Origin of the sequence: Enterobacter sp. NFIX59, assembly GCF_900113755.1 — a bacterium.
GTDB lineage: Bacteria > Pseudomonadota > Gammaproteobacteria > Enterobacterales > Enterobacteriaceae > Enterobacter > Enterobacter pseudoroggenkampii.
On sequence record NZ_FOQN01000002.1, the window covers coordinates 184,815 to 241,866 of the forward strand.

The following is a 57,052-nucleotide window of genomic DNA, read 5'->3' on the forward strand; positions in this document are numbered from 1 at the left end:
TCAAAGCGCTCCGAGATAAGGTCGGCGTGCAGGGACGACGAAGCATGTCGTACGCGAAGATCCGGGTGCTGCTGGCTAAATCTGGCCAGCAGCGGCACCACCACCTGTGAGCCATACTCGGGCGTAGTGGTGATCCGCAGTTCGCCAGTAAGCCCCGCATGATTCGCACGGACATCATCCTGCAGCCGTTCGGCGTCCTTCAGAAGCGCCACGCTGCGCTGATGAAAAAGCGCGCCCGCCTCGGTTAACGTCAGTCGACGGGTGGAGCGCAGCAGCAGCGTAACGCCCAGCTCATCTTCAAGCTGGCGAATATTGAAGCTGACGACCGCTTTTGTCAGCCCCATCGCCTCGGCGGCCGCCGTAAAACTGCCGGTGTCGGCCACCGCGACAAACATCTGCGTCCGCTGCAGGTTAATCATCATCACGCCCTTTACTGTCAAAATATTTTTGACAGTATATCGCGCTTTGTCAGGTTTATCCGTGATTACCGAGCCGATACGATACGCCACCTCACCGGAGGATCCACCATGACGTATCGCAGCAAAGTCGCCGTTGTTTATCTGCTGGGCTTTTTTCTTGATTTGATCAACATGTTCATTGCCAGCGTCGCGTTCCCGGCAATGGCTCACGCCTTTAACGCCACGCCTTCGGCCCTTACCTGGGTTAGTAACGGGTACATTGCCGGCCTGACGCTGGTGATCCCGTTTAGCAGCGTGCTCACGCGCCGCATCGGGCCCAAGCGCGTCATCCTGCTCTCGCTTTTTCTGTTTAGCGCAGCCTCCGCAGCGGCGGGCCTGTCTGCAACGCTTGAAAGTCTGATCGCCTGGCGAGTGCTTCAGGGCGTGGGAGGAGGCTTACTGATCCCCGTCGGACAGGCGCTGACCTGGCAACAGTATAAGCCTCACGAGCGTGCCAGACTCTCCTCGGCGGTGATGCTGGTCGCGCTGCTTGCCCCGGCCTGCTCCCCGGCTGTCGGCGGCGTGCTGGTGCAGACGCTGGGCTGGCGATGGATCTTTTTCGCTACGCTACCGGTCGCTATCGCGACCTTTGCTCTGGCGTGCCTGTGGCTTAAACACGAAAAACCCACGATGAAAGCGGCCAGACTGCTAAACCTGCCCTTGCTCGCGGACCCGCTTTTACGTTTTTCCATGCTTGTCTATTTATGCGTTCCTGGCGTATTTATTGGGGTGAGCGTCACGGGCATGTTTTATCTTCAGCACGTGGCGAACATGAGCCCAGCCGCAACGGGGATGCTCATGCTGCCGTGGTCCGTGGCATCGTTTATCGCCATCACGGCAACGGGACGTTATTTTAACCGTATCGGTCCCCGGCCGCTGATCGTCATCGGCTGCCTGTTGCAGGCCACGGGTATCCTGCTATTGATTAACATCAGTTCGGCTACGCTGCTGCCTGCCGTTGCGTTTACCCTGATGGGCGCGGGAGGAAGCCTGTGCAGCAGTACGGCTCAGAGCAGCGCGTTTCTGACAACGCGACGGGATGAGATGCCGGATGCCAGCGCGCTGTGGAATCTCAATCGTCAGCTGAGCTTTTTTGCCGGTGCCCTGCTGCTTGCCCAAGTGCTGAACCTGGCTCAGGCGTGGCTGCCACCGCTCGCCGCCTGGCACGGGATGTTTATTTTTGCAGCAGGCATGACCTTGCTGCCTGTACTGTATGTTTTTCGTCTTAACAATTCGCAGGTGCTCACCCAGCTGCGACAGGAGAATTCATGACGCCTTTCGAACACGACATTATCGACCTCCACATTGCGCTTGAAGACTGGTTAGGCAAAGGTGAAGGTGATTCCGACGCCCTGCACGCCCGTTTTCGTCCCGATTTTCTGATGATCCCGCCGGGCGGCGTTCATATCGACTATGACGGCCTTGTCAGCTTTCTGGAAAAACAGCGCGGAAGCCGTCCCGGACTGAAGATCGTCATTGATGAATTAACTACGCGCCAGGCGTGGCCTCACGGCGCGGTACTCCATTACCGGGAGACGCAAACCCGGCCGGACCAGCCCGTTAACGTGCGCTGGTCAACCGCGGTGCTCAATCAGGAAGGCGATCGGATAGTGTGGCGTCTGCTGCACGAGACGGCGACGCAACCGTAACACAAAAGAAAAAGGCCCGTCTCACGACGGGCCTTTTTTGACGAAAGGTTGCTTATTCGCGGAACAGCGCTTCGATATTCAGACCTTGCCCCTGCAGGATTTCACGCAGGCGGCGCAGACCTTCAACCTGAATCTGACGAACACGTTCACGGGTCAGGCCAATTTCGCGGCCGACGTCTTCCAGTGTCGCAGCTTCATACCCCAGTAAACCGAAACGACGTGCCAGCACTTCACGCTGTTTGGCGTTCAGTTCGAACAGCCATTTGACGATGCTCTGTTTCATGTCATCGTCCTGCGTGGTGTCTTCCGGGCCGTTGTCTTTTTCATCGGCCAGGATGTCCAGCAGCGCTTTTTCGGAGTCGCCACCCAGCGGGGTGTCAACGGAGGTAATGCGCTCGTTGAGACGCAGCATACGGCTTACGTCATCAACCGGTTTATCGAGTTGTTCGGCAATTTCTTCTGCGCTTGGCTCGTGGTCCAGCTTATGGGACAACTCGCGCGCGGTGCGCAGATAAACGTTCAACTCTTTGACGATGTGAATCGGCAGGCGGATCGTACGGGTCTGGTTCATAATAGCCCGTTCGATGGTCTGACGAATCCACCAGGTCGCGTAGGTTGAGAAACGGAACCCGCGTTCCGGGTCAAACTTCTCAACTGCGCGGATGAGACCCAGGTTGCCCTCTTCAATCAGATCCAGCAGAGCCAGACCACGATTGCCGTAACGGCGGGCAATTTTCACGACCAGTCGCAGGTTACTTTCAATCATGCGACGACGCGAGGCCACATCACCACGCAAAGCACGACGTGCGAAATAGACTTCTTCTTCGGCCGTTAGCAGTGGGGAGTAACCAATCTCCCCAAGGTAAAGCTGAGTCGCGTCCAGTACACGCTGTGTGGCACCCTGCGATAACAGCTCTTCTTCAGCCAAATCGTTATCACTGGGTTCCTCTTCTACTAAGGCTTTTTCGTCAAAAGCCTCTACTCCGTTCTCATCAAATTCCGCGTCTTCATTTAAATCATGAACTTTCAGCGTATTCTGACTCATAAGGTGGCTCCTACCCGTGATCCCTGAACGAGACACCCTGGCTGGCATGCCCCGTCAAATTATCGCTGCGGCAAGTACTGCAGCGGGTTTACGGATTTCCCCTTGTAACGAATTTCAAAATGCAAGCGTGTAGAACTGGTTCCGGTGCTACCCATGGTAGCGATTTTTTGCCCCGCCTTAACTTCTTGTTGTTCCCGGACCAGCATTGTGTCGTTATGGGCGTAGGCACTCAGGTAATCATCGTTATGTTTGATGATAATAAGATTACCGTAACCGCGCAGAGCGTTACCGGCATACACAACGCGTCCGTCTGCGGTCGCGATGATAGCCTGTCCTTTACTCCCTGCGATATCGATCCCTTTATTTCCCCCTTCGGAGGAAGAGAAGTTTTCGATAACCTTGCCGTCAGTCGGCCAGCGCCATGCAGAAATCGGCGAACTGGAGGTCATACTGCTGGCAGTCGGTTCAGTAGAGCTAACCACAGGTGCCGTAACCGGTGCTGTGACAGCAGTCGCAGTCCCTTTATTATTCGGCAACATTTTGTTAGCAGTCTGATCACCTGAATCCTCAGAATACGTAATTACAGGTTGTGAAGCAACCACCGTGGTGGATTTTTGTGCAGGCTTAACGCTGTTATTCTGCGCCGTCACATCGGCCGCGGAAACGGTGTTGCCAGGGGTCAGCGGCGTGCCCGTCGCGTTACCGACCTGGAGCGTTTGCCCGACTTCCAGACCGTATGGGGCCTGGACGTTATTGCGCTGCGCGAGGTCACGGAAATCGTTCCCGGTGATCCACGCAATGTAGAACAGCGTATCGCCGCGTTTCACGGTATAGGTGCTGCCACCGGTGTAGCTGCCTTTCGGAATGTTCCCATACTGGCGGTTATAGACTATGCGGCCATTTTGGGTCTGAACAGGTTGTTCAACTGGCTGAACCTGCATTGGCTGTGTAACAGGATGTTGCACAGGCTGAATTTGTGGTGTTTTCTGCGGCACAGCCGTCCCCATTTTAGGTGGCGGCGTGATTAACATTCCGCTGGACGTGTTACCGGAGCCGCTGTTTCCGCCGACGGAACTGACGGGCGCAGGCGCGTTGTTAGAACTTGTACAACCTGCCAGCCAGAGCGAAACCAGTGATAATGCCGCAACACGGCTGATGGTGAATTTAGGGCTTCCCGCGCTCATTTATCCCCCAGGAATGTTTTAACTACCAGTGACTTAAAATTTACCGTGATGGCACGAATCTTTCGCGCCACACCATACTCTGAATTTGCCTTAATAACCCTGGATAATTCCGAGTCTCAGGCCAACTCCCCCTTCACCAGAGGCACAAAGCGCACGGCTTCCACGGTGTCGATAATAAACTCGTCGCCGCGCCGGCGAACGCGCTTCAACAGCTGCTGCTCGTCCCCGACAGGCAGAACCAGAATGCCCCCCTCATCCAGCTGCGATAACAGGGCAGCAGGAATTTCAGGCGGGGCCGCCGTCACGATGATGGCGTCAAACGGGGCGCGAGCTTTCCAACCCTGCCATCCATCACCGTGTCGTGTCGAAACATTATGTAAATCAAGTTGTTTCAGGCGACGACGCGCCTGCCACTGTAAACCTTTAATCCGCTCAACGGAGCATACATGGTGCACCAGATGCGCCAGGATCGCAGTCTGATACCCCGACCCGGTGCCAATCTCCAGCACGCGGGAGTCGGGCGTCAGCTCCAGCAGCTCCGTCATCCGCGCTACCATATAAGGCTGCGAAATCGTCTGGCCCTGCCCGATGGGCAGCGCCACGTTTTCCCACGCTTTGTGTTCAAACGCCTCGTCTACAAATTTCTCACGCGGAACCTGAGCAAGTGCTTCAAGCACGTGCTCGTCGCGGATCCCCTGCGCGCGGAGTTGTTCCAGAAGAGTTTGTACACGTTTGTTTACCATTGCGCGTTCACTCCTGCGCGATCCAGCCAGCCCGACACCACATCATGCGCGCTATACGCGGTTAAATCTACGTGCAGCGGGGTAACCGAAACATAGCCTTCTTCTACGGCGGCAAAGTCGGTATCAGGACCCGCATCGCACTTATCGCCAGGAGGGCCAATCCAGTAAAGCGTGTTGCCGCGCGGATCCTGCTGCGGGATCACCTGATCGGCAGGATGTCGGCTTCCGCAACGGGTGACGCGAATGCCTTTAATTTCATCGAGAGGAAGATCCGGCACGTTGATGTTGAGGATGCGCCCGGTACGCAACGGCTCGCGGCCGAGTGCCCGCAGGATCGAACAGGTCACCGCAGCGGCGGTGTCGTAGTGCGTGTAGCCGTTCAACGAGACCGCCAGCGCCGGGAACCCCAGATGGCGCCCTTCCATTGCGGCCGCCACGGTACCGGAGTAAATCACGTCATCGCCGAGGTTAGGCCCGGCGTTAATGCCGGAGACGACGATATCCGGACGCGGACGCATCAGCGCGTTCACGCCCAGAAAAACGCAGTCGGTTGGCGTGCCCATCTGCACGGCAATATCGCCATTTTCAAAGGTAAAGGTGCGAAGCGACGACTCCAGCGTCAGCGAGTTAGACGCTCCACTGCGGTTACGATCGGGTGCCACGACCTGCACATCCGCAAATTCACGGAGGTGTTTCGCCAGGGTCTGAATGCCCGGCGCGTGGATCCCGTCATCGTTACTCAGCAATATTCGCATAATCACCCGAGGTGTTGATAAGTTCCCTGACAACACTGGTGGCAAAGCTACCTGCCGGCAGCCAGAAGCGTAACTCGACGGTTACGTCATCCCACCAGTTCCAGCTTAACTGCTGCGGATAGAGCAGCATTGCGCGGCGTGCCGCGTCGACTTTTTCCCGCACCAGCAAGGATTGCAGTTCTGGCGCATCCGCTACGGCTGCTTGCTCGGCGGCCAGCGCGTCGCCCTGTGTTCCCCAGTCGCCCGTACCGGGCAGCGCGGCGGTAATCATCAGCGCTTTTGCGTCCACGCGCGACTGCAAATCGGCCATTTCTTCGGCCGTTGCCACAAACCAGCTTCCGCGTCCCGCTAATTGTAGCGCATCGCCAACAACAACTTGATTCGCGTCCGGTTTTTTCAGCCTTTCGCTCACAATCTGATTAAACAACGCACTGCGGGCCGCCGACAACCAAAAACTGCGTTTATTCCTGTCCCGCACCGGTGCATCGCTTTGCGCCCAGCGCAGCGCGCCCTGCAGGTTGCTGCCGCCAATACCAAAGCGCTGCGCGCCAAAGTAGTTCGGCACGCCGCGTTCACTGATAGCGTTCAGACGTTTTTCAACGTCTTCGCGGTGGGTCACTTCCCGCAGCACCAGCGTAAAGTCGTTACCCTTCAACGCCCCCAGACGCAGTTTGCGCTTGTGGCGGGCGAATTCCAGTACCTTACAGCCCTCAAGCTCAAATTTGCTTAAATCAGGCATCGTATTACCGGGAACGCGCGCGCAGAGCCACTGTTCAGTGACGGCGTGTTTATCTTTCTGCCCGGCAAAGCTCACTTCGCGGGCATGAATTTTAAGGAATTTTGCCAGCGCGTCGGCCACAAAGCGGGTATTGCAGCCATTTTTCAGAATACGCACCAGGATATGTTCGCCTTCGCCATCCGGCTCAAAGCCCAGATCCTCTACCACGAGGAAGTCTTCAGGGCTGGCTTTCAGCACCCCGTTCCCCTGCGGTTTACCGTGCAGGTATGTCAGGTTGTCGAAGTCTGTCATTTGCTCGCCTTCACCAGCAGCGCCACGGCTTCACAGGCAATCCCTTCGCCGCGCCCGGTAAAGCCCAGCTTCTCGGTCGTCGTCGCTTTGACGTTCACGTCGTCCATGTGGCAGCCCAGATCTTCTGCAATAAACACGCGCATCTGCGGAATGTGCGGCAGCATTTTCGGGGCCTGGGCAATAATCGTCACGTCGACGTTGCCGAGGGTGTAGCCTTTCGCCTGAATGCGACGCCACGCTTCGCGCAGCAGTTCGCGGCTGTCCGCGCCTTTAAATGCCGGGTCGGTGTCCGGGAACAGCTTGCCGATATCACCCAGCGCGGCAGCGCCCAGCAGCGCGTCGGTCAGCGCATGCAGTGCCACGTCGCCATCAGAATGTGCCAGCAGTCCTTTTTCATAAGGAATGCGCACGCCGCCAATGATAATTGGGCCTTCTCCGCCAAAGGCGTGTACATCAAAACCGTGTCCAATTCGCATTATGCCTTCTCCTGATGGGTCGAACGGGTAAGATAGAATTCCGCAAGCTGTAAATCTTCCGGACGCGTCACTTTAATATTATCAGCGCGTCCTTCAACAAGCTCAGGGTGGAAACCGCAATATTCCAGCGCAGAGGCTTCGTCCGTGATGGTCGCACCTTCTTTAAGCGCACGCGTTAAGCAGTCGTGGAGTAATTCGCGGGGGAAAAATTGTGGCGTCAGCGCGTGCCATAAATCGACGCGATCGACGGTGTGGGCGATAGCCTGTTTGCCCGGCTCGGCGCGCTTCATGGTGTCGCGCACCGGCGCGGCCAGAATCCCGCCAACCTTGCTTGTTTCGCTCAGGGCCAGCAGACGCGCTAGGTCGTCCTGATGCAGACACGGACGCGCCGCGTCATGCACCAGCACCCACGGCGCGTTTCCGGCGGCCTGAATGCCCGCCAGCACGGAATCGGCGCGCTCGGCGCCACCGTCAACGACGGTAATCTGTGGATGATTTGCCAGCGGCAGCTGCGCAAAGCGCGCATCGCCAGGGCTGATAGCGATGATCACCCGCGTCACCCGTGGGTGCGCCAGCAGCGCCGCCACGGCGTGCTCGAGGATCGTTTTATCGCCAATAGAGAGGTACTGCTTGGGACATTCTGTCTGCATGCGCCGGCCAAAACCTGCGGCCGGCACCACGGCGCATACGTCCGAAAAAGTTACTGCCATGTCGTAATCCTGGGCCTGATTATCGATTGTTTTGTGCTGAGCCCTGATTGCGTTTAGACGCATCCGGAACCAGACGATAAAAGGTTTCGCCCGGCTTAGTCATACTGAGTTCATTGCGTGCGCGTTCCTCAATCGCCTCTTGCCCGCCATTGAGGTCATCAATTTCAGCAAAGAGTTGATCGTTTCGCGCCTTAAGTTTGGCGTTTGTTGCCTGCTGAGCCGCGACGTCATCGCTCACCCGGCTATAGTCGTGCAGTCCGTTCTTACCGAACCACAGCGAATATTGCAGCCAGATTAGCAAAGCCAGCAACAGCAGCGTTAGTTTACCCATCCTGCCCCCTGAAAAACGGCATCATCATCCCAAGACTTCCCCAGAGCACTACGCCGGGGTAACAGAGATGCCGCAACATCGCGGGCAAATGTACCACATTTTTTCCGCAGAATCGTCCTGCACAATATCGTTACACAGTTGGTTACGGTTTGAATTATGGCTGAAGTTAGCCCATGAGCCACAAAAATAACAGACCAAACATCAGAACCACCGTCACAATCGTGACCACGGTGCTGTACAGGAGCTTACCGTTGAGCAACGAGTGCAGCGCAATGCCGACGACAACCGCCACGGGCATCAGCGCCAGAAAGAAAGGCCAGGTGTAGAGAAAGAAGAACAGCGTGTTACCGCCGTAGATGAGAAACGGGATACCCAGCGCCAGCAACCATGAGACGAAGCCGATGATGGCCCCAGGAAATGACCAGGTCGTTTCGTCGTCGGTCGCGAGCGGCTCCGACCCGGTGGTGGTGATGTAATGTTCACTGTTGCGCATAGCTAATCCTGTGACCGTGACTCATCGTTCGGGAAGACAGCTCCCGAACGATACCGTCTCAGGATCTGATAATATCGTCCCGTCTGAGCAGGTCTAATAATTGGCTTACTAAATTTGTTACCAATTGTTGACCCTCCAGGTGAATTTCAGGCGATTCAGGCGCTTCGTATACCGCGTCAATTCCGGTGAAGTTTTGCAGTTCTCCGGCACGCGCTTTTTTGTACAGCCCTTTCGGGTCGCGCGCTTCGCAAATCTCCAGCGGCGTATCAACAAACACCTCGATAAAGCGATCCTGGCCCACGCGTTCACGCACCATCTGGCGCTCGGCGCGGTGCGGAGAGATAAACGCGGTCAGTACCACCAGCCCGGCGTCCGCCATCAGGCTGGCCACTTCGCCTACCCGGCGGATGTTCTCTTTACGGTCGTCGTCACTAAACCCTAAATCGCTGCACAGGCCGTGACGCACGTTGTCACCATCCAGCAGGTACGTGCTTACGCCCTGCTGATACAGCGCCTCTTCCAGCGCGCCCGCCACCGTTGATTTACCCGAGCCGGACAGCCCGGTAAACCACAGCACAACCCCACGGTGACCGTGGAGCTGTTCGCGCTGGGCGACGGTGACCGGATGAGGATGCCAGACGACGTTCTCATCATGGGCGGCCATTACTTGCCTCCCAGCAGATCGCGCGCGCCCCAGTGCGGGAAGTGTTTACGCACCAGCGCGTTCAGTTCCAGCTCGAAGGCACTGAATTCAGACGTCGCGGCAGACTGTTTAATCGGTTCGCGGACCATACCGGCCCCGACGGTAACGTTGGTCAGCCTGTCGATAAAGATAAGCCCCCCCGTCACCGGGTTCTGCTGATACGGATCCAGCACCAGCGGTTCGTCGAAGGTCAGATCGACCAGACCGATGCCGTTCAGCGGCAGTTCGGTAACCTCACGCTGGGTCAGGTTGTTGATGTCCACCTGGAACTGAATACCGTCCACGCGGGCGCGGGTTTTCTTGCCGGCAATTTTGATGTCGTAGCTCTGGCCCGACGTCAGCGGTTGCTCCGCCATCCACACCACGTCCACGGAAGCCCCCTGTACGGCGGCCAGCGTTTCCTGTGCGTCGACCAGCAGGTCGCCCCGGCTGATATCAATTTCGTCTTTCAGCACCAGCGTTACGGCTTCACCGGCGCCCGCTTCCTGCAGGTCACCGTCGAAGGTGACGATACGGGCGATGGTCGATTCCACGCCGGATGGCAGCACCTTAACGCGCTGGCCGACCTTCACGGAGCCTGACGCGAGGGTACCTGAGAAACCGCGGAAATCGAGGTTAGGACGGTTAACGTACTGCACCGGGAAGCGCATCGGCTGGGTGTCGACCACGCGCTGAATTTCAACGGTTTCCAGCACCTCCAGCAGCGTCGGGCCGCTGTACCACGGCATGTTCGCGCTCTGGGAGGCGACGTTATCCCCTTCCAGCGCCGAGAGCGGCACAAAGCGGATATCCAGGTTGCCCGGCAGCTGCTCGGCAAAGGTCAGGTAGCTCTGGCGGATCTCCTCGAACTTCTCTTCGCTGAAGTTCACCAGATCCATCTTGTTGACCGCCACCACCAGGTGTTTGATCCCCAGCAGCGTGGAGATAAAGCTGTGACGACGGGTCTGATCCAGCACGCCTTTACGCGCGTCCATCAGCAGGATGGCCAGGTCGCAGGTAGAGGCGCCGGTTGCCATGTTACGGGTGTACTGCTCGTGTCCTGGGGTGTCGGCAATAATAAACTTGCGCTTCTCGGTAGAGAAGTAGCGGTAGGCCACGTCGATGGTGATGCCCTGCTCGCGCTCCGCCTGCAGGCCGTCCACCAGCAGGGCCAGGTCGAGTTTTTCACCCTGGGTGCCGTGACGTTTACTGTCGTTATGCAGGGAAGAGAGCTGATCTTCGTAAATCTGGCGCGTATCGTGCAGCAGACGGCCAATCAGGGTACTTTTCCCGTCATCCACGCTGCCGCAGGTCAGAAAACGCAGCAGGCTTTTATGTTGCTGCGCGTGCAGATAGGCTTCCACGCCGCCTTCGTTGGCAATTTGTTGAGCAATAGTGGTGTTCATGGCGGCTCCTTAGAAATAACCCTGACGTTTCTTCAGCTCCATGGAGCCTGCCTGGTCGCGGTCAATCACGCGCCCCTGTCGCTCACTGGTGGTGGACACCAGCATCTCTTCAATGATCTCCGGCAGCGTCTGCGCGCTGGATTCCACCGCGCCGGTCAGCGGCCAGCAGCCGAGGGTGCGGAAACGGACCATCTGTTTCTTGATCACTTCACCCGGCTGCAGGTCGATGCGATCGTCGTCGATCATCATCAGCATGCCGTCGCGCTCCAGCACCGGGCGCTCGGCGGCCAGATACAGCGGAACGATCTCGATGTTTTCCAGATAGATGTACTGCCAGATATCCAGCTCGGTCCAGTTAGAGAGCGGGAAGACGCGAATGCTTTCGCCTTTGTTGATCTGACCATTGTAGTTGTGCCACAGCTCCGGGCGCTGGTTTTTGGGGTCCCAGCGGTGGAAGCGGTCGCGGAAGGAGTAGATACGCTCTTTGGCGCGGGATTTCTCTTCGTCACGGCGCGCGCCGCCAAAAGCAGCGTCAAAACCGTATTTATTCAGCGCCTGCTTCAGCCCTTCGGTTTTCATGATATCGGTATGCTTGGCGCTGCCGTGCACGAATGGGTTAATGCCCATCGCCACCCCTTCCGGGTTTTTATGCACCAGCAGCTCGCAGCCGTAGGCTTTCGCGGTACGGTCGCGAAACTCATACATCTCGCGGAATTTCCAGCCGGTATCCACGTGCAACAGCGGGAACGGCAGCGTGCCCGGATAAAACGCTTTACGCGCCAGATGCAGCATGACGCTGGAATCTTTACCGATGGAGTACATCATCACCGGGTTAGAAAACTCGGCGGCCACTTCGCGGATGATATGGATACTCTCCGCTTCGAGCTGCCGCAGGTGTGTAAGACGTTTTTGGTCCATAACCGTTCCTTAAGCCAAATTTACGACAGAAGAACCAAAGCCTTCTGTATCGGTTGTGTGTTGGAACCAGGCGAGCGTGCTGTGCAGCTGCACCACTTCTCCCACCACGATCAGGGCGGGCATCGGGGCGTCTTTCGCCAGGGTTGCAAGATGTTCCAGGGTGCCCGTCGCAACGTGCTGATCGACGCGCGTGCCGCGAGAAATGACGGCAACGGGCGTCGTCGCCTCGCGACCGTGCTGAATAAGCTGTTCGCTGATATCTGCCGCCTTCATCGTGCCCATGTAAATCGCCAGCGTCTGGCGGCTCTGGGCGAGATGCGACCAGTCGAACGGTGTGCTGTCGGCCTTGTAGTGGCCGGTCACAAAGGTCACGCTCTGGGCGTAATCGCGGTGGGTCAGCGGGATACCGGCGTAGGCCGTTACCGCAGAGGCCGCCGTAATGCCCGGCACCACCTGGAACGGTACACCCGCTTCGGCTGCCGCCTGCAGCTCTTCGCCGCCGCGACCAAAGATAAACGGATCGCCCCCTTTCAGGCGCACCACGGTTTTACCCGCTTTGGCGGCGTCAATCAGCATCTGGTTGGTGTCGTGCTGCGGCACCGAGTGCTCGCCAGCCCGTTTGCCGACGCAGATTTGCTCCGCGTCGCGACGGATCAGCTCGCGCACGCCGTCGGTAACCAGATGGTCGTAAAACACCACGTCCGCGTCCTGCAGCACCTGCAGTCCGCGCAGCGTCAGGAGCCCGGCATCGCCCGGTCCTGCGCCTACCAGAATGATCTCCCCGCCGGTGCTGCCGGGGTTATCCAGTTCGTCTTCAAGAATTTTCTGCGCCGCCGTCTCATTGCCGGCATGCATCAGGCTGGCAAAGCGGCCGCGAAACACGCGTTCCCAGAAGCGACGGCGTTCCGTCACGCTGGTCAGGCGGGTTTTCAGATGGTTGCGCCAGTAGCTGGCTTTTTCCGCCATGCGCCCGAGGCTGGTCGGCAGCAGCGCTTCGATTTTTTCCCGCAGCACGCGCGCCAGCACCGGTGCGGTACCGCCGGAGGAGATCGCCACCAGCAGCGGCGAACGGTCAACGATCGACGGGAAGATAAACGAGCATAAAGGCTGGTCGTCCACCACGTTCACCAGGCGGTAGCGGGCCTGAGCGGCCTCGGAAATCCGCCGGTTCAGGTCGCGATCTTCGGTCGCCGCAATCACCAGCACGACGCTGTCGATTTGGGATTCGTCGAAATCCGCTTCTGCTACTACCCGCACCTGCGCCCCTGCGCGCTGCAGAAACGCAATTTTGCGATCGGCAATTTCACCCGTGCCAACAACCAGCACCGGCTTCTCTTTTATCGCGGCAAATAAGGGCAGATAGTCCACAAGCAACAACTCACTAACAACGAGGAATAGAGGGACTATAGGGGGCGGTTTAGACCGAATGAAATTACGAATTGGAATGAGTAGTTACTCAATGGAATAACGCCGTGAAAAAGCTAATACCAAAAAGTGCTTAACACGCGAAATTTCGGGCATTTAAGAGCAATTCAAATTGTGTATGGACGATCACAGTTTCATACTAAGCGGGTTATTATTTTGCTCAGTTTTTAAGGACTCACTATGTTCTCCGCAACGCGCCACCGTATTGCTGCCCTGGCGCTCGGCGTTTGCTTTATTCTTCCTGCCCAGGCAAAAAACCAACCTTATGGTGAAATCGCCACTATGCAGGCGCGGCATATTGCCACCGTCTTTCCTGGCCGTATGACCGGTTCGCCTGCGGAAATGCTCTCCGCGGACTATCTTCGCCAGCAGTTTGCCGGGATGGGCTACCAGAGCGACATCCGGTCGTTTCACAGCCGCTACGTCTATACCTCACGAAACAAAACGAAAAACTGGCATAACGTGACCGGCAGTACGGTTATCGCGGCGCATGAAGGTACCGCAAAAGAGCAAATTATTATTATGGCGCACCTTGATACCTACGCCCCGATGAGTGACGCCGATACGGATAACAACCTCGGCGGGCTGACGCTGCAGGGCATGGACGACAACGCGGCAGGCCTGGGCGTGATGCTCGAACTGGCCGAGCGGATGAAGGATATTCCAACCCAGTATGGTATCCGTTTCGTGGCCACCAGCGGTGAAGAAGAGGGCAAACTCGGCGCTGAGAATCTCCTTAAACGCATGAGCGCTGAGGAGAAGAAAAATACGCTGCTGGTGATCAACCTCGATAACCTGATCGTCGGCGACAAGCTCTATTTCAACAGCGGGCAAAGTACGCCGGGTACCGTGCGGAAACTGACGCGAGATCGTGCGCTGGCGATTGCCCGCAGCCACGGGGTTTATGCCACCAGCAACCCCGGCGGTAACCCGGATTACCCGCGAGGAACGGGCTGCTGCAACGACGGGGAAGTGTTCGATAAGGCGGGCATTCCGGTGCTGTATGTCGAAGCGACAAACTGGGCATTGGGCAAGAAAGATGGCTATCAGCAGCGGGCTAAATCGAAAGCCTTCCCGGACGGGACAAGCTGGCACAACGTGATGCTGGATAATCAGCAGCACATCGATCGCGCGCTGCCGCAGCGGATTGAACACCGCAGTCGTGATGTGGTGAAGGTGATGCTGCCGCTGGTGAAGGAGCTGGCGAAAGCGGGGAAAGCCTAGTGCTTATTTTCCCCTCACCCCTGCCCTCTCACCAAAGGGGCGAGGGAGAAAAGACGGCTCCGGGCAATCCCCTCTCCCCTTTGGGGAGAGGGTTAGGGTGAGGGGGAGGATAAAGGATCACCCTTCGTGCAGCCCGCACTCGCGCTTCAGCCCAAAGAATCGCGTCTCTTCTTCCGCCATTCCCGGTTCCCATTTGCGCGTGGTGTGGGTGTCACCCACCGACAGATAGCCCTGGTCCCACAGCGGATGGTACTTCAGCCCGTGCTTTTGCAGATACTGATACACCGTCCGGTTATCCCAGTCGATAATCGGCAGCACTTTAAACACCCCGCGCTGGACCGCCAGCACCGGCAAGGTTGCCCGGCTGCCGGACTGCTCGCGGCGCAGGCCAGCAAACCATGTCTGCGCATTGAGCTCTTTCAGCGCCCGGTTCATCGGCTCAACTTTGTTGATCTCATTGTATTTCTCAATGCCCTCAACGCCCAGTTCCCACAGCTTACCGTAGCGCGCCTCCTGCCAGGCCGCGCTTTCCGTCGCGCGGTAAACTTTGAGGTTCAGCTTGAGCTTGTCCGTCAGCTCGTCAATAAACTGGTAGGTTTCCGGGAACAGGTAGCCGGTATCGGTGAGGATCACCGGAATGTCCGGACGGATCTGATTCACCAGATGCAGGCTGACCGCCGCCTGAATACCAAAGCTCGACGACAGCACATAGTCTCCCGGCAGGTTTTCCAGCGCCCACGCCACGCGCCCTTCGGCGTCCAGCTTTTCAAGGTGGGCATTGGTTTCTGCGAGTGCCAGAATGCGTTCGACTTTTGGCAATGCGTTAAGCGCGTTTAGATCGAGTACGGACATAATTACCTCTCGTGGTTACTCCCAGAAATCCCTTGCGGGATCGAGCACCGGGCGAATGATGCCCGCACGCACCGTAAAGTCGCCGAAGCCTTCACCCGCTTCGCGCTCTTTCGCCCAGCGCCCGACAAGCTCGTCGATGGAATCAAGAATTTCCGGCTCGGTGATGTTCTCGCGGAACATACGCGGTATGCGCGTACCGATTCGGTTACCGCCCAGGTGCAGGTTATAACGCCCCGGCGCTTTCCCCACCAGACCCAGCTCGGCCAGCATCGCGCGGCCGCAGCCGTTCGGGCAGCCGGTGACGCGCATAACAATATGCTCGTCCGGAATACCGTGTTTTTCCAGAATCGCTTCTACCTTGTCAGTAAATGACGGCAGGAAACGCTCCGCTTCGGCCATCGCCAGCGGACAGGTCGGGAACGACACGCAGGCCATTGAGTTTTCACGCTGCGGCTTCACCGCATCCATTAACCCGTGATCGCGCGCCAGCTTCTCGATCTTCGCCTTCTGGCTCTCCGGCACGCCGGCAATAATGAGATTCTGGTTAGCGGTAATGCGGAACTCGCCTTTATGGATCTTAGCAATTTCCAGCAGACCGGTTTTCAGCGGACGGCCCGGATAATCCAGAATACGGCCGTTTTCGATAAACAGCGTCAGGTGCCATTTATTATCGATGCCTTTCACCCAGCCGATGCGATCGCCGCGACCGGTGAATTCGTAAGGGCGGATCGGCTCGAATTTGATGCCCGCACGACGCTCCACTTCCGCTTTGAACGTCTCAACGCCCACGCGCTCCAGGGTGTATTTGGTTTTCGCGTTTTTACGGTCTGTACGGTTGCCCCAGTCGCGCTGGGTGGTCACTACCGCTTCCGCCACGGCCAGCGTGTGCTCCAGCGGCAGGAAGCCGAACTCGCTTGCGGTGCGGGCGTAGGTTTTCTTGTTACCGTGCTCAATGGACAGGCCGCCGCCCACCAGCAGGTTAAAGCCAATCAGCTTGCCGTTTTCGGCAATCGCCACGAAGTTCATGTCGTTGGCGTGCAGGTCGATATCGTTCTGCGGTGGAATAACGACCGTGGTTTTAAACTTACGCGGCAGGTAGGTCTGGCCAAGGATCGGCTCTTCGTCGGTGGTGGCGACTTTTTCCTGATCGAGCCAAATCTCTGCGTAGGCGCGCGTGCGCGGCAGCAGGTGCTCGGAGATCTTCTTCGCCCACTCGTACGCTTCGGCATGCAGCTCGGATTCATACGGATTCGAGGTGCAAAGCACGTTACGGTTCATGTCGTTGGCGGTCGCCAGCGCGTCCAGCCCAACGGAGTGCAGCATCTGGTGCACCGGCTTGACGTTCTTCTTCAGAATTCCGTGGAACTGGAAGGTCTGACGGTTAGTCAGACGGATGCTGCCATAGATCGTGTTTTCACCGGCAAACTTGTCGATCGCCTGCCACTGTTTGGTGGTAATCACCCCGCCCGGCAGACGGCAGCGCAGCAGCATCGCGTGACGCGGCTCCAGCTTCTGTTCTGCACGCTCGGCGCGGATGTCGCGGTCGTCCTGCTGGTACATGCCGTGAAAACGGATCAGCAGGAAGTTGTCGCCTTTGAAACCGCCGGTGAGACCGTCATTCAGATCTTCAGCAATGGTGCCGCGCAGATAGTTGCTTTCCAGCTTCATGCGCTCGGCGTCTGTCAGTTTACCTTCGACCACCAGTGGCCCTGGATGTTTTTCGCTCATTAGTAGACATCTCGCTGATAACGGCGCTCAACGCGCAGCTCACTTAAAAATTCATCCGCCGTTTCGGCATCCATACCGCCGAATTCGGCAATCACTTCCAGCAGTGCCTGCTCAACGTCTTTCGCCATACGATTGGCGTCGCCGCAGACATAAATGTGGGCACCGTCATTGATCCAGCGCCACAGCTCTGCGCCCTGTTCGCGCAGTTTGTCTTGTACGTATACTTTTTCTTTCTGGTCGCGGGACCAGGCCAGGTCGATGCGGGTCAGTACGCCTTCTTTCACATAGCGCTGCCACTCAACCTGGTAGAGGAAATCTTCGGTAAAGTGCGGGTTGCCGAAGAAGAGCCAGTTTTTACCCGGCGCTTCATCTGCCGCGCGCTGCTGCATAAAGGCGCGGAACGGCGCAATGCCGGTGCCCGGGCCAATCATGATGACCGGGGTTTCCGGGTTTGCCGGCAGGCGGAAGTTGTCGTTGTGCTCGATAAAGACGCGCACTTCGCCCTCTTCTTCCACGCGGTCCGCCAGGAAGCCTGAGGCCCCACCCGTGCGGGCGCGGCCTTCGATATCGTAGCGCACCACGCCGACGGTAACATGCACTTCACTCTCCACTTCGGCTTGCGAAGAGGCGATAGAGTACAGGCGCGGGGTGAGCGGGCGCAGCAGACCGATCAGCGCATCGGCATCCAGCTGAGCCGGAGAGAAGCGCACCATATCGACAATCGGCGTCGTCGCGGCGTAATGCTGAAGCTTCGCTTTATCGCCCACCAGCGGCAGCAGGGATTCGCTGCGCGTCAAGGTGGCATAGTTTTCGACGATATTCGGGGTGTTCACCGTCAGTTCGAAATGCCACTGCAGCGCCTCTGAAAGCGGCTGGGTTTTGCCGTCAACGGTGACAGGCTCGTCGCCTTTCAGCCACAGCAGCTCAACCAGTTCTTTCACCAGCGCCGGATCGTTCTGATACCAGATACCCAGCGCATCGCCCGGCTGATAGCGCAGGCCCGAGTCGCCCAGATCGATTTCGATATGGCGGACATCTTTTTCCGAGTCGCGGCCGGTAATTTTCTGGTTCACCGACAGGCTCGCCGTCAGCGGCGCCTCTTTGGTGTACGGGCTGGTGTGGATGTCGTTAACAGCACCCGTCGCGGTGAACGCGGCCTGCGCCGACGTCTCTTTCGGCACACGCGCTTTTAACACCTCAACGATGCGTGCACGCCATTCGGCGGCGGCGGCCTGGTATTCGACATCCGCGTCAACGCGGTCCAGCAGGCGCTCCGCGCCCAGCTCCGCCAGCTTGCTGTCGAAGTCTTTACCGGACTGGCAGAAGAATTGATAGGAGGTATCGCCCAGGCCAAACACGGCAAACGCCGTGCCATCCAGCTTCGGCGCTTTTTTCGAGAACAGGAACTTGTGCAGGGCCACCGCTTCTTCAGCGGGTTCACCTTCACCCTGCGTAGAGGCAACCACCACCAGCAGTTTTTCTGACGCGATTTGTTTGAATTTATAATCCCCAGCGTTGACCAGGTTCACGTTCAGTTTGGCGGCCAGCAGGTCGTCACGCAGCGCCTCGGCCACGCGGCGGGCATTGCCCGTCTGCGAGGCGGAAATCAGGGTAATGGCCGGAATTTCAACGGCCGTTACCGGTGCACCCGCCACAGCGCCAGGCTGCTGATTGAGCATTCCCCAGAAATAACCGGAGACCCAGGCAAGCTGAGTGGGAGAAAAATCAGAGGTGGCAGCCTGAAGGCGCGCCAGTTGCTCCGGGTTCAGGGGAAGCAAATTTGAAGGTGGGGCCTGTGTTGTCATGCGTCGTTATGTTCCAGTAGCCAAGCGGACTTTAAGCGAATAAATCCAAACTGAAGATAAGGTTAACGGCGAGGATAATAACAATTAAAGAAGGGATGGAAATAATAAATAACCAAATGGACTAACCTGTTTTGGTTGTCATGCTTAGCGATAAAACCGATTAAATAACATTATGAAATAAAAGAACAAATAGCGATAAACACCCTGAATACGAGGCGGTTGCCGCTCAGAGCCGTTTTAGTTAATGCTAAAAATTGTGCTTTCCGGTACTATGCGGCGGTTTTTTCCGCATTACTGAGAGCGATCATGTCCACCACACTGTTTAAAGATTTCACCTTCGAAGCCGCCCACCACCTTCCGCATGTCCCAGAAGGACATAAATGCGGCCGTCTGCACGGGCATTCGTTCATGGTGCGTCTTGAGATCACCGGTGAAGTTGATCCGCATACCGGTTGGATCATGGATTTTGCCGAGCTGAAGGCGGCGTTTAAGCCGACCTACGATCGTCTGGATCACTACTACCTGAATGAGATCCCGGGCCTTGAAAACCCGACCAGTGAAGTGCTGGCAAAATGGATTTGGGATCAGATGAAGCCGCTGGTACCGCTGCTGAGCGCGGTGATGATCAAAGAGACCTGCACGGCAGGCTGCGTGTATCGCGGAGAGTGATGCTTGCCGGGTGGCGCTGACGCTTGCCCGGCCTACAAGAGCATCGAACCATAGGCCCGGTAAGCGCTCGCGCCACCGGGCTTTTTTTATGCAATATTCAGATACTTGTGCGTCTGCATCGACAGGCGCCAGTTGCGCGCAATACAGGTTTCAATGCACAGGCGCGTCGCGTCATCTTTCTGGCTGATCGGCTGAAGCGCAATGACGCGCTGCTTTTCATCCGTCAGCGTGGCCAGCAGTTCATCCAGCGCTTCGATATCACGCACGCGCCCTACCGGGTGCTTAATCTCATCCGCGCGTTCCAGCGCCTGAGACAGCACGTCATACCCGCCGCGCATATTCACTTTTGGCGATACCGTCACCCAGGTCGTGTGTGAACAGCGCACTTCATGGGTGCCGCTGGTTTCAATCTGGCAGCTGTAGCCGTTCTTTTCGAGCAGCTCGGTCAGCGGAGTCAGATCATGGATGCAGGGTTCACCGCCGGTGATCACAACGTGGCGCGCCATCCAGCCCTGACGACCAATAATGGCCAGCAGATCTTCGGAACTGCCCGCGCCCCACTTATCGCTCTCTTTGGTTTTCGCCAGAATGCTAAACAGCGACACTTCCCGATCTGCGAGCTTATCCCACGTATGTTTGGTATCACACCAGGCACAGCCAACCGGGCATCCCTGTAAACGAATGAAAATAGCGGGAACGCCGGTAAAGTAACCCTCGCCTTGCAGGGTCTGGAACATCTCGTTAATCGGGTACTGCATAGTCATCTCAGTAAAGGGGATAAACGATAAGTATCGCAGATCCCCGCCGGATGGTCATGCTCCATCGGTGCTTTGCGCGCCAATCGCCGCCATAAACCGTTCCGTGATTTGCTGTGGGCGGGTGATCGCACCGCCGACGACGACCGTATGCGCGCCCAGCGCCAGGCATCTGGCCGCGCGTTCAGGCGTATCCACGTTGCCTTCGGCAACCACGGGAACCGTCACGGCCGCCAGCACCGCTTTCAGGAACGTGCAGTCGTTGTCAGGCAATGTATGACCCTCGGTTTCCGCCGTGTAGCCGTAAAGCGTGGTGCCGACGCAGTCAAAGCCCAGCGCCTGCGCCGTCACGGCTTCGTCCACGGAGGAGATATCCGCCATCAGCAGCACCGCGGGATAGCGTGAGCGGATGCGCGAGACCAGCGTTTCCAGGGATTCTCCGCCGGGACGCTCCCGCGCCGTCGCATCAAGCGCAATGATTTCCGGAGAGACGCTCATGAGCTCATCCACCTCTTTCATCGTGGCGGTGATAAACACCTCGCTTTCCGGGTAATCCCGTTTGATGATGCCGATGACCGGCAAAGAGACCTGCTGCTTAATGGCCTCGATATCTACCACGCTGTTGGCACGAATTGCAGCGGCCCCGCCCTGCGCCGCCGCCAGCGCCATCCGCGACATAATAAACGGGCTATGCAGCGGTTCATTCTCCAGCGCCTGACAGGAGACGACCAGTTTTCCCTTCAGGTTATCCAGTACAGTTTTCATTACGATAAGATCTCTTCCACTTCGTTTTTGATAATCGTGACGTGCGGGCCATAAATGACCTGAACACCGTTACCGCGCACGATAACGCCGCGCGCCCCGGTGGCTTTCAGCGCCGCGTCATTCACCTTGCTGCCGTCCTTCACCGTGACGCGAAGACGCGTGGCGCAGCAGTCCACCTCGTCCAGATTGTCTTTTCCGCCCAATCCGGCGATTACCGCAACGGCGCGCTCGCTCTGCGAGAAGGTCACTTCATTGGTCATCGCCTCCTTTTCCCGACCCGGCGTAGCAAAATCAAAGCGGTTAATCAGGTAGCGGAAGGTGAAGTAGTAAAGGAAGAACCACGGCACGCCGACCAGCGGAACGAACATCCAGTTGGTTTTGGCCTCCCCCTGCAAAATGCCGAACAGCACGAAGTCGATAAAACCGCCGGAGAAGGTTTGCCCGATGGTGATATGCAGCATGTGTGCAAGCATGAATGCCAGCCCATCAAACAGCGCATGAATGACGTAAAGCACCGGTGCAATAAACAGGAACGAGAATTCGATAGGCTCGGTAATCCCGGTCAGGAACGAGGTTAACGCGGCAGAAAGCAGCAGTCCGGCAACGCGCTTTTTGTTCTCGGGTTTTGCCGTGTGGTACATCGCCAGGCACGCGCCGAGCAGGCCAAACATCATCGTAATAAAGCGCCCGGACATGAAGCGTGACGTGCCTTCGTAAAACTGACGCGTGGTAGGATCGGCCAGTTGGGCGAAGAAGATCCGCTGCGTGCCTTCCACCAGATGACCGTTGACGATTTCACTGCCGCCAAGCGCGGTGGTCCAGAACGGCAGATAGAAGATGTGGTGCAAACCAAACGGGCCCAGCATGCGGAGAATAAAGCCGTACAGCAGGGTGCCCAGATAGCCGGTGGCATCCACCAGCCCGCCCAGACCAAAAATCAGCTTCTGGAAATGCGGCCAGACCACGGTCATGAGCGCACCGACGAGGATCGCCGCCAGCGAGCTGATAATAGGAACAAAGCGCGAGCCGCCAAAGAATCCGAGGAACTGCGGAAGCGCTATTTTATTAAACCGATGATGGAGCGTGCAGGTCACCAGACCAATCACCACGCCGCCAAACACGCCGGTTTCCAGCGTCTGAATGCCCAGCGTCATGCCCTGCCCCACGGCGCCCGGGTTGTCGTGCGCCAGTTTGCCAGTGAGGATCAGCAGCGCGTTAATGGTGGCATTCATCACCAGAAACGCGAGTAATGCCGCCAGTCCGGCCGTACCCTTATCGCTTTTTGCCAGCCCTACGGCCACCCCAACGGCAAACAGCACCGAGAGGTTCGCAAACACAATGGATCCTGCGCTGCTCATGATGGTGAAAATGGCCTGAAGCCAGCCCACGTCTAAAAACGGATAAGCCGCCAGCGTATTGGGATTCGATAACGCGCCGCCTATCCCCAGCAGCAGACCCGCCGCAGGCAACACGGCAATCGGCAACATAAAGGATTTGCCAAAGCGCTGCGCTTTTTCAAACCATCCCCCTGAAGAAGCCCCACTGAATATTTGCATCATTTTTTCATCCCCCCATTAAACGATGAAAATTTTTACCATATAAATATTTAATAGTGAAAATTATCATCAAAAACCAGGGCGACGATCATACTTTTTCAAAATGACTGGCATCTTTCCCCCGCTTTCCGCCACACTAGTCGCAGAGAAACGCATTAAGGATCGAGCATGTCAGACCATGAAAACCTGCTGCTGAAGCTACGCCAGGAGGCTTCCGGGTACAGCCCAACACAACAAAAACTCGGTGAATTTGTCCTCAGCGATCCTGCCCGGGTGCTCTACCTGACGATCACCGAGCTGGCGCGCGAGAGCCACACCAGCGAGGCCAGCGTCACGCGTCTTTGCCGCACGCTGGGCTGCAAAGGCTATAACGAATTTAAAATGGCGCTTGCGCTGGATATTCAGCAGGGCCAGCCCGCGCGTCAGGCGGGAGATGAGATTGATAACGTCGTGGATGAGTCGGTGCAGGCTTTGCAGGATACCGCCAGACTCCTCGACCGCACGCTGCTTGAAAAGGCGGCGCTGGCGCTGCACCAGGCACAATCCGTGCAAATTTATGGCGTCGCGGCCAGCGCGATCCTTGGGGAGTATCTACACTACAAGCTGTTGCGTCTGGGCAAACCCGCACAGCTGTTTAGCGATATGCACCGCGCGGCCATGAATGCGACAACGCTTTCGAAAGAGACGCTGGTTGTGGCCATCTCCAGTTCGGGTTCAACGCGGGATTTACTCCACGTGGTGAAGCTTGCCCGCAAGCGCGGCATTAAGGTTCTGGCACTCAGCAATACGCCCCGCAGCCCGCTGGCGTCTCTGAGCGACATGCAGCTGGTGGCTGCCAAACCAGAGGGCCCCCTTAGCGCAGGTGCACTCAATGCTAAGGTTGGGGTGATGCTGCTGGTCGAGCTGCTGACCACGTCCATGATTGCGCTGGATGGTCATTACGGCGACGTTAGCCAACAAACAGCCAGCGCTACGCTTCCTCTGTTACTCTAAAAATCCTTCGCAGGCTAAATAAAATAGCCTGCGATTTATGCCGTCTGATTTTAGTTAAGTGGCGTTTAAATCATTTATTTGATAAATGTTTGGTGTAACAAATTATTATATTTATTACATTTTGAATTAAGTTTACCGTTCGGGAAAGCCTCTATAAAAAACATTAAATTCAATAAGTTAAAATTTAAATTTTAATAGAGTGAATTTTTACCCTTCCGCTAATGTCCAAAATATCCGCCCGATTTCCTTTCCTTAAAATAAGCTTAAGATGCTGTCGGTTTCGGCGATTTATTATTTAAATGCCGTTTACTTTTGCGCGCCTACAATCCGCCTCATCAATCATAATGAGACGGTATTAATGAAGATGTTATTGATTACAGGCGTGACCGGATTTCTGGGCGGTGCAGTTCTTGAAAAAATCCTGACCAACGATCAATCCGTAGAACTCCTTTTGCTCGCGCGTGCCGGCGATCCGCAGAGCGGGCTGGAGCGCGTGCTGGAGAATATGCGCAAGTTCAACGTTCCTGAGGACAAACTGGCCTCCCTGACGGTGGATAATATCCTGATTGGCGACCTCAGCCAGCCTGAAGCCTTCCTGAACGATCCCCGTCTGGATCGGGTCACGCATGTCGTGAACTGTGCAGCCGTCGCCTCATTTGGTAACAACCCGCTGATCTGGAAGGTCAACGTTGAAGGTACGCTCGCGCTGGCGCGCCGTATGGAGCAGGTCACAGGACTGCAGCGTTTCCTCCACGTCGGCACCGCGATGTCATGCACGCCGGAGCAGGATTCCCTGGTCGCCGAAAGCGCCGAATTCAGAGAGAATGCGGAACACCTGGTGGAATACACGTTTTCGAAGTCAACCATCGAACAGCTGATGCGCCAGGAGTGTCCGAACCTGCCGCTGCTCATCGCCCGTCCGTCCATCGTCGTCGGCCATACCCGTCACGGCTGCACACCGTCGAGCAGCATTTTCTGGGTCTTTAGCATGGGCCTGATGCTGCAGAAGTTTATGTGCTCAATGGAAGACCGGATCGACGTTGTTCCGGTGGATTATTGCGCCGACGCGATGTTAATGCTGCTCAACAGCAATGCTCGTCCGGGAGAAGTGGTACACATTTCTGCGGGAGAAGAGAACAGCGTTCGCTTTGCGGATATCGATCAGGCAATGGCGCAGGCGCTGGAGAAAGCCCCCGTCGGTGATAAGTATGCGCAGGTCAGCTACGAAACGCTGGTCAGAATGCGTCGCGAGCTGAAACATATTTTTGGGCCGTGCAACGAACGTCTGATGCTGAAAGCCATGCGGTTATACGGTGCGTTTGCCACGCTTAACGTTCGCTTCAGCAACGATAAGCTGCTGAGCATGGGGATGCCGAAGCCACCCCGGTTTACGGATTATATCGCCCGCTGCGTGCAAACCACTCAGGGGCTGACCATTCCGGAGCAGATGGCGGTTGATTTTAAATAGCCAAAAAAAAATGCCAGTCATTCGACTGGCATTTTCGTTTTAAGGCTTAGGCTATTATGCCTGGCCTTTGATCTCTTTACGACCGTTGTATGGTGCTTTTTCGCCCAGCGCTTCTTCGATACGAATCAGCTGGTTGTATTTAGCAACACGGTCAGAACGGCTCATAGAACCAGTTTTGATCTGGCCTGCAGCGGTACCCACAGCCAGGTCGGCAATGGTAGCGTCTTCAGTTTCGCCAGAACGGTGAGAGATAACAGCGGTGTAGCCAGCGTCTTTCGCCATTTTGATCGCAGCCAGAGTTTCGGTCAGGGAACCGATCTGGTTGAATTTGATCAGGATGGAGTTAACGATGCCTTTCTCGATGCCTTCTTTCAGGATCTTGGTGTTGGTTACGAACAGGTCGTCACCAACCAGCTGGATTTTGTCGCCCAGTACTTTAGTCTGGTATGCGAAGCCAGCCCAGTCAGACTCGTCCAGACCGTCTTCGATAGACACGATTGGGTACTGTTTGGTCAGGTCTTCCAGGAAGTGAGTGAACTCTTCGGAGGTGAACGCTTTGTTGCCTTCGCCAGCCAGAACGTATTTACCGTCTTTGTAGAATTCAGATGCTGCACAGTCCATCGCCAGGGTGATGTCTTTGCCCAGCTCGTAGCCTGCAGCTTTTACTGCTTCTGCGATAACAGCCAGTGCTTCTGCGTTAGAACCCAGGTTTGGCGCATAGCCACCTTCGTCACCAACAGCCGTGTTCATACCTTTGGCTTTCAGAACTTTAGCCAGGTTGTGGAACACTTCAGAACCCATACGTACCGCTTCTTTCAGGGATTTCGCGCCAACTGGCTGAATCATGAATTCCTGAATATCAACGTTGTTGTCTGCGTGCTCACCACCGTTGATGATGTTCATCATTGGTACAGGCATGGAGTATTTGCCTGGGGTGCCGTTCAGTTCAGCGATGTGCTCGAACAGTGGCATACCTTTAGCAGCCGCAGCCGCTTTGGCGTTCGCCAGGGAAACTGCCAGGATTGCGTTCGCACCGAAGTTAGATTTGTTTTCAGTACCGTCCAGATCGATCATGATCTTGTCGATGCCAGCCTGGTCTTTGGCGTCTTTGCCAATGATTGCCTGAGCAATAGGACCGTTTACAGCGCCAACCGCTTTCAGTACGCCTTTACCCAGGAAGCGAGATTTGTCGCCATCGCGCAGTTCCAGCGCTTCGCGGGAACCGGTAGAAGCACCTGATGGAGCAGCAGCCATACCAACGAAACCACCTTCCAGGTGAACTTCGGCTTCAACGGTCGGGTTACCACGGGAGTCGATGATTTCACGACCGATGACTTTAACGATTTTGGACATTAGATTTTCCTCAGTACAAGTTAAACTAAAACTCCAGACAAACAACGCGTACCAAAGGTACGCGTTGCCGTTCTAACTTTTTTTACTTCGCCTGACGCTTCTGGTAGTCGCTGGCGGCCTTCACGAAGCCTGCAAACAGCGGATGCCCGTCGCGTGGCGTTGAAGTAAATTCCGGGTGGAACTGGCAGGCGACAAACCACGGATGGTTTGGCACTTCAATGATCTCGACTAACTGATCATCCCCGGAGCGTCCCGCAACACGCAGGCCCGCGGCTTCAATAGGTTTCAACAACATGTTGTTGACTTCATAGCGGTGACGATGGCGCTCGGTGATGACCGGCTCGCCATACAGCTTGCGAACCACGCTATCGTCAGTCAGCTGGCAGGCCTGTGCGCCAAGACGCATGGTGCCACCCAGATCGCTCTTCTCGGTACGGACTTCGACATTACCTTCTTCGTCACGCCATTCAGTGATAAGCGCCACCACAGGGTACTTACAGTCTGGCACAAATTCCGTAGAGTTCGCGTTTTCCATTCCCGCTACGTTGCGCGCAAATTCGATCAGCGCAACCTGCATACCCAGGCAGATGCCGAGGTAGGGAATATTGTTTTCACGCGCATAGCGCGCGGTAGCGATCTTGCCTTCTACACCGCGGTAGCCGAAGCCGCCAGGGATAAGGATAGCATCCAGATCTTTCAGGATTTCAACGCCACGCGTTTCAACATCCTGCGAATCAATCAGCTTGATGTTCACAGAGACACGGTTCTTCAGACCACCGTGTTTCAGCGCTTCGATCACTGACTTATAGGCATCCGGCAGTTCAATGTACTTGCCGACCATACCGATAGTCACTTCGCCTGCCGGGTTGGCTTCTTCATAAATAACCTGTTCCCATTCAGACAGGTTAGCTTCCGGACAGTTCAAGCTGAATCGTTTACAAATATAATCGTCCAGGCCCTGCGATTTCAACAGGCCCGGGATTTTATAAATGGAATCGACATCTTTCATTGAAATAACGGCTTTTTCAGGCACGTTACAGAACAATGCAATTTTCGCACGTTCGTTCGCCGGCACCGCACGATCGGAACGGCAAACCAGGATGTCTGGCTGAATACCAATGGAGAGCAGCTCTTTAACAGAGTGCTGGGTCGGTTTGGTTTTCACTTCACCTGCAGCGGCCATGTATGGCACCAGGGTCAGGTGCATGAACAGCGCGTTTTCACGGCCAATATCTACCGCCAGCTGACGAATCGCTTCCAGGAATGGCAGAGATTCGATATCACCCACGGTACCGCCGATTTCAACCAGCACCACGTCGTGGCCTTCGCCACCCGCAACAATGCGTTCTTTGATGGCGTTAGTGATGTGCGGGATAACCTGAACGGTGGCACCCAGATAATCACCACGACGCTCTTTACGCAGAACGTCGGAGTAGATACGGCCAGTCGTGAAGTTGTTACGACGGGTCATTTTGGTGCGGATGAAACGCTCGTAGTGGCCAAGATCCAGATCGGTTTCAGCGCCGTCTTCAGTAACGAACACTTCCCCGTGTTGGATTGGGCTCATGGTGCCCGGATCGACGTTGATGTACGGATCCAGTTTCATCATGGTCACATTGAGGCCACGGGCTTCAAGAATGGCTGCGAGGGAGGCTGCGGCAATGCCTTTACCCAGAGAGGATACGACCCCGCCGGTCACAAAAATATAGTTCGTTGTCATGCTGAACCTGAGAAGTTAGGGTGAAACGATGGAATAACCAGGACGGGAAAGTAGTATACCCGAACACGGCGAGCGCCACAAACTTTCATTCTCCGTCTCCATTCCAGGCCATGACAAACATAAGGAGTGAGAAAATAGCCCCTTTTGGGTAAATGTTTTTGACGCAAATCAAGCGCTTGTCATTTAAAAAATCACACAAATTGCGCTTGATCGCAAAATTTCGTTAGAGATCAGATTCCTGGCGCTTTACTTCCTGCCAGACTTCTTCCATCGCTTCGAGGTCAATACCGCTCATTTCCAGGCCTCGCAAAGCGACAATCCGCTCAACTTCGCGAAAGCGGCGTTCGAATTTCAGGTTGGCTTTTTGCAGGGCGGTTTCCGCTTTTACACCCAGGTGGCGAGAAAGATTGACGGTCGCAAACAGCAGGTCGCCCATCTCTTCCTCAAGCTTTGCTTCATCCACCACCGCCTGCTGCGCTTCGTGCATGACTTCATCAATCTCTTCGTGCACTTTATCCAGCACCGGGCCGAGGGAGGTCCAGTCAAAACCGACGGCGGAGCAGCGTTTCTGGATTTTATGCGCGCGCATCAGCGCGGGCAGGCTCAGCGGAATATCATCCAGCGCCGAGTGCTGAGATTTTTCCGCCCGCTCGGCGCTTTTGATCTGCTCCCAGCGGGCCAGCACCTCGGCGCTGTTCCCTGCGGTGGCATCGCCAAAAATATGGGGATGACGGCGCTCAAGCTTGTCGCTGATGGCAGTGCAGATATCGTCAAAGTTAAAGCGCCCTTCTTCCTGCGCCATCTGCGCGTAAAACACCACCTGGAACAGCAGATCGCCCAGCTCGCCGCGCAGGTCGTCAAAATCTTCACGGGAAATGGCGTCCAGCACCTCGTAGGTCTCTTCAAGGGTGTACGGGGCGATGGTGGCGAAAGTCTGCTCTTTGTCCCACGGGCAGCCGTTTTCCGGGTCGCGCAGGCGTTTCATGATGCCGAGCAGGCGGTCGATTTGAGTCATAGTACTGTCCTGATGAAAAAATGCCGGGTGGCGGCGTTGCCTTACCCGGCCTACGTAAGAGGATGTTTAACCGCCGTGCAGACGACGCGCGTCAATCACATCCGGCACCTGGTTCAGCTTGCCGAGCACGCGGCCCAGCACCTGCAGGTTGTAGATTTCGATGGTCATATCGATGGTGGCAAGCTGCTCGCGGGTATCGCTGCGGCTGGCAACACCCAGCACGTTGACCTTCTCGTTGGCGAGAATGGTCGTGATGTCGCGCAGCAGGCCGCTGCGGTCGTTGGCGGTAACGCGCACCACCAGCGAGTAGCCGGCGGAATAGCTCTCACCCCAGACCGCTTCCACGATGCGCTCCGGCGCATGCGACTGAAGCTCGGCAAGCTGGTCGCAGTCGGAACGGTGAATCGAAATCCCGCGCCCCTGGGTGATAAAGCCGACGATATCGTCGCCCGGAATAGGCTGGCAGCAGCGGGCAATGTGGTGCATCAGATTGCCCACGCCCTCGACCACCACGCGGCCATTGTCTTTGCTGCGCTGCTGCGGCGCGTAGGTTTTCTGCTGCAGCTGCTTCAGCGCCGCCGCGTCCTGCTCTGCCGCACTTGGCTTATTGAACTGCGCCTGCAGGAAGTTCACCATCTGATTCAGACGGATATCACCGCCGCCGATCGCCGCTAACAGCTCGTCAAGCTCGTTGAAGTTGTAGCGCGGCAGCAGGAATTTCTCCGCCTCTTTCAGGCTTATCCCGATATGCTCCAGCTCGTCGTCGAGGATCTGACGACCGGCAAGGATGTTCTTGTCACGATCCTGTTTACGGAACCAGGCGTGAATTTTCGAGCGTCCGCGGCTGGTGGTGACATATCCCAGGTTCGGGTTAAGCCAGTCCCGGCTCGGGTTGGGCTGCTTCTGGGTAATGATTTCAATCTGGTCACCCATCTGCAGCTGATAGGTGAACGGTACGATTCGTCCGCCGATTTTCGCCCCGATGCAGCGGTGCCCCACATCGCTGTGGATGTGGTAGGCAAAATCGAGCGGCGTAGAGCCCGCAGGCAGGTCGACAACGTCCCCTTTCGGGGTAAAGACATAGACCCGGTCATCAAAGACCTGGCTGCGCACTTCGTCGAGCATCTCGCCGGAGTCGGCCATCTCTTCCTGCCACGCAATCAGCTTGCGCAGCCAGGCAATGCGGTCTTCGTGGCCTGAACGCGCCCCGCCGGACGTGCCTTCTTTGTATTTCCAGTGCGCGGCGACGCCCAGCTCGGCGTCCTCGTGCATCTGTTTGGTGCGGATCTGAATCTCGACCGTTTTGCCGCCTGGGCCAAGCACCACGGTATGGATAGACTGATAGCCGTTCGGTTTGGGGTTGGCGACATAGTCATCGAACTCATCGGGCAGATGACGGAAGTGAGTGTGCACTATCCCCAGCGCGGCGTAGCAGTCCTGCAGACGCTCCGCCACGATACGCACGGCGCGCACGTCAAACAGCTCGTCAAAGGCGAGGTGTTTCTTCTGCATTTTGCGCCAGATGCTGTAGATATGCTTAGGCCGCCCGTAGACTTCGGCGCGCACGTTCTCTTCTTTCATCGACTGGCGCAAGCCACCGACAAATTCCTCGATATAGTGCTCGCGGTCGATGCGGCGCTCGTGCAGGAGTTTGGCAATACGTTTATATTCCGCCGGGTGCAGATAGCGGAAGCAGTAATCTTCCAGCTCCCATTTCAGCTGACCAATCCCTAAGCGGTTCGCCAGCGGCGCATAGATGTTTGTACACTCTTTGGCGGCGAGCACGCGCTCGTCTTCCGGCGCATCCTTCACCTCGCGCAGGTGGGCAATACGCTCGGCCAGCTTGATGACCACGCAGCGGAAATCATCCACCATGGCCAGCAGCATCCGGCGAACGTTATCAACCTGTTCCGAGGAGACGGAATCGGTGTGCGCGGCTTTGAGCTGGCGGATAGCCGCCATATCGCGCACGCCGTGGATCAGCGCGACGACGGATTTCCCGACGCTGTCGCGCAGCACGTCCTCGCTGACCACGTCCGCATCCGCGAGAGGGAACAGCAGCGCGGCCTGCAGCGTTTCGATATCCATGTTCAGCATGGACAGGATTTCAACCATCTCCACACCGCGCCACAGGAGAAGATCGGCGTCGGGATGCCCCTGCGTGGTGCGCAGACAATAGGCCCAGGTTTCGGTTAAGCGTTCACACGACTGCTGGCTGGAAATTCCCAGACTTGCGATCCATTTTTGTGGGTCAAACTCCCCAGCTTTATTGAGATGTGCACTTCTTACCGCAACCATTGTCCTCTCCTTTAGGGACCAGGGCCTGTCGAAGTCGACAAGCCAAACAAATTAGATGTGCTCGAACAACACCATCGATTCCAGATGACCAGTGTGCGGGAACATGTCCAGCATTGCCAGACGCTGAATCTGGTAACCCGCGCTAATTAATGCCTCACTGTCCCGGGCAAGCGTTGCCGGGTTACAGGAAACATAGACCACACGCTTTGGCGCGAGTTTAATAATATGTGCCATCACACCAGGGGCACCGGCACGCGCCGGGTCAAGCAGGATTTTATCAAAGCCCTGTTTTGCCCACGGCTGTTGGGTGACATCTTCCTCAAGATTTTGATGAAAGAATGTCACATTTTGCAAGCCGTTCTGCTGTGCGTTCTCCTGCCCTTTCGCCACCAGCGCCTCAACGCCTTCCACGCCGACGACGCTGGCCGCTTTTCGCGCCAGCGGCAGCGTGAAGTTGCCCATTCCGCAGAACAGATCGAGCACCCGATCGCTTTTCTGAACATCCAGCCACGCCAGCGCTTTCTCAACCATCTGCTGGTTAACACCGTCATTCACCTGAATGAAATCCCGCGGGCTGAACGTTAAGCGTAGTCCGTTTGACGCATACCAGGGCACCTCACCGGTAACCTGCTCAAGTATCTCGCTTTGTGGTGCAAGGAAAAGCGCCAGGTCGTGTGAATGCGAAAAGCGTTCCAGTTTTTCGCGATCTTTTTTCGACAACGGCGCGGTATGGCGCAGGACCATCAGCGGCCCATTGTTGGCCATGACCAGTTCGACATGCCCGAGATGGCGAATGCCGTCCAGCCCGGAGAGGCAGGTGCGCACATCCGGAAGCAATGCCTCAAGATGGGGCACCAAAATGGGGCACTGCTTCACATCAACGATGTCGCTGGAGCCGGCCTTGCGAAACCCCATCTCCAGCCGATCCGTTTTTGGCTGATAGCTGAGGCTCAGGCGTGCGCGCCGACGATAGCCCCAGGGCTCATCGGCGAGAATTTCATTAACGTCATGTTTAAGCAGACGCGCCAGCGCGCGGCTTTTGCTTTTTTGCTGTAATTCTGTGCTCGCGTGCTGTTGCTGGCAGCCCCCACAAACGCCAAAATGTGGGCAGCGGGGATTCACGCGCTCCGGGCTATCGTTGAGGCGACGCTTAACCTGCCCGCGCGCGAACTGGCGTTTATCTTCCGTCAGCGTAATTTCTGCTCGTTCTGTTGGCAGTAAACCTGTTATAAACAGAGCCTTACCATTGTGACGTGCCACTCCCTGACCAAACGGATCGAGGTCCGTGGCTTCAACAGTGATGATTTGACGCGTCGTCACGCGTCGCTTTGCAGAGTAGAATTGCGCCATCGCCGAGATTTTTCTCACATAAACATAATTATCTTAATTGTCCCATAACGGAACGCCATGACCAACTACAGCCTGCGCGCGCGCATGATGATTTTGATCCTCGCCCCCACCGTTCTCATCGGTTTGCTGCTGAGTATCTTCTTTGTGGTGCACCGCTATAACGATTTGCAGCGACAGCTGGAGGATGCAGGCGCCAGCATTATCGAACCGCTTGCCGTTTCCAGCGAGTACGGCATGAACCTGCAAAACCGCGAATCCATTGGGCAGTTAATCAGCGTACTCCACCGGCGCCACTCGGACATCGTACGCGCCATTTCCGTTTACGACGAACATAACCGCCTGTTTGTCACCTCGAATTTTCATCTCGATCCGGCGGCCCTGAAGATCCCGGACGGTACGCCGTTCCCGCGCCACCTCACCGTATTGCGGCGCGGCGATATCATGATCCTGCGCACGCCGATCATGTCGGAAAGCTATTCACCCGATGAGTCTGCGCAATCTGACGCCAAATCCAGCAATAATATGCTGGGATATGTGGCGCTGGAGCTGGATCTCAAGTCGGTCCGGCTACAGCAGTACAAAGAAATCTTCATCTCTGGCGTGATGATGCTGTTCTGCATCGGCATTGCGCTGATCTTCGGCTGGCGCCTGATGCGCGACGTGACGGGCCCCATCCGTAACATGGTTAACACGGTTGACCGCATCCGCCGGGGGCAGCTCGACAGCCGGGTGGAAGGGTTTATGCTGGGCGAGCTGGATATGCTGAAGAACGGCATCAACTCGATGGCGATGTCGCTGGCGGCGTACCACGAAGAGATGCAGCACAACGTTGACCAGGCGACGTCCGACCTGCGCGAAACGCTGGAGCAGATGGAGATCCAGAACGTTGAGCTGGATCTGGCGAAAAAGCGCGCTCAGGAAGCGGCACGTATTAAGTCGGAATTCCTGGCCAATATGTCGCACGAGCTGCGTACGCCGCTCAATGGCGTGATCGGCTTCACCCGCCTGACCCTGAAAAGCGAGCTCAACCCGACTCAGCGCGATCACCTGCACACCATTGAGCGCTCGGCCAACAACCTGCTGGCGATCATCAACGACGTGCTGGACTTCTCCAAGCTGGAAGCGGGCAAACTTATCCTGGAAAGTATTCCGTTCCCGCTGCGCAGTACGCTCGATGAGGTGGTGACGCTGCTCGCGCACTCGTCGCACGACAAAGGCCTTGAGCTGACGCTCAACATTAAAAACGACGTGCCGGATAACGTCATTGGCGATCCGCTGCGTCTGCAGCAGGTCATTACTAACCTTGTCGGGAATGCCATTAAATTCACCGAAAGCGGTAACATCGACATTCTGGTAGAAAAACGCTCGATCAGCAGCAATAAGGTGCAGATTGAAGTCCAGATCCGCGATACCGGCATCGGGATTCCGGAGCGCGACCAGTCGCGTCTGTTCCAGGCGTTCCGTCAGGCGGATGCCAGTATCTCCCGCCGTCATGGCGGCACCGGTCTGGGGCTGGTGATCACCCAGCGTCTGGTGAACGAGATGGGCGGCGATATCTCTTTCCACAGCCAGCCAAATCGCGGTTCAACCTTCTGGTTCCACATTAATCTGGACCTCAATCCAAACGTATTGACCGATGGCCCGGTGACGGACTGCCTGAAAGGCAAGCGTCTGGCCTACGTCGAACCTAACGCGGCGGCAGCACAGTGCGCGCTCGACATTTTAAGCACCACGCCGCTGGAGGTGGTCTACAGCCCAACCTTCTCCGCTCTGGCCGTTGAGCATTACGACATCCTGCTGATGGGGATCCCGGTCACCTTCACCGGCGAGCTGACCATGCAGCAGGAGCGACTGGCGAAAGCCGCGTCGATGACCGACTACCTGCTGCTGGCGCTGCCTTGCCACGCGCAGCTCAATGCAGAAGAGTTGAAAAATGACGGGGCCGCCGCGTGTCTGCTGAAACCGCTCACCGCGACCCGCCTGCTGCCCGCGCTCACGGAGTATTGCCGTCTCAGCCAGCATGCCCTCCCGATGATTGACGATGAGCAAAAATTGCCGATGAGCGTCATGGCGGTGGATGATAATCCGGCCAACCTGAAGCTCATTGGCGCATTGCTTGAAGACCAGGTTCAGCACGTTGAGCTGTGCACCAGCGGCGCGCAGGCGGTTGAACAGGCTAAGCAGATGCAGTTCGATTTAATCCTGATGGATATTCAGATGCCGGGCATGGATGGCATTCGGGCCTGCGAGCTGATCCACCAGCTGCCGCATCAGCAACAAACGCCAGTCATTGCAGTCACCGCACACGCAATGGCCGGTCAAAAAGAGAAGCTGCTGAGCGCCGGAATGAATGACTATCTGGCGAAGCCAATCGATGAAGAGAAACTTCATAACCTGCTGTTACGCTATAAGCCGGGTCATATTGGCGGGACGTATACGGTATCCAGCGAGCCGGTTGAAATAACCGTCAACCAGAACGCGACCCTTGACTGGCAGCTTGCTCTGCGCCAGGCGGCAGGTAAACCCGATCTGGCCCGCGAAATGCTGCAAATGCTGGTCGCGTTTCTGCCGGAAATTCGCAATAAGGTGGAAGAGCAGCTGGTGGGTGAAAACCCGGAAGATCTGCTGGAAGCAATCCACAAGCTGCACGGTAGCTGCGGGTACAGCGGCGTACCGCGGCTGAAAAACCTCTGCCAGCTGCTGGAGCAGCAGCTGCGTGCCGGTACGCCGGAATCGGAGCTTGAACCGGAGTTCCTGGAGCTGCTGGATGAAATGGATAACGTGACGCGGGAAGCGATGAAGGTGTTGGGGAGCTGAGGTAGAAGCCCGGTGGCGGCTTCGCCTTACCGGACCTACGATTGCGGGTGCGGGTGCGGCCTGATGCCCTCACCCCGCCCCTCTCCCACGGGGAGAGGGAGAACTACATCCCCTGCCCGACTTTCAGCACCGCCGCGATATTCCTTGCGGCCATCCTGACGTTCTCGCCGGCATTTTCCAGCGCATCTTCCAGCGAGCAGATGGTGTAGATCACGCTAAACACCGCATCAATGCCGTGATCGTGAACCACACCAACGTCCGCCGTCAGGCTGCCTGCAATGCCGATGACGGGTTTGTTAAAGCGTTTTGCCACTTTCGCCACGCCCACCGGGACTTTGCCGTGGATCGTCTGGCTGTCGATGCGACCTTCTCCCGTGATCACCAGATCCGCATCGGCTACCTGATCGGCCAGGTGTAGCGCATCGGTCACGATCTCGATGCCCTGGCGCAGCTGCGCGCCGCAAAAGGCGTACAGCGCGGCCCCCATGCCACCCGCCGCGCCTCCTCCAGCAAGGTTTAGCACATCGATATCCAGATCCCGGGCAATCACGCTCGCATAGTGCGCCAGCGCGTTGTCTAGGGTAACGATCATCTCGGGAGTGGCCCCCTTTTGCGGGCCAAATACGGCTGACGCGCCATCCTTTCCGGTAAGCGGATTCGTCACATCACAGGCGACTTCTATCCGGCATTCTGCCAGACGTCTGTCCAGCCCGCTCAGGTCGATACGCGCGAGTTTTCCCAGCTCGCCCCCGCCTTGCCCAAGAGGCTGTTCGCTGGCGTCGAGCAATCTAGCGCCCAGCGCCTGCACCATCCCTGCGCCGCCGTCATTGGTGGCGCTGCCGCCAATGCCAATGATGATATGCTTAACGCCCGCATTCAGCGCGTGACGAATCAGTTCGCCCGTGCCCCAGGAGGTGGTTTTCAGCGGATTACGCTGCGAAGGCGCAACCAGCTCCAGGCCGCTTGCCGCCGCCATTTCAATAAAGGCACTCTGCTCGTCACCGGATAAGCCATAAAACCCGTCCACGCGCTCACCCAGCGGGCCGGTTACCGGAACATGTACAATGCGTCCCTGCGTTGCCGCGATCATCGCCTCAACCGTCCCTTCGCCACCGTCCGCGACCGGCAGTTTGACGTAAACCGCCTCGGGAAAGATCTCGCGAAAACCACGTTCTATCGCTGTCGCAACCTCAAGCGCACTCAAACTTTCCTTATACGAGTCCGGTGCGATAACAATTTTCATAAGCCATCCTTACGCATAGTCGTTACGTTAAGCATACACCACGTAAAAGACCGCTCATGGGAGCGGTCCCAATGCGTTTATCGTACCATGCACGGGCGTTTATTGTCGAATGTCCAGTCCGGGATCAGATACTGCATCGCCATCGCGTCGTCGCGCGCGCCCAGACCGTGTTTCTGATACAGCTCATGGGCCTTCATGACCTGATCCATATCCAGCTCAACCCCCAGCCCCGGGGTGGAAGGCACCTGCACCATGCCACCTTTGATCTCAAACGGCTGCTTAGTCAGACGCTGGTTACCTTCCTGCCAGATCCAGTGGGTGTCGATAGCGGTAATCGTCCCCGGCGCGGCGGCGGCGACGTGAGTGAACATCGCCAGAGAGATATCGAAGTGGTTGTTAGAGTGCGAGCCCCAGGTCAGGCCAAACTCATGGCACATCTGCGCCACGCGCACCGACCCCTGCATCGTCCAGAAGTGCGGGTCCGCCAGCGGAATATCAACAGACTGCAATGACAGGGTGTGTCCCATCTGACGCCAGTCGGTCGCAATCATATTGGTCGCGGTCGGCAGTCCCGTAGCGCGACGGAATTCCGCCATCACTTCACGTCCTGAGAAGCCTTGCTCTGCCCCACACGGATCTTCCGCATACGCCAGCACACCTTTCAGCTGTTTACCGATCGCAATGGCCTCATTAAGCGACCATGCGCCGTTCGGATCCAGCGTCACGCGCGCCTGCGGGAAGCGTTTTGCCAGCGCGGTCACGGCTTCCGCCTCTTCCTCACCGGCCAGCACGCCGCCCTTCAGTTTGAAATCATTGAAGCCATATTTTTCATAAGCGGCTTCCGCCAGGCGCACCACCGCATCCGGAGTCATCGCCTCGTCGTGGCGGAGCCGGTACCAGTCGCATTGTTCGTCCGGCTGGCCCTGGTACGGCAAAGGCGTCAGCTTGCGGTCGCCAACAAAGAACAGATAGCCCAGCATTTCCACTTCGCTGCGCTGCTGACCCTCGCCCAGCAGCGACGCAACGTTGACGCCCAGATGCTGACCCAGCAGATCCAACAGGGCGGATTCAATCCCGGTCACCACGTGAATGGTGGTGCGCAGATCGAAGGTCTGCAGGCCACGCCCACCGGCATCGCGATCGGCAAAGGTGTTGCGCACAGTGTTGAGGACATTTTTGTACTCACCCAGCGTTTTGCCCACCACCAGCGGAATGGCATCTTCCAGCGTCTGGCGGATCTTCTCCCCGCCCGGAATTTCGCCCACGCCCGTATGGCCGGAATTGTCTTTGATAATGACAATGTTGCGGGTAAAGAATGGCGCATGCGCGCCGCTCAGGTTCATCAACATGCTGTCATGGCCCGCAACCGGAACGATCTGCATGGCGGTAACTACAGGGGTAGAAAAAGTACTCATCGTTCAATCCTTTTATCAGTGACGTCCGAAAACAGGGCGCTTACGGTCAAATGTCCAGCCGGGAATAAGGTACTGCATCGGGCCCGCGTCGTTACGCGCGCCGCCCGGCAATTTTTTATACGCCTCATGGGCTTTATGGATCTGATCCCAGTCAATCTCCACGCCCAGGCCCGGCGCATCCGGTACGGCAATTTTGCCCTCTATGATTTCCAGCGGATTTTTCGTCAGGCGGGCTTCCCCTTCCTGCCAAATCCAGTGGGTGTCGATGGCGGTCGGGTTACCCGGCGCCGCCGCGCCAACGTGGGTAAACATCGCCAGCGAAATATCAAAGTGATTGTTCGAGTGACAGCCCCAAGTCAGCCCCCAGTCGTCGCACAGCTGCGCCACGCGCACTGCGCCTGAAAGCGTCCAGAAGTGCGGATCCGCCAGCGGTATGTCGACGGCGTTTAGCATCACCGCGTGACCCATTTCGCGCCAGTTGGTAGCAATCATATTGGTCGCGACAGGCAGCCCGGTGGCGCGACGGAACTCAGCCATGACTTCACGGCCCGAAAAACCCTGCTCCGCGCCGCAGGGATCTTCCGCATAGGTCAGGACATCCCCTAGCCCTTTGCACAGGCTAATCGCTTCATCCAGCAGCCATGCGCCGTTGGGATCGACGGTGATCCGTGCATCCGGAAAGCGCTTTTTCAGCGCCCGGGCCGTGTCAATCTCCTGCTCGCCGGGCAGCACGCCGCCCTTCAGCTTGAAATCCTTAAAGCCGTAGCGATCCTGCGCCGCCTCGGCCAGCCGCACCACCGCGTCGCTGGAGAGCGCTTCCTGATGGCGCAGCTGATACCAGTCGTGGTCGCCCGCGGTTCGGGCCAGATAGGGGAGATCGGTTTTATTGCGATCGCCAACGTAGAACAGATAGCCCAGCACGGTGACCGCATCGCGCTGTTTACCGGGCCCCAGCAGCTCGCAGACCGGGACATTGAGCGCCTTACCCAGTAAATCGAGCAGGGCGGCCTCCAGGGCGGCGACCGCGTTGACGCGCAGTTCAAACGTCCAGGCACCTTTACCGAACGTCTCAAAGTCTGCCGACTGATTGCCCTTATGCACTCGCTGAACCACCTTGTTCAGACGGGCCACTTCCTGGCCCACGACCTGCGGAATGGCATTGACCAGCGTCTGGTAAATCACCTCTCCGCCAGGGGCCTCGCCCACGCCGGTATTTCCTGCGCTGTCTTTCAGTACGACGATATTACGGGTAAACCAGGCGTTATGCGCACCGCCAATATTGAGCAGCATGCTGTCCTGCCCGGCCACCGGGATGACCTTCATCTCCGTGACGATTGGACTCGATTGCGTTGTCATCAGCCACGCTCCGCAACAGGTTTAAGTTCGACGCGTTTGATATCCCCCACCAGCACCAGGTAACTCAATACCGCCACCAGCGCATGCACACCCACGTAGATCAGCGCACCGTTGAACGATCCGGTGGTGCCGACGATGTAACCGATCGCGATGGGCGTAACAATCCCGGAGATGTTGCCGAACATGTTGAACAGACCGCCGCTCAGGCCGCTGATCTCTTTCGGGGCAGTATCCGCCATCACCGCCCAGCCCAGCGCGCCAATGCCTTTGCCGAAGAAGGCCATCGCCATAAAGCCGATGATCATCCACTCGGCATTGACGTAGTTACAGAACACCATGGTCATGGAGAGCAGCATGCCGAGCACGATAGGCGTTTTACGCGCGATGTTCAGTGACCCCGTGCGGCGCATCAGCCAGTCGGAAATCACCCCGCCGAGCACGCCCCCCACGAAACCGCAGATTGCCGGGACCGAGGCGACGAATCCCGCTTTCAGAATCGACATACCACGGGCCTGAACCAGATATACCGGGAACCAGGTGATGAAAAAGTAGGTTAAGGCGTTGATACAATACTGGCCCAGATAGATGCCGATCATCATGCGCGAACCGACGAGCTGCCTGATCTGCGCCCATTTCTGGCTGAACGGGACTTTCGCCGTCGAGGATTTCTGATCCATGTTGATCAGCGCGCCGCCTTCCGCGATGTACTCCAGCTCCTTTTTGTTTACGCCAGGATGCTGGTTGGGTTCGTGGATCACTTTCAGCCAGATAAAGCTGATGACGATCCCAAGCCCACCCATAAAGAAGAAGACGTGCGACCAGCCCACCTCATGGGTCAGCCAGCCCATGATTGGCGCGAAGATCACCGTTGCGAAGTACTGTGCGGAGTTGAAAATCGCCACCGCCGTCCCCCTCTCCTGCGCCGGGAACCAGGCAGCGACAATGCGGCTGTTGCCCGGGAAGGAAGGCGCTTCCGCTAAGCCCACCAGGAAGCGCAGCGTGAAGAGTGCCACGATAATGCCGAAGCCGCTGAAGATATCGACGAAGCCCTGCAGCAGGGTAAAGGCAGACCAGATAAAGATGGACCAGAAATAGACGCGTTTAGATCCAAAACGGTCCAGCAGCCAGCCGCCAGGAATTTGCCCGATGACGTAGGCCCATGAGAATGCGGAGAAAACGTAACCCATACCCACGGGATCAAGGCCGATATCTTTTGCCATTTCCGAACCGGCAATCGACAGCGTGGCGCGGTCACCATAGTTAAAGGACGTGACGATAAACAGCATCACCACTATCCAGTAGCGGGCGTTGGTGCGCTTTTCAGCGCTGCTCGCCGCGTGGCTTAATGTACTCATTGTTGCACTCCTGAAACATAGCTTTCGCCAGGTTCATTCTGTACAGCACCGGTAGGGTAATCAGAATGAGATTTGTTTTGTCGTTTTGGTACGGCCTGAAGCCGTTTTATCGTGACCAGGAAAGTATATGAAGGAGTGCCTCTTCACCTCACCGTGCAGAAACACAGTATTTAAGGGTGTATGAGAGCTTGTTTATGGCATAAGCCCAGGATAGTGGAAGGTGGTTCACGGAAATGACGTTTGGTGCGGGGTGTACTGCCGGGTGGCGGCTGCGCCTGACCCGGCCTACCATTGGTATAGCGCAGGGTTATTTAAGCAGCGTTGCCCAGTGCTCGACCCATGGGTTTGATTCGCTTTCTGGCTCCGGGTGCTCACCCGCATCAATCAGCAGCATCTCGCCGACGCGCTGGGCACTCTGCTCCTGCAGGAGCGCATCGAACTGCTTGCCACCGCCGCAGAAGTTGGCGTAAGAGCTGTCGCCCAGGGCAATGATGCCGTAGTGCACGTCCGGCTGATAGCCAAGCTGGTCTTTAATGCCCTGGAACAGCGGCACGATGCTGTCCGGCAGATCGCCCTGCCCGGTGGTGGAGGTCACCACCAGAATGTATTTGTCTTTATACTTTTCCCAGTCTGCCAGCTCCGGGTCTTCATAGACCGTGGCTTTATGGCCCAGGCTTACCAGAATCGCCTCAGCCTCTTCCGCGACCAGCAGCGAATTGCCGTACATTGTGCCGACAAAAATGCCTACTTCAGCCATGATATTTTCCCATAATGAATGCGTTTACTGTTCATCCTGAACGTTGCCCGATACAAACTCAACCCTTTCATTTTCGGGGAGTTGTCCCAGCCAGCCAAACTGTGACAGCGCCTGCATCCAGACATCGTCCAGCCCCGCGCGGATAGTCAGCGGTTCGCCGGTAAACGGGTGCGTCATGCTGAGCTCGCTCGCGTGCAGCATCAGACGATGGCAGCCAAAGTGTTCGGCCGCGCTGCGGTTCTGGCGCAAATCACCGTGTTTGCTGTCGCCAATAATCGGGTGGCGCAGATGTGCAAGATGGCGTCGCAGCTGGTGCTTACGCCCGGTTTTGGGCAGAAGCTCAACCAGGCTGTAGCGCGTGGTCGGAAATTTGCTGGTGGCCACCGGCATTTCCGTCGTCGCCATGCTGCGATAATCCGTCACCGCAGGCTGCGGACCTTTGTCATCGCGGGCAAATTTATCGGCAATTTTGTCCAGCTCCTCCACCAGCGGGTAGTCCAGGGTGGCGGACTCGGTCAGCCAGCCACGCACGATCGCGTGGTAGCGCTTCTGGATCTGGTGCTGTTCAAACTGCTGCGCCAGCAGACGGCCAGCTTCGCTGGACAGCCCCATCAGCAGCACGCCGGAGGTCGGTCTGTCGAGACGATGGGCGGTAAAAACATGCTGACCAATCTGGTCGCGAACGGTCTGCATCACCACCACTTTCTCGTCGCGATCCAGCCAGCTGCGGTGCACCAGCCAGCCTGACGGTTTATTCACCGCCACCAGCCACTCGTCCTGATAGAGGATCTCAAGCGTCATGCATCTTCACCGGCAAACAGGGCATCCAGTTTTTCCAGTTCGACCAGCATCACGTCACGCGCAGGGTGCGTCGCCTCGAGCGCCATTTCATAGTAGGGAGAGACAGCAAACGCCTGCGGCAGCGGGTGACCGCCCTCAAGCAGGGCGTGCATGCGCGGAATTAACACCCACTGCAGCCACTCAAACGGGGCCAGCGTATCCAGGCAGAAGGGCTGGGTGCTCGCGAACGCTTCTGGCTGCGGCGCGGTCTCCTGCCACAGCTGATGTTGGCGCAAAAGGGCTTCGATGGCGTGCAACTGAGCACGAACGCTATCGTGTTGCGTCATAGTAACCTCAACTGAAAAAGTGAACGGCGCGCAGCATAGCATTGCGGAAGACAGAAATAAAAAAAGGGAGCACTGTAAAAACAGTGCTCCCGGTTCGTTCCGCAGCATTCCAGCTACAATTCGTGCTCCCTGCTCATCCGTGACAACTTTTCCTGAAGCCCGAAGGCCTGGTCATCCGTAAACCGATGCATCCTGCACACATCTTCCTGACGTGTTTGTTTCATCCTGAAACGTCCTGGCCTTCCAGACCCACCGACCATCCTGACCGGCTCTCGTTCTCCTTCCTGGAGGTGTCCCTTACGCATCCTGCGTAATCCACTTCGCTTCATCCTGAAGCCTTCCTGCAGCGCCATCCTGACGAGTCCTGAGTGAGATACGCCATCATCCTGATGTTCGTTTCTCGTGTCGGCATCCTGTCGACGGAGATAGAATCCGCTATTCCGCTTCGTCTTACAACCCACCCTTTCGGGTGTGTAAGCCGTAAGAAATCCCTAAAAAAGGTGCAATAAACCCGTAATCTATTGAAAAACAGAGTAATATTAATCTGAACTAAATGAGGTAATACTGAATGTTCCAGCGATCTCTCACAAACCTTGTAAGAGATCTCTCACACGCGCTATAGCATCATGGATTACAGAAGTGGCTCAAGTCGGGTGAGGAAATCCGCAAGAGAGGGGGCGAGAGTCTCGCGATTGCGGGTACCGATAGTCTCTTTAACCACTTCACCTGACAGGTTACAGACGGATAACACATCCAGTTCACTGTCCAGCGTAGCAATAAAGAGCGTCGGAGAAAGCTTAAGGCGCTTTTGCGTGACCAGATGACCAATCAGGTTTTCCTGAACACGCTGCAGATCGTCTCCGCTCCAGGTCTGCAACAGCATCAGCGTGATATCAGCAAAGCGCGCGGGCATATCCCCTGCGAACTGCGTGGTATAAAACGCATGAACCGCTGGTTGTACCACAATGTCCATTGCCCGTTCAACCGCATTTACATTTTGCTCGCCGGTATTGGGCTTCGGCTGCCAGATAACGTAATCCTCAAGCGAAGAGATAATGCACGGCGAGGGTACGCCATATAAATCAGCACTTTGCGGCCACGAGCCCTGCTTTTCATGCCATGCGTCGCAATAGCGGGTCGTGAAGGTAGTGAGGGCATTTGCAGTTTCGATGTCCACCGATTTCTCTCTTCTTGTCAGACAGGATAAACTCAGCCCATAAGTGTACCTGTAAAGTGGCTATGAAACATGTCTTACGAAAATCATCAGGCGTTAACCGGCTTAACGCTGGGTAAATCGACCGATTACCGCGATACCTACGATGCAAGCCTGCTGCAGGGCGTACCGCGCAGCCTGAATCGCGATCCTTTGGGTCTGCATGCGGACGCATTGCCGTTTGTCGGCGGTGATATCTGGACGCTGTACGAACTCTCCTGGCTCAACGCACGCGGTCTGCCGCAGGTGGCGGTGGGCCACGTCGAGCTGGATTACGCCAGCGTTAATCTCGTCGAGTCCAAAAGCTTTAAGCTGTATCTCAACAGTTTTAACCAGACAAAATTCAACAGCTGGGACGACGTTCAGCACACCCTGGAACGTGACTTAAGCGCCTGCGCGCAGGGTAAGGTAAGCGTTTCACTGTATCGCCTGCACGAGCTGGAAGGGCAGCCTGTCGCCCACTTCAACGGGACCTGCATCGACGATCAGGATATTGAGGTGGAGAATTATGAATTCAGCGCCGATTACCTCGAAAACGCGGCGAGCGGAAAAGTGGTCGAAGAGACGCTGGTCAGCCATCTGCTGAAATCCAACTGCCTGATCACCCACCAGCCGGACTGGGGCTCGGTGCAGATCCAGTACCGCGGCCCAAAAATCGACCGGGAAAAATTGCTGCGCTACCTGGTGTCGTTCCGCCATCACAACGAATTCCACGAGCAGTGCGTGGAGCGCATCTTTAGCGATATTCAGCGTTTTTGTCAGCCGGAGAAGCTGAGCGTTTACGCGCGCTACACCCGCCGCGGCGGTCTGGACATTAACCCGTGGCGCACCAACACCGATTTTGTGCCGGCGACGGGACGGCTGGTGCGTCAGTAATATAAATATTTTCACAATATGCGCGGTATCTTCCGCGCTTTAGGTTGTGAAACGTCACGCGCCAGGGCTATTGTAATCAACAGGGAAAGACGATAATCGTCCCGTAAGGAGCTCACTTGATTACACATATTAGCCCGCTTGGCTCAATGGATATGTTGTCGCAGCTGGAAGTGGACATGCTTAAGCGCACGGCCAGCAGCGATCTTTATCAACTGTTTCGTAACTGTTCACTTGCCGTACTGAACTCCGGAAGCCTGACAGATAACAGTAAAGAACTGCTGTCCCGCTTCGAAAGCTTTGATATCAACGTGCTGCGCCGCGAGCGTGGCGTGAAGCTTGAAGTCATCAACCCGCCGGAAGAGGCCTTTGTCGACGGGCGCATCATTCGTTCACTTCAGGCTAACCTGTTTGCCGTGCTGCGTGACATCCTGTTTGTTAACGGGCAGATCCACAACGCAGGCCGTTTCCAGCATCTCGACCTGGAAAGCTCGGTCCATATTACCAACCTGGTGTTCTCCATTTTGCGTAACGCCCGTGCCCTGCACGTTGGCGAAGCGCCGAACATGGTCGTGTGCTGGGGCGGTCACTCCATTAACGAAACCGAATACCTTTATGCCCGTCGGGTGGGCACCCAGCTTGGCCTGCGCGAGCTGAACATCTGTACCGGCTGCGGTCCGGGTGCGATGGAAGCGCCAATGAAAGGTGCGGCGGTTGGGCACGCGCAGCAGCGTTATAAAGAGGGACGTTTCATCGGCATGACCGAGCCGTCAATTATCGCCGCTGAGCCACCTAACCCGCTGGTTAATGAGCTGATTATCATGCCGGATATCGAGAAACGTCTTGAGGCGTTTGTCCGTATCGCCCACGGCATTATCATCTTCCCGGGCGGCGTCGGGACAGCGGAGGAGCTGCTCTACCTGCTGGGTATTCTGATGAACCCGGCCAACAAAGATCAGGTTCTGCCGCTGATCCTGACCGGGCCAAAAGAGAGCGCCGACTACTTCCGCGTGCTGGACGAGTTTATCGTGCACACGCTGGGTGAAGCCGCGCGTCGTCACTATCGCATCATCATCGACGATGCCGCAGAAGTGGCCCGCCAGATGAAGAAAGCAATGCCATTGGTGAAAGAAAACCGTCGCGATACCGGTGATGCGTACAGCTTTAACTGGTCAATCCGAATTGCGCCGGACCTGCAGATCCCGTTCGAGCCTTCACACGAGAACATGGCGAACCTGAAACTCTACCCGGATCAGCCGGTGGAAGTTCTGGCCGCCGATCTGCGTCGCGCCTTCTCCGGTATTGTGGCGGGCAACGTCAAAGAGGTGGGCATCCGCGCCATTGAACAGTACGGTCCGTACAAGATCCACGGCGATCCGGAGATGATGCGCCGCATGGATGACATGCTGCAGGGCTTTGTCGCCCAGCACCGCATGAAGCTGCCGGGCTCTGCCTATATTCCTTGCTACGAAATCTGCACCTGACGCTTAGCGATATCTCATCAAAGCCGGGTCGCCCTGTTGCGCGTCCCGGCTTTTTTTATTCCTGATGTAATTCATAGGCATCACTTATATCTTTTACAAAGTTGTCACATACGCAAACGATTACCTGCATTTTGCAACCGTAAATTATCAGCCTTAATCCAAATTACCTGCCAGAAAATACTAAAAACCCATTTCTTTACAGCGAAAGACACCTATATCACGGGGCGGTCTTTCAGCGCACATGTCGTTGGTGGTAGCCTTCGCGCCCGTAAATTCTCTTTGATGTTTTTTTAACAGATAAATGGTCTAAAGATGCCCACATCATAAGTGGATTATTGCATTTGGGATCACGATCACTGATAGATTCATAACTAGAATGTATCTTTCCGCCCGCCAATAGTTACGGGCAAAAATTATTAAAAAACCGTCACTGAACGAATTTCATATTACCGTCAGGCACTTTTTCATCGGATTTGACTAAAAACCTGACAATTCGCTTCCTCCAGGAGATACAGATGGAAACCACTCAAACCAGCACCGTTGCTTCGATTGAATCCCGAAGTGGTTGGCGCAAAACGGATACCATGTGGATGCTTGGCCTTTACGGCACAGCAATCGGCGCTGGTGTACTGTTCCTTCCTATCAACGCAGGCGTCGGCGGTCTGATCCCGCTGATCATTATGGCTATCATTGCTTTCCCGATGACCTTCTTTGCACACCGCGGTCTGACCCGCTTCGTGCTGTCCGGTAAAAACCCGGGCGAAGACATCACTGAAGTGGTTGAAGAGCATTTCGGCGTTGGCGCAGGTAAATTGATTACCCTGCTCTACTTCTTCGCGATTTACCCTATTCTGCTGGTCTACAGCGTGGCGATCACTAACACCGTTGAAAGCTTCATGATGCACCAGCTGCACATGACGCCGCCGCCGCGTGCGATTCTGTCTCTGATCCTGATTGTGGGCATGATGACCATCGTGCGCTTCGGTGAGCAGATGATTGTGAAAGCAATGAGCGTACTGGTCTTCCCGTTCGTTATTGCTCTGATGGTGCTGGCTTGCTACCTGATCCCACAGTGGAACGGTGCAGCGCTGGAAACCCTGTCCCTGAGCAGCGCATCGGCAACCGGTAACGGCCTGCTGATGACACTCTGGCTGGCGATTCCGGTAATGGTGTTCTCTTTCAACCACTCCCCAATCATCTCCTCTTTCGCTGTTGCGAAACGTGAAGAGTACGGTAATGGTGCAGAGAAGAAGTGCTCCAGCATCCTGGCACGCGCTCACATCATGATGGTACTGACCGTTATGTTCTTCGTCTTCAGCTGCGTACTGAGCCTCTCCCCGGCGGACCTGGCGGCAGCGAAAGAGCAGAACATCTCTATTCTGTCTTACCTGGCAAACCACTTTAACGCACCTGTCATTGCGTGGATGGCACCTATCATCGCGATTATCGCCATCACCAAATCCTTCCTGGGCCACTACCTCGGCGCACGTGAAGGCTTCAACGGTATGGTGATTAAATCTCTGCGCGGTAAAGGCAAGAGCATTGAAATCAACAAGCTGAACAAAATCACTGCACTGTTCATGCTGCTCACCACCTGGGCGGTAGCAACGCTGAACCCAAGCATCCTGGGCATGATTGAAACCCTGGGCGGCCCGGTCATCGCGATGATTCTGTTCCTGATGCCGATGTACGCGATTCAGAAAGTCCCTGCTATGCGCAAGTACAGCGGTCATGTGAGCAACGTCTTTGTGGTTATCATGGGTCTTATCGCAATCTCTGCGATCTTCTACTCCCTGTACACCATGTTCTGATTATCACCCGCGCCGTCTTCGGACGGCGCACTCCTCCCTCTCTGACTGAAAGCAATGGACGCATCATGATTAGCGTATTCGATATTTTCAAAATCGGTATTGGTCCTTCCAGCTCTCACACCGTCGGACCAATGAAAGCCGGTAAGCAGTTCACGGATGACTTGATTGCACGCGGCATCTTGCATGACGTTACACGCGTGGTTGTCGATGTATACGGCTCGCTTTCCCTGACCGGGAAAGGCCACCATACCGATATCGCCATTATCATGGGCCTGGCGGGAAACCTGCCGGATACCGTTGATATTGATGCGATCCCTGGCTTCATCCAGGATGTGAATACCCACGGTCGCCTGCTGCTGGCGAACGGTGAGCATGAGGTTGAATTCCCGGTTGACCACTGCATGAATTTCCATGCGGACAACCTGTCGCTGCACGAAAACGGCATGCGCATTACCGCACTGGCCGGCGACAAAGCGGTATACAGCCAGACGTATTACTCTATCGGCGGAGGTTTTATCGTCGACGAAGACCACTTTGGTCAAACCGATAACGCTTCTGTCGAGGTGCCGTATCCGTACAAAACGGCGGCGGATCTTCAGCGTCACTGCCAGGAGACGGGCCTTTCCCTCTCCGGCCTGATGATGAAAAACGAGCTGGCACTTCACAGCAAAGAAGAACTCGAACAGCACTTCACCAACGTCTGGGACGTGATGCGCGGCGGTATTGAGCGCGGGATCACCACCGAAGGCGTTCTGCCTGGCAAGCTTCGCGTGCCGCGTCGTGCTGCAGCGCTGCGCCGTATGCTGGTGAGCACTGACAAAACGACAACGGACCCAATGGCCGTCGTTGACTGGATCAACATGTTCGCCCTGGCGGTGAACGAAGAGAACGCCGCAGGGGGCCGTGTGGTCACCGCGCCGACTAACGGTGCCTGCGGTATCGTTCCGGCGGTGCTGGCGTACTACGACAAGTTTATCCGTGAAGTAAACGCCAACTCACTGGCACGCTACCTGCTGGTCGCCAGTGCGATTGGTTCGCTGTATAAGATGAACGCGTCCATTTCCGGTGCGGAAGTGGGCTGTCAGGGTGAAGTCGGCGTGGCGTGCTCCATGGCGGCGGCGGGTCTGGCCGAACTGTTGGGTGCAAGCCCGACCCAGGTGTGCATTGCTGCAGAAATCGGCATGGAACATAACCTGGGACTGACCTGTGACCCGGTTGCCGGGCAGGTACAGGTGCCGTGCATCGAACGTAACGCGATTGCCTCCGTGAAGGCGGTGAACGCGGCACGTATGGCGCTGCGCCGCACCAGCGAGCCGCGCGTCTGTCTCGATAAGGTTATCGAAACCATGTACGAAACGGGTAAAGATATGAACGCCAAATACCGCGAAACCTCTCGCGGCGGCCTGGCGATGAAGATCGTGACCTGCGATTAAGCCTCTCAGGAAGCCTCGTTTTGCGAGGCTTCTTCCTGTTTTCCCCACCATTCATAGTTTCATGCTGCTGACAGTGTTACCCTTCCTGCATTAGATAGAAGGGAGATTATCTGTGGCCGTTCATTTACTTATCGTCGATGCACTTAACCTGATTCGCCGTATCCATGCGGTGCAGGGGACGCCTTGTAAAGACACCTGTCTGCACGCGCTGGAACAGCTTATCCGCCACAGTGAACCCACCCATGCGGTCGCGGTATTTGATGACGAAGCCCGCAATACGGGCTGGCGGCACCAGCGTCTGCCCGACTACAAAGCCGGACGCGCACCGATGCCGGACGATCTTCACGCCGAATTGCCCATGCTGCGCGCCGCATTTGAACAGCGGGGCGTCCCCTGCTGGGGGGCACAGGGAAATGAAGCCGACGATCTCGCGGCCACCCTGGCCGTAAAGGTGGCGAGTGCCGGGCATCAGGCCACGATCGTTTCAACGGACAAAGGCTACTGCCAGCTGCTCTCCCCCACTATCCGCATTCGCGACTATTTTCAAAAACGCTGGCTGGACGCGCCGTTTATTGCCAGCGAGTTTGGCGTATCGCCTGAGCAACTGCCGGACTACTGGGGGCTGGCAGGCATCAGCAGTTCTAAAGTTCCGGGTGTGGCCGGGATTGGGCCGAAGAGCGCCGCACAGCTGCTGACCGATTTTCAGAGTCTGGAAGGAATTTACGCCCGTCTGGATGAGGTGCCAGAAAAGTGGCGCAAAAAGCTGGAGGCGCATAAAGAGATGGCGTTTATCTGCCGGGAAATCGCAACGCTCCAGACGGATTTACAGCTGGACGGGAATTTACAGCAGTTGCGGTTAGAACGTTAAAACGACGACACGGGTTTGTAGGCCCGGTAAGCGCAGCGCCACCGGGCAAAACAAAGCACGCACTATCGCTCGTCGCGACGTCCGCCGACCGCGGCCCACCAGCGACGAATATGCACCGTCACCTCTTCGCGGTCGTGATACAGCTGACGCGCCTGGATCTCCACGTTAATACCGTGTTCGTCCATCTGCTCCTGAATGTACGCCAGGTTCTGCGACACTTCCTCATAGCGCTTTTTCATCGGCAGCTTGAGGTTGAAAATGGTCTCACGACACCAGCCGTTCACCAGCCAGGAGGCCATCAGCGCGGCGACTTTTGCCGGCTTCTCAACCATATCGCACACCATCCACGAGATGTTGTTACGGTTCGGGCGATAGCGGAAACCATCTTCACGCAGCCACGTGACCTGCCCGGTGTCCATCAGGCTTTGCGCCATTGGACCGTTATCAACGGACGATACCCACATATTGCGTTTCACCAGCTGATAGGTCCAGCCGCCCGGGCACGCGCCAAGGTCAACGGCGTACATGCCGTTTGCCAGACGCTCATCCCACTCATCCGCCGGAATAAAGACGTGGAACGCCTCTTCCAGCTTGAGCGTGGAACGACTTGGCGCATCAGACGGGAAGCGCAAACGCGGGATGCCCATAAAGAAGGGAGAGTTGTTGGTAGTGTATGAATAGCCTGTATAGCAGCAGCCCGGTGCGATAAAGAAGATATGCACCACCGGACGCTTCGGCGTTTCGTAGTTCGTCAGCACGCCCGCATCACGCAGCGCCGCACGCAGCGGCACGGTGAACTTACGGCAGAACTTCATCAGCTCTTTACTTTCGTTGGTATCCGCCACTTCAACGCGCAGATCGCCGCCCTTCTCCACCACGCCCTGCAGCATGCCGACAATTGGCGTGATGCGGTCTTCCGGCGGAAGATCCTTCAGCAGCTCACCCGCAACAAACATCTGGCGAGCAAAGATCAGCGAGCTGAACGGCAGCTCGCGTGCCAGCTTGTCTGCGTCTTCAGGCTGATAGCATTCAAATACCACATAGCCCGCGTTCTCTTTTACGCGGGCAAAGCCGAAGACTTCGCGCTTCGCCGCTTTATCGGTAATTTCCGCGGCGCACTCTTTCTCAAACCCCGGGCGACAATATAAAACAACCTTATTCATGAACAACGCCCTTGCGTTTCAGACGGATAGCTCCGATAAACATTAATACCCAACCCGCCAGGAAGCTGAAGCCGCCGACAGGTGTAACGAACGCCCACAGGCGCAGATGTGAGAGCGCAAGGCAGTACAGGCTACCGCTGAACAACACGGTACCCAGCGCCATGAACACGCTGCTCCAGTAAAACCAGATACTGATACGGCGCTGCATCGCCACTGCCAGCCCAAAAATAGCCAGCGTATGGAACGCCTGATATTCAAGGCCGGTCTGGATCCAGCCCATCTCTACTGCGCCTAAAGATTTGCTTAAGACATGTGCGCCAAAGGCGCCCAGTGCAACAAAAATAAAGCCACTCACCGCGGCAAAAATCAGCATGAATCGGCTGGTCATGTTTAAGTCCTGAATTGATGCGTGCCCGGCACACAAACGTTATTGTTCATACCTGAAGCGGAATTTTTCTTGCTCGGTTGCCGCTTTCGCCAGTATCCACTGCCGGAAGGCGGCTATTTTACCCAGTTCTGCCTGACTGTCATGACAAACCAGATAAAACGCATTCTTGCTGACCAGTACATCATTAAAAGGGCAAACCAGGCGGCCTGCCTCAATTTCGGACTGCGCCATGACGTTGTTCGCCAAGGCCACGCCCTGCCCGTGAATGGCAGCCTGTAACACCATCGCACTGTGGCTAAAGATGGGTCCCTGCTGCACGTTTATATGAGTAAGACCTAATTGACGGGTATAAGTTTGCCAGTCGCGTCGAGAGGCATCATGCAAAAGCGTATGCTGAGCCAGGTCAGCGGGTGACTTCAGCGCCTTTTCACCTGTTAACAGCAGGGGAGAGCAGACCGGCAGGAGATATTCTGCGTATAATTTCTCAACACGCAAGCCCGGCCAGTTACCGCGACCATAAAAAATGGCAACGTCCACGTCATCCGCCAGCTTATCTTCCTGACGATCTACGGCCTGGATTCGAACGTCGATCCCCGGATAAGCTGAGTTAAAGCTTGAAAGTCTTGGCACCAGCCATTGAATGGCAAAACTGGGCAATAAACTAACGGTCAGGGCACCTTTTGCACTGCGAGCCTGCAGCTTACGCGTGGCTTCCGTAAGCTGTGAAAAAATCTCTTTAATATCCTGAAAATAGCTCTGCCCCTCTTCGGTCAACAGCAACGAACGGTTGCGTCGACGAAACAGCTTAAGGCCCAGAAAATCCTCCAGAGACTTGATTTGATGACTTACTGCGGCCTGTGTCACAAAAAGCTCATCGGCTGCGCGGGTGAAGCTCAGGTGACGTGCTGCTGCATCAAAAACACGTAATGCATTGAGGGGTGGCAATCGCTTTGACATGGTTATCTGGCTTAGATGTTAACGGATTTTAACAAACAGGAAACAACGTTTAACCTATTAGTTTTTTTTATCTGAGCCATTATAATTTGTCCGTTGAGGAACTACCAGCAAATACCTATAGTGGCGGCACTTCCTGAGCCGGAACGAAGAGCTTTTTTCGGAATGCGTGTTCTGAAGGGCTTTTGGCTTACGGTTGTGATGTTGTGTTGTTGTGTTTGCAATTGGTCTGCGATTCAGACCACGGTAGCAACGCTACCAATTTTTCACTTCCTGTACATTTACCCTGTCTGTCCATAGTGATTAATGTAGCACCGCCAATTTGCGGTGCTTTTTTTTCGCCTGCGATCTGTTAATGCTCGATCTCTTTCATCTCTTTCACGTCCGTGCGGTTGATCTGCTGCTTGTTCCCGTTAGCATCTTTGTATGAAATCATCCCGGTATCGTTATCAGTAGTCGGTTTCCCTTCCGATACGATAGAACGACCATCGTTGGTGTGCATCACGTAGTTGTTACCGGAACACGCGCTCAGGGCAAAAGTAAACGCACAGGCAGAAATGATTGCAGCTGTCTTATTCATGATTATTCTCCTTTAGCAATTAATGCTATTCAAACCTCGATTTATAACAGGCTAAAACATCCGCCTAACACTATTTAGCATAACCTGCTTTTTTAGGGTCATCAGGATAAGCAGACAATTCTGATAGATATCAACCTCCTTGCCCTGCCGCTGAAATTGCGCGACGATCGCTATATTGAAATGAGGAATCCCATGAACGCTTTCAGCCCTGCGCAGTTCCGCGCACAGTTTCCGGCCCTGGCCGATGCCGGTATTTATCTGGACAGCGCCGCCACCGCCCTTAAGCCACAGGCGGTGATTGAGGCCACGCAGCAGTTCTACAGCCTGAGCGCCGGGAACGTGCATCGCAGCCAGTTTGCCGAAGCGCAGCATTTAACCGCGCGCTATGAAGCGGCACGCGATCAGGTCGCACACCTGATCAATGCCGAAAGCGGGAAAAACATCGTCTGGACGCGCGGTACGACCGAGGCCATCAACATGGTGGCCCAGTGCTACGCGCGCCCGCTGCTTCAGCCGGGCGATGAGATCGTCGTTAGCGAGGCGGAACATCACGCCAACCTGGTGCCGTGGCTGATGGTGGCCGAGCAAACGGGTGCACGCGTGGTGAAGCTTCCACTGGGTGCAGACCTTCTGCCCGATGTGACCCGTCTCCCCGAGCTGATTACCTCCCGCAGCCGTATTCTGGCGCTCGGACAGATGTCGAACGTCACGGGAGGCTGCCCGGACCTGGCTCAGGCCATTCGCATAGCCCATGCCAGCGGGATGGTGGTAATGGTCGACGGCGCGCAGGGCGTGGTGCACTTCCCCGCTGATGTGCAGGCGCTTGATATCGACTTCTATGCCTTCTCAGGACATAAGCTCTACGGGCCAACCGGTATAGGGGCGTTATATGGCAAGCCAGATCTGCTGGCAAAAATGACGCCGTGGCTCGGTGGCGGCAAAATGATTACCGAAGTGTCGTTCGATGGCTTCAAAACTCAGGATGTTCCCTATCGTCTGGAAGCCGGTACGCCGAACGTGGCGGGGGTGATTGGCTTAAGCGCGGCGCTAGAGTGGCTGGCAGAAACCGACATTGTCCAGGCTGAAAGCTGGAGCCGGGGACTGGCGACGCTGGCAGAGGAAGAACTCAAAAAGCGCCCGGGTTTCCGCTCGTTCCGCGTTCAGGACTCCAGCCTGCTCGCCTTTGATTTTGCGGGCGTTCATCATAGCGACATGGTGACGCTGCTGGCCGGATATGGCATTGCCCTGCGTGCCGGACAGCACTGCGCCCAGCCGCTGCTGGCGGCGCTCGGCGTTAACGGTACGCTGCGCGCCTCGTTTGCGCCGTATAATACCCAAAGCGATGTCGACGCGCTGGTTGCCGCCGTTGACCGCGCCCTTGAAATACTGGTGGATTAATGACTAGCGCTGCTTTAGCCGGACATCCGTTTGGCACGGTCATCACAGAAGAGACCTTAAAACAGACCTTCGCCCCGCTCCAACAGTGGGAAGATAAATATCGTCAGCTGATCCTGCTGGGTAAACAGCTTCCTGCGCTTTCAGACGATCTCAAAGCGCAGGCGAAAGAGATCGCAGGCTGTGAAAACCGCGTCTGGCTGGGCGTGACCGTCTCCGGCGAGAAGCTGCACTTCTTCGGCGACAGCGAAGGCCGCATTGTCCGGGGCCTGTTGGCCGTATTGTTGACCGCTGTGGAAGGGAAAAGCGCGGCGGAACTGCTGGCACATTCGCCGCTGGCGTTATTTGATGAGCTTGGGCTGCGCGCGCAGCTCAGCGCCTCGCGCGGTCAGGGGTTGATCGCGCTCAGCGACGCGGTACTGGATGCCGCACGTCAGGCTCAGGCCTGACGTTCCGCCTTCGCCATCATTTTCTTAAGGGCGTGAGACACCGCCACAAAGCCGAAGGAGGCGGTCACCATGGTGGCCGCGCCAAAGCCTGAGGCACAATCCATTCTCTTTGGCCCTTCCGCCGTGCTTTTCATCGCACACACGGAACCGTCCGCCTGCGGGTAGACCAGCGCTTCGGTCGAGAACACGCAGTCGACGCCCAGCTTGCCTTTGCTGTTCTTCACCACGTTAAAGTCGCTCTTCAGGCGCTCACGCAGCTTGGCAGCCAGCGGATCTTGGATCGTTTTCGCCAGATCGGCCACCTGGATCTGCGTCGGATCGATTTGCCCGCCCGCGCCGCCCGTCGTGACCAGCGGCACCTTGTAGCGGCGGCAGTATGCGATCAGCGCGGCTTTTGGCCGCACGCTGTCGATGGCGTCAATCACATAGCTGTAGCCTTTACTCATATACTCCGCGACGTTATCTGCCGTCACAAAGTCGTCGATCACCGTCACGCGGCACTCCGGGTTGATCAAACGGATGCGCTCCGCCATGACCTCAGACTTCGCCAGGCCGACGTTATCACGCAGAGCGTGGATTTGACGGTTGGTGTTGGTGACGCACACGTCATCCATATCAATCAGCGTGATTGCGCCAATACCGGTTCTCGCCAGCGCTTCTGCCGCCCACGATCCCACACCACCAATGCCCACGACGCAGACATGCGCATCCGCAAACAGCTGCAGGGCTTTTTCACCATATAAACGTGCCGTCCCGCCAAAACGCTGGCGCCAGGCGTCGCTGATTACCACAGACATAAAACCTCAGATGTAAAAAGGGTGAGGTTTTCCTCACCCTGAACAGTAATCCGTATTGCGCTCAGAATACCACAATCAGCCGCTGAATACGTTTCCAGCGCCCGGCGCCGCCTTCAGTACCCACACGCGTCCGTAGTGGTTATACCAGCCCGCGCGGTGGCCAGCGTCAGGGCCAATGCCCTGATAGATATCGAAGTGCTGGCCTTTGATCGCCCCGCCGACGTCCAGCGCCACCATCAGACGCAGCTCATACTGGCCGTTGAACTTGCCGTTGTTGTCCAGCAGAGGAACTTCAGCCAGCAGCGTGGTACCTGCAGGAATAATCGAGCGATCCGATGCTACCGACGCGCGGCCAATCAGCGGAACGGCACTCGCCCCTTTCACCGGGGCGAAGTTTTGCGGTTTGAAGAAGACGAACGACGGGTTCTGCTCCAGCAGCTCACGCACCTCGGCTTCGCTGTGTTTCTCGCCCCACTCGCGGATCGCCTGCATCGACATGTCTTCTTTCTTCACTTCGCCACGGTCGATCAGCACCTTGCCAATACTGCGATAGGCGTGGCCGTTTTTACCGGAATAGCTAAAGAAGTTAAGCGGTGAACCGTCGCCAAAATCAATGTAGCCGCTGCCCTGAACGTCCATGATGAAGTTATCCATCAGGGAGTTGCTGTAGGCCAGAACGTAGTTTTCGCTCAGCGCACCGGCGTAGATCTCAGCGCGA

53 protein-coding genes (2 of these 53 only partly in view) are annotated in these 57,052 nt (G+C 56.4%); 14 read left to right on the plus strand and 39 right to left on the minus strand.

Going from position 1 to position 57,052, the window contains the following annotated elements; all coding sequences use genetic code 11:
• Positions 1-419: the beginning of a LysR family transcriptional regulator gene (locus tag BM007_RS09625; protein WP_090418929.1), read on the minus strand. It extends 469 nt beyond the left edge of the window; the window shows 419 of its 888 coding nt (coding positions 1-419); the start codon lies at positions 417-419; its stop codon lies beyond the left edge, outside the window.
• Between the two features lie 108 nt (positions 420-527).
• On the opposite strand from BM007_RS09625, the gene BM007_RS09630 reads away from it, so the two are divergent.
• Positions 528-1,730 carry an MFS transporter gene (locus BM007_RS09630; RefSeq protein ID WP_090418448.1) on the plus strand — a complete coding sequence of 401 codons (1,203 nt, stop codon included), beginning with the start codon at positions 528-530 and terminating at the stop codon, positions 1,728-1,730.
• Positions 1,727-2,107: a DUF4440 domain-containing protein gene (locus BM007_RS09635; RefSeq protein WP_024909252.1), complete on the plus strand. Its 381-nt coding sequence runs from the start codon at positions 1,727-1,729 to the stop codon at positions 2,105-2,107. The genes BM007_RS09630 and BM007_RS09635 overlap by 4 nt, the downstream gene beginning before the upstream one ends.
• A 52-nt stretch (positions 2,108-2,159) precedes the next feature.
• On the opposite strand, the gene rpoS is transcribed toward BM007_RS09635, so the two are convergent.
• From rpoS to cysG, 13 genes are all read right to left on the minus strand, one after another.
• Complete coding sequence (rpoS, locus tag BM007_RS09640; RefSeq protein ID WP_008499600.1) at positions 2,160-3,152, minus strand: RNA polymerase sigma factor RpoS; 993 nt, start codon at positions 3,150-3,152, stop codon at positions 2,160-2,162.
• 59 nt (positions 3,153-3,211) lie between these two features.
• Complete coding sequence (gene nlpD / locus BM007_RS09645; RefSeq protein ID WP_090418451.1) at positions 3,212-4,336, minus strand: murein hydrolase activator NlpD; 1,125 nt, start codon at positions 4,334-4,336, stop codon at positions 3,212-3,214.
• Between the two features lie 116 nt (positions 4,337-4,452).
• Positions 4,453-5,079: a protein-L-isoaspartate(D-aspartate) O-methyltransferase gene (locus BM007_RS09650; RefSeq protein ID WP_090418454.1), complete on the minus strand. Its 627-nt coding sequence runs from the start codon at positions 5,077-5,079 to the stop codon at positions 4,453-4,455.
• The gene (gene surE / locus BM007_RS09655) at positions 5,073-5,834 is read right to left on the minus strand and encodes a 5'/3'-nucleotidase SurE (RefSeq protein ID WP_021241911.1); all 762 of its coding nucleotides are present in this window, start codon (positions 5,832-5,834) and stop codon (positions 5,073-5,075) included. Before surE ends, BM007_RS09650 begins: the two co-directional genes overlap by 7 nt.
• Positions 5,815-6,864, minus strand: a complete 1,050-nt coding sequence (truD, locus tag BM007_RS09660) for a tRNA pseudouridine(13) synthase TruD (protein ID WP_090418457.1) — start codon at positions 6,862-6,864, stop codon at positions 5,815-5,817. Before truD ends, surE begins: the two co-directional genes overlap by 20 nt.
• Complete coding sequence (gene ispF, locus BM007_RS09665) at positions 6,861-7,340, minus strand: 2-C-methyl-D-erythritol 2,4-cyclodiphosphate synthase (protein WP_008499607.1); 480 nt, start codon at positions 7,338-7,340, stop codon at positions 6,861-6,863. The genes truD and ispF overlap by 4 nt, the downstream gene beginning before the upstream one ends.
• Complete coding sequence (ispD, locus tag BM007_RS09670; RefSeq protein WP_023308993.1) at positions 7,340-8,050, minus strand: 2-C-methyl-D-erythritol 4-phosphate cytidylyltransferase; 711 nt, start codon at positions 8,048-8,050, stop codon at positions 7,340-7,342. Before ispD ends, ispF begins: the two co-directional genes overlap by 1 nt.
• 19 nt (positions 8,051-8,069) lie before the next feature.
• Positions 8,070-8,381, minus strand: a complete 312-nt coding sequence (ftsB, locus tag BM007_RS09675) for a cell division protein FtsB (protein ID WP_008499609.1) — start codon at positions 8,379-8,381, stop codon at positions 8,070-8,072.
• 166 nt (positions 8,382-8,547) lie between these two features.
• Entirely contained in the window at positions 8,548-8,874 is a 327-nt protein-coding gene (locus BM007_RS09685; protein WP_008499610.1) for a DUF3561 family protein, read from the minus strand.
• A gap of 58 nt (positions 8,875-8,932) precedes the next feature.
• Positions 8,933-9,538: an adenylyl-sulfate kinase gene (cysC, locus tag BM007_RS09690; RefSeq protein WP_090418460.1), complete on the minus strand. Its 606-nt coding sequence runs from the start codon at positions 9,536-9,538 to the stop codon at positions 8,933-8,935.
• Positions 9,538-10,962: a sulfate adenylyltransferase subunit CysN gene (cysN, locus tag BM007_RS09695; protein ID WP_090418462.1), complete on the minus strand. Its 1,425-nt coding sequence runs from the start codon at positions 10,960-10,962 to the stop codon at positions 9,538-9,540. The genes cysC and cysN overlap by 1 nt, the downstream gene beginning before the upstream one ends.
• 9 nt (positions 10,963-10,971) lie before the next feature.
• Complete coding sequence (gene cysD / locus BM007_RS09700; protein WP_006811770.1) at positions 10,972-11,880, minus strand: sulfate adenylyltransferase subunit CysD; 909 nt, start codon at positions 11,878-11,880, stop codon at positions 10,972-10,974.
• A 9-nt stretch (positions 11,881-11,889) separates the two neighbouring features.
• The gene (gene cysG, locus BM007_RS09705; protein WP_175557799.1) at positions 11,890-13,239 is read right to left on the minus strand and encodes a siroheme synthase CysG; all 1,350 of its coding nucleotides are present in this window, start codon (positions 13,237-13,239) and stop codon (positions 11,890-11,892) included.
• A 246-nt stretch (positions 13,240-13,485) separates the two neighbouring features.
• Between cysG and BM007_RS09710 the strand changes: the two genes are divergently transcribed.
• On the plus strand, positions 13,486-14,529 hold the full coding sequence (locus BM007_RS09710; RefSeq protein WP_090418468.1) for an aminopeptidase: 1,044 nt from the start codon (positions 13,486-13,488) through the stop codon (positions 14,527-14,529).
• A gap of 117 nt (positions 14,530-14,646) precedes the next feature.
• Here the strand turns inward: BM007_RS09710 and cysH are convergent, their stop codons facing one another.
• Genes cysH through cysJ form a run of 3 tightly spaced genes read right to left on the minus strand, consistent with a single transcriptional unit; the run spans position 14,647 to position 18,914 of the window.
• Positions 14,647-15,381: a phosphoadenosine phosphosulfate reductase gene (cysH, locus tag BM007_RS09715; protein ID WP_090418471.1), complete on the minus strand. Its 735-nt coding sequence runs from the start codon at positions 15,379-15,381 to the stop codon at positions 14,647-14,649.
• Between the two features lie 15 nt (positions 15,382-15,396).
• Positions 15,397-17,109 carry an assimilatory sulfite reductase (NADPH) hemoprotein subunit gene (gene cysI / locus BM007_RS09720; protein ID WP_032648087.1) on the minus strand — a complete coding sequence of 571 codons (1,713 nt, stop codon included), beginning with the start codon at positions 17,107-17,109 and terminating at the stop codon, positions 15,397-15,399.
• Positions 17,109-18,914, minus strand: a complete 1,806-nt coding sequence (gene cysJ, locus BM007_RS09725; protein WP_090418474.1) for an NADPH-dependent assimilatory sulfite reductase flavoprotein subunit — start codon at positions 18,912-18,914, stop codon at positions 17,109-17,111. The genes cysI and cysJ overlap by 1 nt, the downstream gene beginning before the upstream one ends.
• A gap of 306 nt (positions 18,915-19,220) precedes the next feature.
• Between cysJ and queD the strand changes: the two genes are divergently transcribed.
• The gene (queD, locus tag BM007_RS09730; RefSeq protein WP_014885039.1) at positions 19,221-19,583 is read left to right on the plus strand and encodes a 6-carboxytetrahydropterin synthase QueD; all 363 of its coding nucleotides are present in this window, start codon (positions 19,221-19,223) and stop codon (positions 19,581-19,583) included.
• A gap of 86 nt (positions 19,584-19,669) precedes the next feature.
• Here the strand turns inward: queD and queE are convergent, their stop codons facing one another.
• Genes queE through BM007_RS09745 form a run of 3 tightly spaced genes read right to left on the minus strand, consistent with a single transcriptional unit; the run spans position 19,670 to position 22,662 of the window.
• Positions 19,670-20,341: a 7-carboxy-7-deazaguanine synthase QueE gene (gene queE / locus BM007_RS09735; protein WP_090418477.1), complete on the minus strand. Its 672-nt coding sequence runs from the start codon at positions 20,339-20,341 to the stop codon at positions 19,670-19,672.
• Positions 20,342-20,395: 54 nt separating this feature from the next.
• Complete coding sequence (locus BM007_RS09740) at positions 20,396-21,103, minus strand: N-acetylmannosamine-6-phosphate 2-epimerase (protein ID WP_024909263.1); 708 nt, start codon at positions 21,101-21,103, stop codon at positions 20,396-20,398.
• On the minus strand, positions 21,103-22,662 hold the full coding sequence (locus BM007_RS09745) for a maltose/glucose-specific PTS transporter subunit IIC (protein WP_090418480.1): 1,560 nt from the start codon (positions 22,660-22,662) through the stop codon (positions 21,103-21,105). Before BM007_RS09745 ends, BM007_RS09740 begins: the two co-directional genes overlap by 1 nt.
• Positions 22,663-22,827: 165 nt before the next feature.
• On the opposite strand from BM007_RS09745, the gene BM007_RS09750 reads away from it, so the two are divergent.
• Together BM007_RS09750 and BM007_RS09755 are read left to right on the plus strand one after the other, a co-directional pair.
• A complete protein-coding gene (locus tag BM007_RS09750; RefSeq protein ID WP_090418483.1) occupies positions 22,828-23,652 on the plus strand; it encodes a MurR/RpiR family transcriptional regulator in 825 nt (274 codons plus the stop codon).
• 358 nt (positions 23,653-24,010) lie between these two features.
• Positions 24,011-25,120, plus strand: a complete 1,110-nt coding sequence (locus tag BM007_RS09755; RefSeq protein ID WP_032648092.1) for an SDR family oxidoreductase — start codon at positions 24,011-24,013, stop codon at positions 25,118-25,120.
• 54 nt (positions 25,121-25,174) lie between these two features.
• Here the strand turns inward: BM007_RS09755 and eno are convergent, their stop codons facing one another.
• From eno to rlmD, 5 genes are all read right to left on the minus strand, one after another.
• On the minus strand, positions 25,175-26,473 hold the full coding sequence (gene eno / locus BM007_RS09760) for a phosphopyruvate hydratase (protein WP_024909267.1): 1,299 nt from the start codon (positions 26,471-26,473) through the stop codon (positions 25,175-25,177).
• Between the two features lie 82 nt (positions 26,474-26,555).
• Positions 26,556-28,193, minus strand: a complete 1,638-nt coding sequence (pyrG, locus tag BM007_RS09765; protein ID WP_090418486.1) for a glutamine hydrolyzing CTP synthase — start codon at positions 28,191-28,193, stop codon at positions 26,556-26,558.
• A 223-nt stretch (positions 28,194-28,416) separates the two neighbouring features.
• The gene (gene mazG, locus BM007_RS09770) at positions 28,417-29,208 is read right to left on the minus strand and encodes a nucleoside triphosphate pyrophosphohydrolase (protein WP_090418489.1); all 792 of its coding nucleotides are present in this window, start codon (positions 29,206-29,208) and stop codon (positions 28,417-28,419) included.
• 66 nt (positions 29,209-29,274) lie between these two features.
• A complete protein-coding gene (gene relA, locus BM007_RS09775; RefSeq protein WP_024909268.1) occupies positions 29,275-31,506 on the minus strand; it encodes a GTP diphosphokinase in 2,232 nt (743 codons plus the stop codon).
• A gap of 51 nt (positions 31,507-31,557) precedes the next feature.
• Positions 31,558-32,856 carry a 23S rRNA (uracil(1939)-C(5))-methyltransferase RlmD gene (rlmD, locus tag BM007_RS09780; protein ID WP_032648099.1) on the minus strand — a complete coding sequence of 433 codons (1,299 nt, stop codon included), beginning with the start codon at positions 32,854-32,856 and terminating at the stop codon, positions 31,558-31,560.
• A 57-nt stretch (positions 32,857-32,913) separates the two neighbouring features.
• On the opposite strand from rlmD, the gene barA reads away from it, so the two are divergent.
• A complete protein-coding gene (gene barA / locus BM007_RS09785) occupies positions 32,914-35,673 on the plus strand; it encodes a two-component sensor histidine kinase BarA (RefSeq protein WP_048990142.1) in 2,760 nt (919 codons plus the stop codon).
• 103 nt (positions 35,674-35,776) lie between these two features.
• On the opposite strand, the gene BM007_RS09790 is transcribed toward barA, so the two are convergent.
• From BM007_RS09790 to syd, 8 genes are all read right to left on the minus strand, one after another.
• Complete coding sequence (locus BM007_RS09790) at positions 35,777-36,916, minus strand: glycerate kinase (protein WP_048990140.1); 1,140 nt, start codon at positions 36,914-36,916, stop codon at positions 35,777-35,779.
• A 77-nt stretch (positions 36,917-36,993) separates the two neighbouring features.
• Positions 36,994-38,331 carry a glucarate dehydratase gene (gene gudD, locus BM007_RS09795; protein WP_032648104.1) on the minus strand — a complete coding sequence of 446 codons (1,338 nt, stop codon included), beginning with the start codon at positions 38,329-38,331 and terminating at the stop codon, positions 36,994-36,996.
• Between the two features lie 15 nt (positions 38,332-38,346).
• Positions 38,347-39,687, minus strand: coding sequence for an enolase C-terminal domain-like protein (locus BM007_RS09800; RefSeq protein ID WP_061714534.1), 1,341 nt, complete (start codon positions 39,685-39,687; stop codon positions 38,347-38,349).
• Positions 39,687-41,042 (minus strand): galactarate/glucarate/glycerate transporter GudP, encoded by a 1,356-nt coding sequence (gudP, locus tag BM007_RS09805; protein WP_090418491.1) that lies wholly within the window; start codon positions 41,040-41,042, stop codon positions 39,687-39,689. The genes BM007_RS09800 and gudP overlap by 1 nt, the downstream gene beginning before the upstream one ends.
• Before the next feature lie 307 nt (positions 41,043-41,349).
• The gene (locus tag BM007_RS09815) at positions 41,350-41,799 is read right to left on the minus strand and encodes a flavodoxin (RefSeq protein WP_090418494.1); all 450 of its coding nucleotides are present in this window, start codon (positions 41,797-41,799) and stop codon (positions 41,350-41,352) included.
• Positions 41,800-41,823: 24 nt separating this feature from the next.
• A complete protein-coding gene (gene truC, locus BM007_RS09820) occupies positions 41,824-42,600 on the minus strand; it encodes a tRNA pseudouridine(65) synthase TruC (RefSeq protein WP_061714533.1) in 777 nt (258 codons plus the stop codon).
• Entirely contained in the window at positions 42,597-42,926 is a 330-nt protein-coding gene (locus tag BM007_RS09825; RefSeq protein WP_023309024.1) for a YqcC family protein, read from the minus strand. The genes truC and BM007_RS09825 overlap by 4 nt, the downstream gene beginning before the upstream one ends.
• A 631-nt stretch (positions 42,927-43,557) precedes the next feature.
• Positions 43,558-44,103, minus strand: a complete 546-nt coding sequence (gene syd / locus BM007_RS09835; protein ID WP_061714532.1) for a SecY-interacting protein — start codon at positions 44,101-44,103, stop codon at positions 43,558-43,560.
• 69 nt (positions 44,104-44,172) lie between these two features.
• On the opposite strand from syd, the gene queF reads away from it, so the two are divergent.
• The 5 genes from queF (at position 44,173) to xni (ending at position 50,608) form a co-directional block, all read left to right on the plus strand.
• Complete coding sequence (gene queF / locus BM007_RS09840; protein WP_021241894.1) at positions 44,173-45,015, plus strand: NADPH-dependent 7-cyano-7-deazaguanine reductase QueF; 843 nt, start codon at positions 44,173-44,175, stop codon at positions 45,013-45,015.
• Between the two features lie 116 nt (positions 45,016-45,131).
• Positions 45,132-46,496, plus strand: a complete 1,365-nt coding sequence (gene ppnN / locus BM007_RS09845) for a nucleotide 5'-monophosphate nucleosidase PpnN (RefSeq protein ID WP_008499641.1) — start codon at positions 45,132-45,134, stop codon at positions 46,494-46,496.
• A 515-nt stretch (positions 46,497-47,011) separates the two neighbouring features.
• Complete coding sequence (locus BM007_RS09850) at positions 47,012-48,307, plus strand: HAAAP family serine/threonine permease (protein ID WP_024909280.1); 1,296 nt, start codon at positions 47,012-47,014, stop codon at positions 48,305-48,307.
• Between the two features lie 65 nt (positions 48,308-48,372).
• Positions 48,373-49,740: an L-serine ammonia-lyase II gene (gene sdaB, locus BM007_RS09855; protein WP_032648113.1), complete on the plus strand. Its 1,368-nt coding sequence runs from the start codon at positions 48,373-48,375 to the stop codon at positions 49,738-49,740.
• Between the two features lie 112 nt (positions 49,741-49,852).
• On the plus strand, positions 49,853-50,608 hold the full coding sequence (gene xni / locus BM007_RS09860) for a flap endonuclease Xni (protein WP_021241892.1): 756 nt from the start codon (positions 49,853-49,855) through the stop codon (positions 50,606-50,608).
• A 62-nt stretch (positions 50,609-50,670) separates the two neighbouring features.
• On the opposite strand, the gene rlmM is transcribed toward xni, so the two are convergent.
• The 4 genes from rlmM to BM007_RS09880 form a co-directional block, all read right to left on the minus strand.
• Positions 50,671-51,771, minus strand: coding sequence for a 23S rRNA (cytidine(2498)-2'-O)-methyltransferase RlmM (rlmM, locus tag BM007_RS09865; protein ID WP_023309030.1), 1,101 nt, complete (start codon positions 51,769-51,771; stop codon positions 50,671-50,673).
• The gene (locus BM007_RS09870; RefSeq protein ID WP_023309031.1) at positions 51,764-52,159 is read right to left on the minus strand and encodes a DUF423 domain-containing protein; all 396 of its coding nucleotides are present in this window, start codon (positions 52,157-52,159) and stop codon (positions 51,764-51,766) included. The genes rlmM and BM007_RS09870 overlap by 8 nt, the downstream gene beginning before the upstream one ends.
• A 39-nt stretch (positions 52,160-52,198) precedes the next feature.
• A complete protein-coding gene (gcvA, locus tag BM007_RS09875) occupies positions 52,199-53,116 on the minus strand; it encodes a glycine cleavage system transcriptional regulator GcvA (RefSeq protein ID WP_024909282.1) in 918 nt (305 codons plus the stop codon).
• A gap of 349 nt (positions 53,117-53,465) precedes the next feature.
• The gene (locus BM007_RS09880; RefSeq protein ID WP_008499648.1) at positions 53,466-53,693 is read right to left on the minus strand and encodes a YgdI/YgdR family lipoprotein; all 228 of its coding nucleotides are present in this window, start codon (positions 53,691-53,693) and stop codon (positions 53,466-53,468) included.
• A 192-nt stretch (positions 53,694-53,885) separates the two neighbouring features.
• On the opposite strand from BM007_RS09880, the gene csdA reads away from it, so the two are divergent.
• Complete coding sequence (gene csdA / locus BM007_RS09885) at positions 53,886-55,091, plus strand: cysteine desulfurase CsdA (RefSeq protein WP_090418497.1); 1,206 nt, start codon at positions 53,886-53,888, stop codon at positions 55,089-55,091.
• Complete coding sequence (csdE, locus tag BM007_RS09890) at positions 55,091-55,537, plus strand: cysteine desulfurase sulfur acceptor subunit CsdE (protein WP_090418500.1); 447 nt, start codon at positions 55,091-55,093, stop codon at positions 55,535-55,537. Before csdA ends, csdE begins: the two co-directional genes overlap by 1 nt.
• Here csdE and tcdA read toward each other — a convergent pair.
• Both tcdA and mltA read right to left on the minus strand, forming a co-directional pair.
• Positions 55,528-56,334, minus strand: a complete 807-nt coding sequence (gene tcdA, locus BM007_RS09895) for a tRNA cyclic N6-threonylcarbamoyladenosine(37) synthase TcdA (protein WP_006811804.1) — start codon at positions 56,332-56,334, stop codon at positions 55,528-55,530. The two genes, csdE and tcdA, sit on opposite strands and share 10 nt — an antisense overlap.
• Before the next feature lie 75 nt (positions 56,335-56,409).
• On the minus strand, positions 56,410-57,052 hold the 3' portion of the coding sequence (gene mltA, locus BM007_RS09900; protein ID WP_023309035.1) for a murein transglycosylase A. The gene runs 455 nt beyond the window's last position; 643 of the gene's 1,098 nt are visible here — the last part of the coding sequence; its start codon lies off the right edge, out of view; it ends in the stop codon at positions 56,410-56,412.

What these genes read in the sequence shown, in the direction of transcription:
- BM007_RS09630 (WP_090418448.1), top strand. Translation starts at nt 528, where the DNA reads ATGACGTATCGCAGCAAAGTCGCCGTTGTTTATCTGCTGGGCTTTTTT.
- BM007_RS09635 (WP_024909252.1), top strand. Translation starts at nt 1,727, where the DNA reads ATGACGCCTTTCGAACACGACATTATCGACCTCCACATTGCGCTTGAA.
- rpoS (WP_008499600.1), bottom strand. Translation starts at nt 3,152, where the DNA reads ATGAGTCAGAATACGCTGAAAGTTCATGATTTAAATGAAGACGCGGAA.
- nlpD (WP_090418451.1), bottom strand. Translation starts at nt 4,336, where the DNA reads ATGAGCGCGGGAAGCCCTAAATTCACCATCAGCCGTGTTGCGGCATTA.
- BM007_RS09650 (WP_090418454.1), bottom strand. Translation starts at nt 5,079, where the DNA reads ATGGTAAACAAACGTGTACAAACTCTTCTGGAACAACTCCGCGCGCAG.
- surE (WP_021241911.1), bottom strand. Translation starts at nt 5,834, where the DNA reads ATGCGAATATTGCTGAGTAACGATGACGGGATCCACGCGCCGGGCATT.
- truD (WP_090418457.1), bottom strand. Translation starts at nt 6,864, where the DNA reads ATGACAGACTTCGACAACCTGACATACCTGCACGGTAAACCGCAGGGG.
- ispF (WP_008499607.1), bottom strand. Translation starts at nt 7,340, where the DNA reads ATGCGAATTGGACACGGTTTTGATGTACACGCCTTTGGCGGAGAAGGC.
- ispD (WP_023308993.1), bottom strand. Translation starts at nt 8,050, where the DNA reads ATGGCAGTAACTTTTTCGGACGTATGCGCCGTGGTGCCGGCCGCAGGT.
- ftsB (WP_008499609.1), bottom strand. Translation starts at nt 8,381, where the DNA reads ATGGGTAAACTAACGCTGCTGTTGCTGGCTTTGCTAATCTGGCTGCAA.
- BM007_RS09685 (WP_008499610.1), bottom strand. Translation starts at nt 8,874, where the DNA reads ATGCGCAACAGTGAACATTACATCACCACCACCGGGTCGGAGCCGCTC.
- cysC (WP_090418460.1), bottom strand. Translation starts at nt 9,538, where the DNA reads ATGGCCGCCCATGATGAGAACGTCGTCTGGCATCCTCATCCGGTCACC.
- cysN (WP_090418462.1), bottom strand. Translation starts at nt 10,962, where the DNA reads ATGAACACCACTATTGCTCAACAAATTGCCAACGAAGGCGGCGTGGAA.
- cysD (WP_006811770.1), bottom strand. Translation starts at nt 11,880, where the DNA reads ATGGACCAAAAACGTCTTACACACCTGCGGCAGCTCGAAGCGGAGAGT.
- BM007_RS09710 (WP_090418468.1), top strand. Translation starts at nt 13,486, where the DNA reads ATGTTCTCCGCAACGCGCCACCGTATTGCTGCCCTGGCGCTCGGCGTT.
- cysH (WP_090418471.1), bottom strand. Translation starts at nt 15,381, where the DNA reads ATGTCCGTACTCGATCTAAACGCGCTTAACGCATTGCCAAAAGTCGAA.
- cysI (WP_032648087.1), bottom strand. Translation starts at nt 17,109, where the DNA reads ATGAGCGAAAAACATCCAGGGCCACTGGTGGTCGAAGGTAAACTGACA.
- cysJ (WP_090418474.1), bottom strand. Translation starts at nt 18,914, where the DNA reads ATGACAACACAGGCCCCACCTTCAAATTTGCTTCCCCTGAACCCGGAG.
- queD (WP_014885039.1), top strand. Translation starts at nt 19,221, where the DNA reads ATGTCCACCACACTGTTTAAAGATTTCACCTTCGAAGCCGCCCACCAC.
- queE (WP_090418477.1), bottom strand. Translation starts at nt 20,341, where the DNA reads ATGCAGTACCCGATTAACGAGATGTTCCAGACCCTGCAAGGCGAGGGT.
- BM007_RS09740 (WP_024909263.1), bottom strand. Translation starts at nt 21,103, where the DNA reads ATGAAAACTGTACTGGATAACCTGAAGGGAAAACTGGTCGTCTCCTGT.
- BM007_RS09745 (WP_090418480.1), bottom strand. Translation starts at nt 22,662, where the DNA reads ATGATGCAAATATTCAGTGGGGCTTCTTCAGGGGGATGGTTTGAAAAA.
- BM007_RS09750 (WP_090418483.1), top strand. Translation starts at nt 22,828, where the DNA reads ATGTCAGACCATGAAAACCTGCTGCTGAAGCTACGCCAGGAGGCTTCC.
- BM007_RS09755 (WP_032648092.1), top strand. Translation starts at nt 24,011, where the DNA reads ATGAAGATGTTATTGATTACAGGCGTGACCGGATTTCTGGGCGGTGCA.
- eno (WP_024909267.1), bottom strand. Translation starts at nt 26,473, where the DNA reads ATGTCCAAAATCGTTAAAGTCATCGGTCGTGAAATCATCGACTCCCGT.
- pyrG (WP_090418486.1), bottom strand. Translation starts at nt 28,193, where the DNA reads ATGACAACGAACTATATTTTTGTGACCGGCGGGGTCGTATCCTCTCTG.
- mazG (WP_090418489.1), bottom strand. Translation starts at nt 29,208, where the DNA reads ATGACTCAAATCGACCGCCTGCTCGGCATCATGAAACGCCTGCGCGAC.
- relA (WP_024909268.1), bottom strand. Translation starts at nt 31,506, where the DNA reads ATGGTTGCGGTAAGAAGTGCACATCTCAATAAAGCTGGGGAGTTTGAC.
- rlmD (WP_032648099.1), bottom strand. Translation starts at nt 32,856, where the DNA reads ATGGCGCAATTCTACTCTGCAAAGCGACGCGTGACGACGCGTCAAATC.
- barA (WP_048990142.1), top strand. Translation starts at nt 32,914, where the DNA reads ATGACCAACTACAGCCTGCGCGCGCGCATGATGATTTTGATCCTCGCC.
- BM007_RS09790 (WP_048990140.1), bottom strand. Translation starts at nt 36,916, where the DNA reads ATGAAAATTGTTATCGCACCGGACTCGTATAAGGAAAGTTTGAGTGCG.
- gudD (WP_032648104.1), bottom strand. Translation starts at nt 38,331, where the DNA reads ATGAGTACTTTTTCTACCCCTGTAGTTACCGCCATGCAGATCGTTCCG.
- BM007_RS09800 (WP_061714534.1), bottom strand. Translation starts at nt 39,687, where the DNA reads ATGACAACGCAATCGAGTCCAATCGTCACGGAGATGAAGGTCATCCCG.
- gudP (WP_090418491.1), bottom strand. Translation starts at nt 41,042, where the DNA reads ATGAGTACATTAAGCCACGCGGCGAGCAGCGCTGAAAAGCGCACCAAC.
- BM007_RS09815 (WP_090418494.1), bottom strand. Translation starts at nt 41,799, where the DNA reads ATGGCTGAAGTAGGCATTTTTGTCGGCACAATGTACGGCAATTCGCTG.
- truC (WP_061714533.1), bottom strand. Translation starts at nt 42,600, where the DNA reads ATGACGCTTGAGATCCTCTATCAGGACGAGTGGCTGGTGGCGGTGAAT.
- BM007_RS09825 (WP_023309024.1), bottom strand. Translation starts at nt 42,926, where the DNA reads ATGACGCAACACGATAGCGTTCGTGCTCAGTTGCACGCCATCGAAGCC.
- queF (WP_021241894.1), top strand. Translation starts at nt 44,173, where the DNA reads ATGTCTTACGAAAATCATCAGGCGTTAACCGGCTTAACGCTGGGTAAA.
- BM007_RS09850 (WP_024909280.1), top strand. Translation starts at nt 47,012, where the DNA reads ATGGAAACCACTCAAACCAGCACCGTTGCTTCGATTGAATCCCGAAGT.
- sdaB (WP_032648113.1), top strand. Translation starts at nt 48,373, where the DNA reads ATGATTAGCGTATTCGATATTTTCAAAATCGGTATTGGTCCTTCCAGC.
- rlmM (WP_023309030.1), bottom strand. Translation starts at nt 51,771, where the DNA reads ATGAATAAGGTTGTTTTATATTGTCGCCCGGGGTTTGAGAAAGAGTGC.
- BM007_RS09870 (WP_023309031.1), bottom strand. Translation starts at nt 52,159, where the DNA reads ATGACCAGCCGATTCATGCTGATTTTTGCCGCGGTGAGTGGCTTTATT.
- gcvA (WP_024909282.1), bottom strand. Translation starts at nt 53,116, where the DNA reads ATGTCAAAGCGATTGCCACCCCTCAATGCATTACGTGTTTTTGATGCA.
- BM007_RS09880 (WP_008499648.1), bottom strand. Translation starts at nt 53,693, where the DNA reads ATGAATAAGACAGCTGCAATCATTTCTGCCTGTGCGTTTACTTTTGCC.
- csdA (WP_090418497.1), top strand. Translation starts at nt 53,886, where the DNA reads ATGAACGCTTTCAGCCCTGCGCAGTTCCGCGCACAGTTTCCGGCCCTG.
- csdE (WP_090418500.1), top strand. Translation starts at nt 55,091, where the DNA reads ATGACTAGCGCTGCTTTAGCCGGACATCCGTTTGGCACGGTCATCACA.
- tcdA (WP_006811804.1), bottom strand. Translation starts at nt 56,334, where the DNA reads ATGTCTGTGGTAATCAGCGACGCCTGGCGCCAGCGTTTTGGCGGGACG.